Source organism: Leuconostoc sp. XM4 (assembly GCF_055698815.1).
Genome location: NZ_CP134507.1, coordinates 1,675,001 through 1,732,671 on the forward strand (window position 1 = coordinate 1,675,001; position 57,671 = coordinate 1,732,671).

General features: G+C 37.7%; 57 protein-coding genes, 1 tRNA gene, 2 rRNA genes and 1 pseudogene (2 of these 61 running past the window's edge). 9 read left to right on the plus strand and 52 right to left on the minus strand.

Features of this window, described 5'->3' with window-relative positions; all coding sequences use genetic code 11:
* The 8 genes from RHP64_RS08470 to gmk form a co-directional block, all read right to left on the minus strand.
* A 23S ribosomal RNA gene (locus tag RHP64_RS08470) occupies window positions 1-152 on the minus strand (it extends 2,764 nt beyond the left edge of the window).
* Between the two features lie 188 nt (window positions 153-340).
* Window positions 341-413: transfer RNA gene (locus tag RHP64_RS08475), tRNA-Ala, on the minus strand.
* 114 nt (window positions 414-527) lie between these two features.
* Window positions 528-2,078 (minus strand): 16S ribosomal RNA (locus RHP64_RS08480).
* Together the 16S and 23S rRNA genes with 1 tRNA gene alongside form the textbook arrangement of a ribosomal RNA operon.
* Window positions 2,079-2,409: 331 nt before the next feature.
* Window positions 2,410-2,781, minus strand: a complete 372-nt coding sequence (locus tag RHP64_RS08485; protein ID WP_011680320.1) for a hypothetical protein — start codon at window positions 2,779-2,781, stop codon at window positions 2,410-2,412.
* 6 nt (window positions 2,782-2,787) lie between these two features.
* The gene (locus tag RHP64_RS08490; protein WP_011680321.1) at window positions 2,788-3,171 is read right to left on the minus strand and encodes a CvfD/Ygs/GSP13 family RNA-binding post-transcriptional regulator; all 384 of its coding nucleotides are present in this window, start codon (window positions 3,169-3,171) and stop codon (window positions 2,788-2,790) included.
* Between the two features lie 72 nt (window positions 3,172-3,243).
* Window positions 3,244-3,831 carry a peptidylprolyl isomerase gene (locus tag RHP64_RS08495; RefSeq protein ID WP_011680322.1) on the minus strand — a complete coding sequence of 196 codons (588 nt, stop codon included), beginning with the start codon at window positions 3,829-3,831 and terminating at the stop codon, window positions 3,244-3,246.
* Between the two features lie 39 nt (window positions 3,832-3,870).
* A complete protein-coding gene (rpoZ, locus tag RHP64_RS08500) occupies window positions 3,871-4,083 on the minus strand; it encodes a DNA-directed RNA polymerase subunit omega (RefSeq protein ID WP_011680323.1) in 213 nt (70 codons plus the stop codon).
* Between the two features lie 10 nt (window positions 4,084-4,093).
* Entirely contained in the window at window positions 4,094-4,690 is a 597-nt protein-coding gene (gene gmk, locus RHP64_RS08505; RefSeq protein ID WP_011680324.1) for a guanylate kinase, read from the minus strand.
* Window positions 4,691-4,946: 256 nt separating this feature from the next.
* Between gmk and RHP64_RS08510 the strand changes: the two genes are divergently transcribed.
* On the plus strand, window positions 4,947-5,273 hold the full coding sequence (locus RHP64_RS08510; RefSeq protein ID WP_010291209.1) for a hypothetical protein: 327 nt from the start codon (window positions 4,947-4,949) through the stop codon (window positions 5,271-5,273).
* 50 nt (window positions 5,274-5,323) lie between these two features.
* Here the strand turns inward: RHP64_RS08510 and RHP64_RS08515 are convergent, their stop codons facing one another.
* The 6 genes from RHP64_RS08515 to RHP64_RS08540 form a co-directional block, all read right to left on the minus strand.
* A complete protein-coding gene (locus tag RHP64_RS08515) occupies window positions 5,324-6,400 on the minus strand; it encodes a hypothetical protein (RefSeq protein WP_011680325.1) in 1,077 nt (358 codons plus the stop codon).
* Between the two features lie 63 nt (window positions 6,401-6,463).
* Window positions 6,464-6,814, minus strand: coding sequence for a hypothetical protein (locus tag RHP64_RS08520; RefSeq protein WP_010279689.1), 351 nt, complete (start codon window positions 6,812-6,814; stop codon window positions 6,464-6,466).
* 155 nt (window positions 6,815-6,969) lie between these two features.
* Window positions 6,970-9,372, minus strand: coding sequence for an endonuclease MutS2 (locus RHP64_RS08525; RefSeq protein ID WP_025268444.1), 2,403 nt, complete (start codon window positions 9,370-9,372; stop codon window positions 6,970-6,972).
* A gap of 58 nt (window positions 9,373-9,430) precedes the next feature.
* On the minus strand, window positions 9,431-9,952 hold the full coding sequence (locus RHP64_RS08530; RefSeq protein WP_025268445.1) for a CvpA family protein: 522 nt from the start codon (window positions 9,950-9,952) through the stop codon (window positions 9,431-9,433).
* Window positions 9,949-10,341, minus strand: a complete 393-nt coding sequence (locus RHP64_RS08535) for a cell division protein ZapA (RefSeq protein ID WP_011680328.1) — start codon at window positions 10,339-10,341, stop codon at window positions 9,949-9,951. Before RHP64_RS08535 ends, RHP64_RS08530 begins: the two co-directional genes overlap by 4 nt.
* Window positions 10,342-10,448: 107 nt before the next feature.
* On the minus strand, window positions 10,449-10,826 hold the full coding sequence (locus tag RHP64_RS08540) for a hypothetical protein (protein WP_010291083.1): 378 nt from the start codon (window positions 10,824-10,826) through the stop codon (window positions 10,449-10,451).
* A 178-nt stretch (window positions 10,827-11,004) separates the two neighbouring features.
* Here RHP64_RS08540 and rnhC point away from each other — a divergent pair, with 178 nt between their 5' ends.
* The gene (rnhC, locus tag RHP64_RS08545; protein ID WP_014325079.1) at window positions 11,005-11,916 is read left to right on the plus strand and encodes a ribonuclease HIII; all 912 of its coding nucleotides are present in this window, start codon (window positions 11,005-11,007) and stop codon (window positions 11,914-11,916) included.
* Window positions 11,917-11,933: 17 nt separating this feature from the next.
* Here rnhC and RHP64_RS08550 read toward each other — a convergent pair whose 3' ends face one another.
* The 24 genes from RHP64_RS08550 to RHP64_RS08665 form a co-directional block, all read right to left on the minus strand.
* Window positions 11,934-12,464, minus strand: a complete 531-nt coding sequence (locus RHP64_RS08550; RefSeq protein ID WP_011680330.1) for a hypothetical protein — start codon at window positions 12,462-12,464, stop codon at window positions 11,934-11,936.
* 2 nt (window positions 12,465-12,466) lie between these two features.
* A complete protein-coding gene (locus RHP64_RS08555; protein ID WP_002815745.1) occupies window positions 12,467-12,859 on the minus strand; it encodes a DUF948 domain-containing protein in 393 nt (130 codons plus the stop codon).
* A 144-nt stretch (window positions 12,860-13,003) separates the two neighbouring features.
* Window positions 13,004-14,560 (minus strand): ribonuclease Y, encoded by a 1,557-nt coding sequence (rny, locus tag RHP64_RS08560; RefSeq protein WP_014325080.1) that lies wholly within the window; start codon window positions 14,558-14,560, stop codon window positions 13,004-13,006.
* Between the two features lie 135 nt (window positions 14,561-14,695).
* Window positions 14,696-15,160 carry an SsrA-binding protein SmpB gene (gene smpB, locus RHP64_RS08565; protein WP_025268446.1) on the minus strand — a complete coding sequence of 155 codons (465 nt, stop codon included), beginning with the start codon at window positions 15,158-15,160 and terminating at the stop codon, window positions 14,696-14,698.
* A gap of 11 nt (window positions 15,161-15,171) precedes the next feature.
* On the minus strand, window positions 15,172-17,496 hold the full coding sequence (rnr, locus tag RHP64_RS08570) for a ribonuclease R (protein WP_025268447.1): 2,325 nt from the start codon (window positions 17,494-17,496) through the stop codon (window positions 15,172-15,174).
* 105 nt (window positions 17,497-17,601) lie between these two features.
* Complete coding sequence (secG, locus tag RHP64_RS08575) at window positions 17,602-17,838, minus strand: preprotein translocase subunit SecG (protein WP_002815749.1); 237 nt, start codon at window positions 17,836-17,838, stop codon at window positions 17,602-17,604.
* Window positions 17,839-17,915: 77 nt separating this feature from the next.
* Window positions 17,916-18,689, minus strand: a complete 774-nt coding sequence (locus RHP64_RS08580; RefSeq protein ID WP_002815751.1) for a TrmH family RNA methyltransferase — start codon at window positions 18,687-18,689, stop codon at window positions 17,916-17,918.
* A gap of 59 nt (window positions 18,690-18,748) precedes the next feature.
* Window positions 18,749-19,672 carry a membrane protein insertase YidC gene (gene yidC / locus RHP64_RS08585; protein ID WP_025268448.1) on the minus strand — a complete coding sequence of 308 codons (924 nt, stop codon included), beginning with the start codon at window positions 19,670-19,672 and terminating at the stop codon, window positions 18,749-18,751.
* Window positions 19,673-19,743: 71 nt separating this feature from the next.
* A complete protein-coding gene (locus RHP64_RS08590; RefSeq protein WP_025268449.1) occupies window positions 19,744-20,016 on the minus strand; it encodes an acylphosphatase in 273 nt (90 codons plus the stop codon).
* The gene (locus RHP64_RS08595) at window positions 20,003-21,103 is read right to left on the minus strand and encodes a sensor histidine kinase (RefSeq protein WP_011680335.1); all 1,101 of its coding nucleotides are present in this window, start codon (window positions 21,101-21,103) and stop codon (window positions 20,003-20,005) included. The genes RHP64_RS08590 and RHP64_RS08595 overlap by 14 nt, the downstream gene beginning before the upstream one ends.
* 12 nt (window positions 21,104-21,115) lie before the next feature.
* On the minus strand, window positions 21,116-21,805 hold the full coding sequence (locus RHP64_RS08600; protein ID WP_011680336.1) for a response regulator transcription factor: 690 nt from the start codon (window positions 21,803-21,805) through the stop codon (window positions 21,116-21,118).
* A gap of 96 nt (window positions 21,806-21,901) precedes the next feature.
* The gene (locus tag RHP64_RS08605; RefSeq protein WP_025268450.1) at window positions 21,902-22,447 is read right to left on the minus strand and encodes a YceD family protein; all 546 of its coding nucleotides are present in this window, start codon (window positions 22,445-22,447) and stop codon (window positions 21,902-21,904) included.
* Between the two features lies 1 nt (window position 22,448).
* Window positions 22,449-23,621, minus strand: coding sequence for a nucleotidyltransferase (locus RHP64_RS08610; protein ID WP_025268451.1), 1,173 nt, complete (start codon window positions 23,619-23,621; stop codon window positions 22,449-22,451).
* Window positions 23,621-24,373 (minus strand): class I SAM-dependent DNA methyltransferase, encoded by a 753-nt coding sequence (locus RHP64_RS08615; protein WP_002815760.1) that lies wholly within the window; start codon window positions 24,371-24,373, stop codon window positions 23,621-23,623. The genes RHP64_RS08610 and RHP64_RS08615 overlap by 1 nt, the downstream gene beginning before the upstream one ends.
* An 87-nt stretch (window positions 24,374-24,460) precedes the next feature.
* On the minus strand, window positions 24,461-24,835 hold the full coding sequence (rsfS, locus tag RHP64_RS08620) for a ribosome silencing factor (RefSeq protein WP_011680340.1): 375 nt from the start codon (window positions 24,833-24,835) through the stop codon (window positions 24,461-24,463).
* Between the two features lie 3 nt (window positions 24,836-24,838).
* Window positions 24,839-25,423, minus strand: a complete 585-nt coding sequence (gene yqeK, locus RHP64_RS08625; protein ID WP_011680341.1) for a bis(5'-nucleosyl)-tetraphosphatase (symmetrical) YqeK — start codon at window positions 25,421-25,423, stop codon at window positions 24,839-24,841.
* Window positions 25,416-26,054: a nicotinate-nucleotide adenylyltransferase gene (locus tag RHP64_RS08630; RefSeq protein WP_014325085.1), complete on the minus strand. Its 639-nt coding sequence runs from the start codon at window positions 26,052-26,054 to the stop codon at window positions 25,416-25,418. The genes yqeK and RHP64_RS08630 overlap by 8 nt, the downstream gene beginning before the upstream one ends.
* A gap of 10 nt (window positions 26,055-26,064) precedes the next feature.
* On the minus strand, window positions 26,065-26,376 hold the full coding sequence (yhbY, locus tag RHP64_RS08635) for a ribosome assembly RNA-binding protein YhbY (RefSeq protein WP_002815764.1): 312 nt from the start codon (window positions 26,374-26,376) through the stop codon (window positions 26,065-26,067).
* Window positions 26,376-27,515, minus strand: a complete 1,140-nt coding sequence (gene yqeH / locus RHP64_RS08640; protein WP_011680343.1) for a ribosome biogenesis GTPase YqeH — start codon at window positions 27,513-27,515, stop codon at window positions 26,376-26,378. Before yqeH ends, yhbY begins: the two co-directional genes overlap by 1 nt.
* Window positions 27,505-28,041: a YqeG family HAD IIIA-type phosphatase gene (locus RHP64_RS08645; protein WP_011680344.1), complete on the minus strand. Its 537-nt coding sequence runs from the start codon at window positions 28,039-28,041 to the stop codon at window positions 27,505-27,507. The genes yqeH and RHP64_RS08645 overlap by 11 nt, the downstream gene beginning before the upstream one ends.
* 75 nt (window positions 28,042-28,116) lie before the next feature.
* On the minus strand, window positions 28,117-28,785 hold the full coding sequence (locus RHP64_RS08650) for an aggregation-promoting factor C-terminal-like domain-containing protein (RefSeq protein ID WP_025268455.1): 669 nt from the start codon (window positions 28,783-28,785) through the stop codon (window positions 28,117-28,119).
* A gap of 106 nt (window positions 28,786-28,891) precedes the next feature.
* Window positions 28,892-29,395: a DUF1440 domain-containing protein gene (locus RHP64_RS08655; RefSeq protein WP_025268456.1), complete on the minus strand. Its 504-nt coding sequence runs from the start codon at window positions 29,393-29,395 to the stop codon at window positions 28,892-28,894.
* Window positions 29,396-29,501: 106 nt separating this feature from the next.
* A complete protein-coding gene (locus RHP64_RS08660; protein ID WP_025268457.1) occupies window positions 29,502-30,152 on the minus strand; it encodes an NAD(P)-dependent oxidoreductase in 651 nt (216 codons plus the stop codon).
* Window positions 30,153-30,176: 24 nt separating this feature from the next.
* Complete coding sequence (locus tag RHP64_RS08665; protein WP_011680346.1) at window positions 30,177-30,782, minus strand: nitroreductase family protein; 606 nt, start codon at window positions 30,780-30,782, stop codon at window positions 30,177-30,179.
* A 138-nt stretch (window positions 30,783-30,920) separates the two neighbouring features.
* Here RHP64_RS08665 and RHP64_RS08670 point away from each other — a divergent pair, with 138 nt between their 5' ends.
* The gene (locus RHP64_RS08670; RefSeq protein ID WP_011680347.1) at window positions 30,921-31,340 is read left to right on the plus strand and encodes an Rrf2 family transcriptional regulator; all 420 of its coding nucleotides are present in this window, start codon (window positions 30,921-30,923) and stop codon (window positions 31,338-31,340) included.
* 56 nt (window positions 31,341-31,396) lie between these two features.
* On the opposite strand, the gene RHP64_RS08675 is transcribed toward RHP64_RS08670, so the two are convergent.
* The 3 genes from RHP64_RS08675 to RHP64_RS08685 form a co-directional block, all read right to left on the minus strand.
* A complete protein-coding gene (locus tag RHP64_RS08675) occupies window positions 31,397-35,980 on the minus strand; it encodes a glycoside hydrolase family 70 protein (RefSeq protein ID WP_025268459.1) in 4,584 nt (1,527 codons plus the stop codon).
* Between the two features lie 422 nt (window positions 35,981-36,402).
* Complete coding sequence (locus tag RHP64_RS08680) at window positions 36,403-39,939, minus strand: KxYKxGKxW signal peptide domain-containing protein (protein ID WP_038534170.1); 3,537 nt, start codon at window positions 39,937-39,939, stop codon at window positions 36,403-36,405.
* An 84-nt stretch (window positions 39,940-40,023) separates the two neighbouring features.
* Window positions 40,024-40,236, minus strand: coding sequence for a helix-turn-helix domain-containing protein (locus RHP64_RS08685; RefSeq protein WP_011680350.1), 213 nt, complete (start codon window positions 40,234-40,236; stop codon window positions 40,024-40,026).
* A 152-nt stretch (window positions 40,237-40,388) separates the two neighbouring features.
* On the opposite strand from RHP64_RS08685, the gene RHP64_RS08690 reads away from it, so the two are divergent.
* Together RHP64_RS08690 and RHP64_RS08695 are read left to right on the plus strand one after the other, a co-directional pair.
* On the plus strand, window positions 40,389-40,778 hold the full coding sequence (locus RHP64_RS08690; protein ID WP_011680351.1) for a helix-turn-helix domain-containing protein: 390 nt from the start codon (window positions 40,389-40,391) through the stop codon (window positions 40,776-40,778).
* 6 nt (window positions 40,779-40,784) lie between these two features.
* Window positions 40,785-41,192 (plus strand): ImmA/IrrE family metallo-endopeptidase, encoded by a 408-nt coding sequence (locus RHP64_RS08695; RefSeq protein WP_150288643.1) that lies wholly within the window; start codon window positions 40,785-40,787, stop codon window positions 41,190-41,192.
* Window positions 41,193-41,247: 55 nt separating this feature from the next.
* On the opposite strand, the pseudogene RHP64_RS08700 reads toward RHP64_RS08695, so the two are convergent.
* Window positions 41,248-45,687, minus strand: a pseudogene (locus RHP64_RS08700) (glycoside hydrolase family 70 protein).
* Window positions 45,688-45,987: 300 nt separating this feature from the next.
* On the opposite strand from RHP64_RS08700, the gene RHP64_RS08705 reads away from it, so the two are divergent.
* The gene (locus tag RHP64_RS08705) at window positions 45,988-46,209 is read left to right on the plus strand and encodes a helix-turn-helix domain-containing protein (protein WP_025268462.1); all 222 of its coding nucleotides are present in this window, start codon (window positions 45,988-45,990) and stop codon (window positions 46,207-46,209) included.
* A gap of 53 nt (window positions 46,210-46,262) precedes the next feature.
* Window positions 46,263-46,871, plus strand: a complete 609-nt coding sequence (locus RHP64_RS08710; RefSeq protein WP_462785044.1) for an Rgg family transcriptional regulator — start codon at window positions 46,263-46,265, stop codon at window positions 46,869-46,871.
* 31 nt (window positions 46,872-46,902) lie between these two features.
* Here the strand turns inward: RHP64_RS08710 and RHP64_RS08715 are convergent, their stop codons facing one another.
* From RHP64_RS08715 to RHP64_RS08735, 5 genes are all read right to left on the minus strand, one after another.
* Window positions 46,903-48,141 carry a PTS sugar transporter subunit IIC gene (locus RHP64_RS08715; protein ID WP_011680356.1) on the minus strand — a complete coding sequence of 413 codons (1,239 nt, stop codon included), beginning with the start codon at window positions 48,139-48,141 and terminating at the stop codon, window positions 46,903-46,905.
* 160 nt (window positions 48,142-48,301) lie between these two features.
* The gene (locus tag RHP64_RS08720; RefSeq protein WP_011680357.1) at window positions 48,302-49,297 is read right to left on the minus strand and encodes a D-2-hydroxyacid dehydrogenase; all 996 of its coding nucleotides are present in this window, start codon (window positions 49,295-49,297) and stop codon (window positions 48,302-48,304) included.
* A gap of 186 nt (window positions 49,298-49,483) precedes the next feature.
* The gene (locus tag RHP64_RS08725) at window positions 49,484-50,371 is read right to left on the minus strand and encodes a prenyltransferase (RefSeq protein WP_025268464.1); all 888 of its coding nucleotides are present in this window, start codon (window positions 50,369-50,371) and stop codon (window positions 49,484-49,486) included.
* 100 nt (window positions 50,372-50,471) lie between these two features.
* Window positions 50,472-51,110, minus strand: coding sequence for a DUF421 domain-containing protein (locus tag RHP64_RS08730; RefSeq protein ID WP_011680358.1), 639 nt, complete (start codon window positions 51,108-51,110; stop codon window positions 50,472-50,474).
* Window positions 51,107-51,550 (minus strand): DUF3290 domain-containing protein, encoded by a 444-nt coding sequence (locus RHP64_RS08735; RefSeq protein WP_011680359.1) that lies wholly within the window; start codon window positions 51,548-51,550, stop codon window positions 51,107-51,109. Before RHP64_RS08735 ends, RHP64_RS08730 begins: the two co-directional genes overlap by 4 nt.
* A 133-nt stretch (window positions 51,551-51,683) precedes the next feature.
* Here RHP64_RS08735 and RHP64_RS08740 point away from each other — a divergent pair, with 133 nt between their 5' ends.
* Both RHP64_RS08740 and RHP64_RS08745 read left to right on the plus strand, forming a co-directional pair.
* Window positions 51,684-53,021, plus strand: a complete 1,338-nt coding sequence (locus RHP64_RS08740) for a C1 family peptidase (RefSeq protein WP_025268465.1) — start codon at window positions 51,684-51,686, stop codon at window positions 53,019-53,021.
* Window positions 53,022-53,046: 25 nt separating this feature from the next.
* Window positions 53,047-53,850, plus strand: a complete 804-nt coding sequence (locus RHP64_RS08745) for a DUF2785 domain-containing protein (protein ID WP_011680361.1) — start codon at window positions 53,047-53,049, stop codon at window positions 53,848-53,850.
* A 76-nt stretch (window positions 53,851-53,926) separates the two neighbouring features.
* Here RHP64_RS08745 and groL read toward each other — a convergent pair whose 3' ends face one another.
* From groL to RHP64_RS08770, 5 genes are all read right to left on the minus strand, one after another.
* The gene (gene groL / locus RHP64_RS08750; protein WP_011680362.1) at window positions 53,927-55,546 is read right to left on the minus strand and encodes a chaperonin GroEL; all 1,620 of its coding nucleotides are present in this window, start codon (window positions 55,544-55,546) and stop codon (window positions 53,927-53,929) included.
* Window positions 55,547-55,574: 28 nt separating this feature from the next.
* Entirely contained in the window at window positions 55,575-55,859 is a 285-nt protein-coding gene (groES, locus tag RHP64_RS08755; protein ID WP_002815782.1) for a co-chaperone GroES, read from the minus strand.
* Window positions 55,860-55,982: 123 nt separating this feature from the next.
* A complete protein-coding gene (locus tag RHP64_RS08760) occupies window positions 55,983-56,816 on the minus strand; it encodes a YitT family protein (RefSeq protein ID WP_011680363.1) in 834 nt (277 codons plus the stop codon).
* Between the two features lie 29 nt (window positions 56,817-56,845).
* Window positions 56,846-57,205: a DUF956 family protein gene (locus RHP64_RS08765; RefSeq protein WP_010294620.1), complete on the minus strand. Its 360-nt coding sequence runs from the start codon at window positions 57,203-57,205 to the stop codon at window positions 56,846-56,848.
* Between the two features lie 78 nt (window positions 57,206-57,283).
* Window positions 57,284-57,671, minus strand: partial view of a PTS system mannose/fructose/sorbose family transporter subunit IID gene (locus RHP64_RS08770; protein ID WP_011680364.1) — the end only. Its footprint extends 527 nt past the window's final position; the window shows 388 of its 915 coding nt (coding positions 528-915); the start codon falls outside the window, past its right edge — the gene reads right to left on this strand; its stop codon occupies window positions 57,284-57,286.

The window sequence follows — 57,671 nt, forward strand, 5'->3', positions numbered from 1 at the left end:
GATACAGACAACTCTTACGAGTTGGGTTTCCCCATTCGGAAATCTTTGGGTCATAGCGTACTTACCGCTCACCAAAGCTTATCGTAGTTAGTCACGTCCTTCATCGGCTCCTAGTGCCAAGGCATTCACCACGCGCCCTTATTAACTTAACCTATACAACCGAAGTTGTGGTTTAAGTTTATGAGTTGGTCATTTTTCAGACCTGCGATTAAACCGTTCTTTTTAAAGAACTTTTTGTGTTGTTTCTCGGTTCATTTTAGTGCAATCTTACGATTGCTTTTAAAAGAATTTGTTACTATTCAGTTTTCAATGTACAACATGCTAGCCTTTCGACTAGCTATGGAGAATAGCGGGATCGAACCGCTGACCCCCTGCTTGCAAAGCAGGTGCTCTCCCAGCTGAGCTAATTCCCCATAGGATCACTTTGAGACCATGATACCTATTAAAGTATCACACTCAAAACTAAACAAAACTTTGAAACAAACAAATTGACACTTAAGTCCCTGTCGCTTTCCGATTATCCTTAGAAAGGAGGTGATCCAGCCGCAGGTTCTCCTACGGCTACCTTGTTACGACTTCACCCCAGTCATCTGTCCTGCCTTAGACGGCTCCTTCCTAAAAGGTTAGGCCACCGGCTTTGGGCATTACAAACTCCCATGGTGTGACGGGCGGTGTGTACAAGACCCGGGAACGTATTCACCGCGGCGTGCTGATCCGCGATTACTAGCGATTCCGACTTCATGTAGTCGAGTTGCAGACTACAATCCGAACTGAGACGTACTTTAAGAGATTAGCTCACCCTCGCGGGTTGGCAACTCGTTGTATACGCCATTGTAGCACGTGTGTAGCCCAGGTCATAAGGGGCATGATGATCTGACGTCGTCCCCGCCTTCCTCCGGTTTGTCACCGGCAGTCTCGCTAGAGTGCCCATCTGAATGCTGGCAACTAACAATAAGGGTTGCGCTCGTTGCGGGACTTAACCCAACATCTCACGACACGAGCTGACGACGACCATGCACCACCTGTCACTTTGTCTCCGAAGAGAACACTTCTATCTCTAAAAGCTTCAAAGGATGTCAAGACCTGGTAAGGTTCTTCGCGTTGCTTCGAATTAAACCACATGCTCCACCGCTTGTGCGGGTCCCCGTCAATTCCTTTGAGTTTCAACCTTGCGGTCGTACTCCCCAGGCGGAACACTTAATGCGTTAGCTTCGGCACTAAGAGGCGGAAACCTCCTAACACCTAGTGTTCATCGTTTACGGTGTGGACTACCAGGGTATCTAATCCTGTTTGCTACCCACACTTTCGAGCCTCAACGTCAGTTGCAGTCCAGTAAGCCGCCTTCGCCACTGGTGTTCTTCCATATATCTACGCATTCCACCGCTACACATGGAGTTCCACTTACCTCTACTGCACTCAAGTTAACCAGTTTCCAATGCCATTCCGGAGTTGAGCTCCGGGCTTTCACATCAGACTTAATAAACCGTCTGCGCTCGCTTTACGCCCAATAAATCCGGATAACGCTCGGGACATACGTATTACCGCGGCTGCTGGCACGTATTTAGCCGTCCCTTTCTGGTATGGTACCGTCAAACTAAAATCATTTCCTATTCTAGCTGTTCTTCCCATACAACAGTGCTTTACGACCCGAAAGCCTTCATCACACACGCGGCGTTGCTCCATCAGGCTTTCGCCCATTGTGGAAGATTCCCTACTGCAGCCTCCCGTAGGAGTTTGGGCCGTGTCTCAGTCCCAATGTGGCCGATCAGTCTCTCAACTCGGCTATGCATCATTGTCTTGGTAGGCCTTTACCCCACCAACTAACTAATGCACCGCGGATCCATCTCTAGGTGACGCCGAAGCGCCTTTTAACTTTTTGTCATGCGACACTAAGTTTTATTCGGTATTAGCATCTGTTTCCAAATGTTATCCCCAGCCTTGAGGCAGGTTGTCCACGTGTTACTCACCCGTTCGCCACTCACTTGAAAGGTGCAAGCACCTTTCGCTGTGCGTTCGACTTGCATGTATTAGGCACGCCGCCAGCGTTCATCCTGAGCCAGGATCAAACTCTCAATTTGAAAATTTGAAGATTGCTCTTCGATTAAACTGACTATATTTCGCTATATCTCTATAACGTAATCCGTTTATTGTTTGTTACGAATTGACTTCGCAAATTTGTTTTTGTTACTTTACGTAACAGCTACAGATTCGTTTGTTCAAAGTTTTGTTCAGTTTTCAATGTGCTACTCGTTGTCGCTGAGACAACTATATTATCTTACCACGCTCGTTTCGCTTTGTCAACTACTTCTTTTAAGAAGTTTTCGTTGACCTCACTGTCCTTACGCTGCCGCTTCGTAAGAAACAACTCCTATAACTATACTCGCTTTATTAAAAAAGTCAACCTTTTTTTCAATTTTCTTCAAAACTGACAAATAATGTGGTTTTTAAGGTTTTTAAGAGCTCATGAATCTTATTGGCCGGCATGAATTTAAGTTTAAAATTTAATTCTTGTTCAATCTTCTCAGTATCTTTTACCTCAAAAGAATAGATTGATAACAACTCACCCTCAACTTCCACGCTAGTCAATTCACCAAGACGCCAATCATCAAAATTTACTGCCCCCAACTCTTTTAAACCGCGTAGTGCTGCTCCCAAGGATGTATCATTATTGTGTTTATGCATCTTTGTAGTGAAGAACTGGTAGCCATTTTCTTTTTTTTGTACCAAAAAATAAGGTAGATTATCTTTCACTGCAATTGCTGTAACTGCTATCAACGACATATTTACTCACTTTCCGAGACGCTCAAGTGCCTCTTCAATCCATTCATTCTGTTTATTAGCAATAGATGTAAAGCCGTATTCTAAATGATAGTTTGTCCAAAAACGTTTTTTAAAATTGTGGTTTTTGCCCATCATTTTTTTGTTAGTGTTTATCATTTCATCTTGACGCAATGATAAACTTATTTTGCCATTATACTGTTCAATATCCATAATTACGATATTGACTTCTTTGCCCACTTTTAATTCACCATTCAAATCACGGACAATACCAGATTTACATTCCGAAATATGAATTAATCCTTGTGTGTGATCGTCTAATGATACGAATGCCCCATATGGTTGAATCCCTGTTATGCGTCCTTTTAGTTTTTGACCTACAGAATACTTCATTATTTTGCCTCTATGTTTCATTATATCATGGTCTCTTAGTTGTTCGTTCTTTTGAACAATAAAAAAAGCAGGTTATGCACCTGCTATCTCAATCGTATTGATAACTACGTCTACACGTGGCTTATCCGCCATATCAACTTTTACTTTCGCTATTTCATCGACAATATTTAATCCTTCAATCACTTGACCAAACACGGTATGTTTGCCATCAAGCCATGGTGTACCACCTTTTTGTCGATAAAAATCAGCTACCTCTGCCGGTAAATCACGCAATGCCGAAACCATTTGTGATGGAAAATTAGATGCCTGTACAATAAAGAACTGCGATCCATTCGTATTAGGACCAGCGTTAGCCATCGAAAGAGCCCCATACGTATTAAACAAACGATCGCTAAACTCATCTTCAAAACTGCCGCCCCAAATACTTTCACCGCCCATACCGGTTCCTTCAGGATCGCCACCTTGAATCATAAAGTCACTGATCACACGATGAAAAATGCCATTGTTGTAATATCCATTTTTTGCATGTGTGATGAAATTTTCGACAGTTTTTGGCGCAATATCAGAAAACAATTTAATTCTAATATCACCCTTATTTGTTTTAAAAATTGCAACAGGGCCACTATAATTAGCAGCGTCTAATTGTGGATAATCTACCATGAATTTTCTCCTAAAATTATAAAAAACGCCTAGTGGCGTTTATACTTCGTCTTCAAATTTGGGATCAATAATGACAGCGCCATTTTCAATTTCTTCTAACGCTTGCCCAACAGACTTATTCGATTCAAATGTTTCTTGAGTTGCTGGTAAACCAGCATCCAATTCACGAGCACGCTTTGCGCCTAAAGCAATTAGCTTATAGCGTGAGTCAACTTTTTCTAATAGCTTATCAACTGATGGATATAGTAACATGTCTCTCTCCTTATTGTATCTTATCAAATACACGCGTTACGCGTAGGCGTTCTGCTGTAATGATTGATTTGATTCGTTCAACTGCGTTTGAAACCACATCGTTTTCAACAGCATAATCGTAATTAATCATCATTTTAAGTTCGTCACGCGCCGCTGCAACTCGTTTTTCAATCACATCAGCAGAATCTGTACCACGGCCGACCAAACGGTCGCGTAGATTTGCCAAATCCGGAAGTGTCAAAAATATGTAAATACCTTCTGGCATTTTTGATTTAACTTGCAAGGCACCTTGTACGTCTATTTCCAAAAAAACATCACGCCCGCTCGCCAACGTCTCGTCTATAAAGCTTTTAGGTGTTCCGTAATAGTTGCTGACATATTTTGCATACTCTAACATGTCACCATTATTAATTTTTTCTTCAAACTGTTCACGGGTTACAAAGAAATAATCTTCACCGTCTACTTCTCCAGCACGGGGCTGACGTGTTGTAGCGGAAATCGAATATTGAAAATCAATGCTTTCTTCTTCAAAAATTGCTTTACGTACAGTGCCTTTTCCGACACCTGAGGGTCCTGAAAGTACGATTAATAAACCACGCTGAGTCATAATATTCCTCTTTATAAACTAATAAGAATATTATAGCAATGTACAGCCACAATATCAATGTTAACATAAATACAGCCACTGTAGTGAATATTTGTTCGTATAGACAAATATAGACTTTATAAACAGAATATGCCTATTTATCAACATAATGATCATAATAATATTCAAGAAACGTTTAAGAAACTTTCCATGATTTGCTTATTTGAACATTTGTTCGTATAATAAATTTATACAATAACGAGTGGAGAAGACTGGTATGCAAAATTATATTGTCCAACATCAATTTCAAGCACCATTACATCATTTACTTCAAAAACTTATTAAATACGTTGCTTCAAAAAAAGCAGTGCCTTTAAAGCGCCAATTAAATGCACAGGAAATCATTGTACGATTAGAACTAGCGCTAAATACAACTGATCCTGTAACCGTTCAGCTCAATGATTCTTTGTTCAATGAGCGCATTACGCAGTTGTCTGGATACATTTACCAAAATAATCATGGCCAGCTTTTTGTGCAATCCTATAAGACTCATAAGTTCTCTAATATAACACCAGGAATGATTCGACACATTTCATTTAATTGACTGTCAACCAACCATATGTGTACGTAAAAAAGCACAATCATAGTTGTGCTTTAACTAAGTTTCTCTATATCTTTCATATCTAACTTTTCAAGTAAAGAATTAATCGCAATTACATCAATATAACGATCAATATCAAGAGTCCCTGCTACAAGGTCACCTAATCCTGTGAGGGCTTTTTTACTACTCAAAAAAGTTAAATAAGATTTGACCTCACCACCAATGCCATCTAAATCACGCCATTGTGGTGTCCAATAATCTAACAGATGTTTTTCAGCAAATGCATTTAACAAATTTGCTCGCCATAATTTGTGAGTTGCATTAAACTCGCGTGCCATTCCCTCGTGAAAGGCATGAAGCATATTAATGACATTATCACTGACAACATCTTTAACAGAAGCTTCTTGGAACTTTTGTAGACTTTTATCAGCAAATTCAATTTCTGTTTGCATTTCGTCTGGTGACAACGATGGTTGCAATTTTTGCACATCATCAGTATTCTTCAAAGGCTTCATTTTAGGTGATAGTCCGCGGAATGTTTCATTAATAATTTCAAGATTAAAGTCATCATCATCTTCACTTTCTGACAAAAACTTAAATTGCAGTTCATCAATGGCGTTTGACGTTTTCATCATTTCCGCAACATCTTTACCTTGCCACTTGAAAAAATTAATCGCGATTACCGTGCGCATAATCATACGCCAAAAATTAATATCAAATTTTGGTGCGTGAGCGATAAATCTCTTGTTAACACTACTTTCTTTTACCAAGAATTGTTGCATATCATACAAGACGGGTACCAACAGTACAAAGTAACGCCAATCACGATCATCGCTATTCACTAATGCTGCTTGCATAACCTCGTTCAAATTAACTGTGGCCCGTTCGTTGCTAGTAAATTTTGTAAAATTTTGTTGCACAATCGTAGCAATCACGTCATCCAAGAAAAAAGAAGCTACTTCAAATGTTTCTGTAGAATATTTAGTATTGTATGTCAAATAATATCGTGCACGCAAAAAGCCCGCAAAATCATTGTAGTTAAATTCTGGCAATACACTTTTTGAAGTGAATTTCTGCTTTGATTTTATATGACGCATTTTTTTTATTTGCGCTGATTTCCCTTGTTTCATATCATAAAAGTATCAAATTAAATCACTTATAATTCGTGATCCGCATTCAACACATCCTCCTTTTTAAATACTCAAATCTAGATTGTACTTCCCACTACCAAACTCGCGTAACTTGAACTGAAATACTTGCTCGTTACGCTCTAAATTAGGTGTGACAACGGTTGCCTGTTGTTTGCCCTCTAATTCGGCAATTTCAATTGCACTATTAATAGCTGACATCACTGGGGCAAATTCCTTTGGATCCGCAGACACATAAAACATTTCTGCATTCCCGTATGTTGCTGACCTGCGCATCAAACTAACTGAGACCCTATATCTGTTTGCATCAAAAATAATATGATTAAAGTTAAATCCGTGCGCATAATGAAATAATGATGATAAAAATTCTTGAGAGTTAAATTTTTCTTTTGCCATGTGTTTTCCTTAAAATAGTTTCAATACAAGTATACTATAAAAAATCAATCAAATTGAACAATCAATGTTCGTCGTATTAATCCCAATTTATTACCCGTTCTTACGAAAGAAGAAGGCTTTCGACGAGAAAGCCTTCTTCTTAATCAATAGTTAAATTACTTCAATTCCACAATCGTTGCACCGTCACCACCTGCATTTGCACTAGCAAAATGATACGACTTCACGCGACGATCAGATCTCAAAAACTCGGTAACACCTTGACGCAACGCACCTGTGCCTTTTCCATGTATAATTTCAACAGGACTAATGTTTGCTAATACTGCCGTATCTAAATATCGATCTAGCTCGGTTAAAGCAGCTTCATAACGTACACCACGCAAGTCCAATGACGATTTTACAGAAGCCCGCGTTGATCCACTGCTTGTTGTTTTTCGAATAATTTTTTGTTGTTTCTTCTTAGCTTTACCTTTTTGAGCCTTCACAGTTGCTTCAGTTTTAACAATATCGTCTTCATCAACAAGCATTTTTAAAATGCCCATCTCCACTTCCCATTGACCATTCTTGTGCTTTTTGACTAAAGTACCCTGCTGGCTGTAAGAACGGACGGTAATTTCATCCCCAGGGGCTAATTCTTTTACCTTTTTTGCTTTTTGCAAAATTTTATTTTTTTCCAAAGAGTCATTCTGCCGTAACTGATCTAGCTTTCCTTTTCTGGCTTGCAGTTCTTGCTCAGTTAACTCACCACGCTGTCCTGCTCTTAAACGCGCTTTACGAATTTCACTAATCAATTGCTCTGCCTGTTTTTTGGTTGCTGCGACAATATGATTAGCTTCATTTTTAGCGTCTAAAATAACATGCGCGCGCTCTTTTTCCAACTTACTTTGTTCTTCGCTTAAGGCTTCTGACTTTTCTTCCGTCGCCTTTAGTTGTGATCTAAGTTCTTCATTATTTTTTTTGACTTCATCTCGCTGTGCAACCAAATCAGCAATCATATTATTCAAGTCTTGATCCGATTCGTCAGTCAAAGCCATCGCTGCATCAATGACATCTTCACCAAATCCTAAACGCTTCGCAATTGCTAAAGCATTAGATTGTCCTGGCACACCCATCAAGAATTGATAAGTTGGTTGTAATGTTTCCACATCAAACACCATGGAAGCGTTTTTAGTTTCTGGTCGATTATAACCGTATAACTTCAACTCAGGATAGTGTGTCGTAGCTATCGTATACGCCCCTAGGCTAGCAACTTTGTCTAATATAGCAATTGCTAGTGCCGCCCCTTCTGCTGGGTCAGTTCCAGCGCCCAGTTCATCGAAAATAACTAATGTTTTATTATCAATGTGGTCAAGCATTGACACAATGTTGGCCATGTGAGAGCTGAAGGTAGACAAGTTTTGTTCAATTGATTGTTCATCACCAATATCTGCAAAAACTTCATCAAAAATACCTACCGTAGAGGGTTGCCTTGTCGTTATAAATAATCCAGATTGAGCCATTAATTGTAATAGCCCAAGCGTTTTAATCGTGATCGTTTTACCACCAGTGTTAGGACCAGTAATAATGATAGTTTTGTAGCTATCCCCAAGGCTTATATCGTTAGCTACTGCAATTTTTTTATCCAGCAGTGGATGCCAAGCTTGTCGCAAGCTAATGTGGTTCTCTACGCTGACAGTTGGTTGCATAGCATCTAAGCGGGCTGCTAACCGCGCTTTGGCATTAACAAAGTCAAAGTGCCCTAAAATTTGAACATTTTGTTGAATCTCATTTGTATGTGGCTCTAATTCTGCTGATAGTTCTTGCAACACTCTCTGCTCTTCTGCATTTTCTTTCACGCGAAGCTCGCTTAGTTTGTTACTCAATTCAACAACAGCTTGTGGTTCAATATAAAGTGTCAATCCTGTTTGACTTTGATCATGAACAACACCACCAAATTGACTTCTATACTCTGCTTTTACTGGTAAAACATACCGATCACTTCGAATAGTAACAATCGGATCACTCAAATATTGTGCAGTTTTGCCTTTAGTAAATTCCTGCATCTTATTTTTAATGGCATTTTCGTGACCGACTATTTTGCCTCGAACTGATTTTAACTCATATGATGCTTCATCATTAATACGACCAGTTGAGTCAATAGCAGTTTGAATTGATTTGGTAACCTCAGGCAACGTTTCTAATTGCTCAGCTTGTTCAATAAGCACTTCTAAAGATTCACCAATTGACTCATCTTTCATCTGTATGAAAAAATTAGAAATAGCACTTGTATTACGTAAAACATTTCCTATTTCAGCTAATTCAGTAGCACTTAAACTTGCTTGGATATTTAGTCTTTTCAAATGCGGTGTGATATCGGCTAATTTAGCTAGCGGGATGCCGCCTTTCAAACGATCAATCATCATCGCATCTGCTGTTTCTTGGAGCCAATAATTAATTATATGTACATCAGTAATTGGCTGCAGCGCGTCTGCTTCTTGTCGTCCAATGGGCGTTGATAAAAAATCACTCAGTTGTGACTTGATTTTGTCATATTCTAATGTTTGTAGTACTTTTTGATTCATTTTATCTTCCCAAATATCTAGAACAAAAATGTTACTAGATTCTGTTCTATGTCAGATTCTATAGCCACCAATTATATATTTGATTAGCAAAAAATGGCATATTGTCTAATATATCGTTTAATAGCGGCGTTTTTAAGAATTGGTCTTGGATCCAGACGTTAGGCATTACAGACAGTAGTTCTAGGGCAAAAAATGCTATAACAGCGCCCATGATACCATACAGCAGACCACCGAGGATCGCGTCAAACCATCCCAATAATGGAATGTGTCGGACAACGCTAAAAGATTTTAATATCCAGTGACTAACAATGCCACCCAGGATGAATATTATTGTAAATACTAATCCTGATGCTAAAAATTGTGAACCGTCACCAACAACACTCTGTGGTATTGTCGTTCGCACAAATTGCCCCGAGACAAAATCAGTTAATAGCTGTCCAAACGGCTTAGAAAATTTAATGGCAATATACCAAACAATTACCCACAATATAAAACGAAGCACCGCATTGACTAATCCCATGCGATAACCCATTCTAATAGTAATTAAAATAAAAAGTATTGCCAATCCTAATAAAATCATTTGTCAGTTTCCTTAAATATTTTGTTTGATGCGCGCGTACGGCTTTCTTGCTTAGCTGTAGCGATAATACTTGAAACGGCACTTTTTTTAGGCTTCAGCCTTTCTTTTTGCGATTGTAGCAAATTAATTTCTGCTTGCATTTCAGCTATTTTTTCACGTAATTCATCAATTTCTGCTTGTTTATACAACTGATCAGATATTGAATTGAATGTCAAAAGAATCGCCTGATCCAATTGTGACAACTTTGGAGCAACAACTTTAATTTGCTTAATCTGTTTATTAAGTAATTCCTCTGTTGATTTAAAATGAGGCAGACTCGCTTCCCCAGAAATAACATATGTTTTACCGGCAATAGTTGCCTTGTATTGTCTTCTTTGTTGTTTTGTCATACTTTAATTATACAATAAATCCCATAATTGCGCGGAAAAACTACCAACACCGTTAGTTTAGTTAATGAGCACTGGAGAAACTGGAGACTATCCTTTCATTTCATGAATTATTTAATATCGGCGCTCACAACATAGAAATTATCTCTAATTTTTACACTACGATTAAGTTTTACCGTAATTATATCTCCAACTTTAAATATCCTATCAATATGATTATTATCAACTAAAATGCTAACCTTTTTATTATTATTTTCTGGCAAATTCAAAAGTATTGAATCCCCTTTAATCACTTTATCATTAATTTTAAATTGGAGGATTTTATCAGACACATCAGTTTTATGAAGAACCTGATAAAATTTCCTTTCATCATCTTTATTCACCACTGTGTAATCTGCCCCCGTCGTGAACTCCCACAACAGAATAGCTACCCCACCAAAAACTACTACTATTATTATGGCTATTAATAGTGACTTAGTTTTTAACATACTTTATTTTCTCCCCATGTGACTATAATTCAACAGCAATAACCCATACTGCGATTATATAATATTAACATATCTCAAACTGATTTTGAGAATGTTATCACTAACAAGTAGAAAACCAATAATAATAAGATGAATTTTTTTCTAAACACACAGTGCAAAAAACTGCTATACTGCTAATATGCAAAAAGTTATTCAAGTCAATAATCAAAAATTAAAACAAATGGCTCATTATTATAGTCAATTTTCCAGTAAGAAAGTGCCTACTGGAGCCTTGTTCTCAATTAGTAGTGGATCTGCCACTGTAACTGGCTACTACTCTGGTAAAGTCATGTTTCAAGGCAAAACTGCTAGTGCTGAGGCTGCTAAGTGGCAATCAAATTCAATTCACAGTCTTGACACGCCTAAAAAAATGGGCACAACTCTTCCAGCTGATTTCGCTAACTGGTCGGTTCTAGGTTCTGATGAGGTAGGTGCTGGTGCCTATTTTGGTCCACTAACAACAGCCGCCGTTTATGTATCCCAAGAAAACTTAGAGTGGGTGCGAGCACTAGGTATTGCTGACTCCAAAACCTTAACAGATGATAGAATGAAAAAAATTGCTCCTCAAATTATTGCTAAGCTACCTCATCATGTTGTTAATTTAATGCCTGAAAAATATAATCAACTGCAGCCATTGCATAATGTGAACCAGATGAAAGCAATTTCTCATAATTTTGCCTTAGGTAAAGTATTGGATAAAATTTTCCCAATCACACCCCAAGCCATTTTAATTGATCAATTTGCACAACAAAGCACATACTTTAATTATCTCAAGAATGCCAAGCAACAACGGATAATCCATGAAAATGTATACTTCACTACTAAAGGAGAGCAATATCATTTGAGTGTCGCCGCTGCTTCTATCTTAGCTCGTGTAGTAGAATTAGACGCCATGTCTAAATTAAGTGTCGAAGCTGGTATCAAGCTGCCTATTGGTGCAGGACGTGAAGTTGATACTGTTGCTGCGGAATTATTACGACGAGGTATTGATTTGAAACACTACGCTAAACTACATTTTGCCAACACTAAAAAAGCAGAACGCCTATTATAGACATTCTGCTTTTTTATTTATGCTTCTGGTTTTGCTGTTGTTTCTGAAGTATCGTCATCTTTAATCGATGATGCTTCAGCATCTTTTACATTTTCATCGTCGGCCAAATCAGCCAAAGCTTCTTCCAAATCAACATCATCTTGTGTTAATTCGATATCCTCACTGGCGAATTTATCTCGTAAATCAGTAAGTGCATCTTGTGTTTTTTCAATATAAGGAGTAACAAAATCTTTAGCTTTATCAACATATGGCGCTGCTTGATCTGTTAAATCCTTAATTTTTTCAGTTGCAGCGTCAATTTGGTCAGCATATTTTTCTTGACTATCCGTCTTCAAGGCAGCGGTTTTTTCTTTGGCTTTTTCTGTCACATCAGCCGCTACATCCGCTGCATTGTAAGCAGCATCATAAGCCTTATCACGTAGCAATGCACCCGTATTATGTGCTTTGGCTGACAATTCATCCTGCTTATCTTTGGGCAATGCTTTATAAGCAACATACGCCGCCGTAGTTGCTAAAACACCTGCAATAAATACTTTTGTCTTTGACATAATTAGACCTCCGTCTTCTTTTTATTTCTAAACTTACCCATAGCCGCTTTTGTTGCGTTTTTAGTCATAGCAGCCGCCACACCAGTTGCACCGGCCTTAACACCTGAAAACTTGTGAGTCACATTTTGCGCTGAATTATTTAGTTTTGACACAGTTACTGATAAATCAGCCATTGCCTGTACCGTTGGATCAAGGGTTTTAACTTTGCCATTGATATCATTTAGCAATACATTAGCATTTCCCAAAATCTCATTACTTGAACGTGCGATCGTATCGACATCCATTGTTATAACACCCAATGAACGTGTTAGGCGTAACAAGAATATGCCAATAAAAATCACCAAAAGTAGAAAGGCTACGGCAAATATAATTAATGCTAATTGTCCTGGTTCCATAAAATCCTCCGCTAAATATCATAGTTATGATTATACTTTGTTTAACTTTTTATGAAAAATTTAAAACATTCTCACTTGTATTAATTATAACAAAAAAAGACGTTCTACGAACGACTTTTTTAATAGTGTATTATTTATCATGGTTTAATGTGCATAGTCAATTGCACGTGTTTCTCGAATAACCGTAACTTTAATATGTCCGGGATATTCCAGTTTTTCTTCGACATCCGACTTAATGTCGTGTGCCAATACTTTAGCTTGCAAGTCTGTAACCTTTGTAGGTTCAACAATCACGCGTACTTCTCGACCTGCTTGAATAGCATATGCTGTGTGAACCTCCTGATAATTATTTGCAATCGCTTCAAGATCCTTTAAACGTTGCACATAATTTTCTAGTGACTCGCTACGAGCCCCCGGACGAGCAGCGCTAATAGCATCAGCCGCAGCTACTAACTCAGCAATCGGCGAGATTGCTGCAACATCACCATGATGAGAAGCAATTGCATTGATTACAATTGGCTTCTCATTAAACTTCTCAGCTAATCTAACGCCTAATTCCACATGGGAACCTTCGACCTCAGCATCAACTGCTTTTCCAATATCGTGTATTAATCCAGCGCGTTTCGCAAGCGCGACATCCATTTTAAGCTCTGCTGCCATCATTCCCGCAAGTTTTGCGACCTCGATTGAATGCTGGAGCACATTTTGACCGTATGAAGTTCGATAGTTCATACGCCCTATCATCTTAATTAAGTCTGGGTGCATGCCTCGTAATCCTAGTTCAAAGACAGCTTGTTCACCCTTTTCACGAATCGTTTCATCCATTTGACGTCGTGATTTTTCAACCATTTCTTCAATACGAGACGGATTAATTCGACCATCCGCAACTAAGGCATCTAATGCCATTTTTGCGATTTCACGTCGAACAGGATCAAATCCACTCAAAACGACTGATTCTGGTGTATCATCAATAATTAAATCAATGCCAGTTAGGGATTCTAAAGTACGAATATTACGGCCTTCACGACCAATAATTCTTCCCTTCATATCTTCACTTGGCAAATTGACAACAGAGACAGTCACGTCAGCAACAGAATCAGCTGAGGAACGTTGAATAGCTTGCACAATAATATTACGAGCACGCTTCTCAGCTTCGCTAGTCGCTTCTTCTTCCGCTTCTTTAATCAAGGCTGCTCGTTGACGAGTCAAACTTGCTTTAGTTTCACTTAAAATTTGTTTCTTAGCTTCATCAGGAGACAGTTGAGCAATTTCTTCCAACTTGTCTTGTTGTGTAGTCAACAACTTCTGTGCTAATACTTCTTTTTTATCTGCGTCATCAAGGCGTGTCTGTACTTGATTTTCTTTTTGAATCAATGATGCATCACGTTGATTCAAGGCCGCATCTTTTTTATCGAGGTTATTGATGCGATCTTCTAGCCTTTGTTCTTGTTGCTGCAGATGCTTTTGACGATCATTATACGAATCATTAATTTGATTTCGATAAGTTTGTGCCAAATCTTTAGCATCAACTTCTGCTGCACGTTTCAAACTTTTAGCTTCATTATTTGCTTGTTCAAGAATGTTAGTTGCCATTTGCTCGGCAGAAATAACTTTATGCGCGTCTTGTGACTTGCGCACATAGTATCCAATACCAAGACCAATCACAATTGCGAAAAACACTGAAATGATTGTAACTACCATGTTAGTATATCCTTTCAGCTTGTGAATATTAGATTTCACATATATTAAGTATATATGTTAATTCATGACGGGTCAATAGAGTATTCCAGAGACCGATGAGTTGTTTTACAAAAATAAAAAAGAGCGTTTTAGCTCCTAATTTTTAAATCGACGGCTTAATTCTCGCTCTTGATCACGTTTTTTAATATCTTCTCGTTTATCATATTTTTTCTTTCCACGACCTATACCGATTAAAACTTTAGCAAAGCCATGTTTTAAATAAACCTTCAAAGGGACAATGGTTACACCTTGTTCCTGCGTTGCTTTCTCAAGAACTCGAATTTCTCGTTTGTGCAACAATAATTGTCTAGTCCGTAATGGATCAACATTAAATTGATTCCCTTGCACATAAGAGGAAATATGCACATTGGTTAGTAAAGCATTACCATTGTGTACCGTTACAAATCCATCCCCTATGGTAATTTGACCCGCCCGAACTGACTTAATTTCCGTTCCCGTTAATGAGATACCGGCTTCAAAAGTTTCCGCAATGGCATAGTTAAATCGCGCTTTACGATTTTGAGCAAGATAATTTTCAGTATTTTGTTTCTTTTTTGCCATGACAAACCACCTTAAAAGTTACGTTTGCTATCCCGTTTATGCCCCTGTTTACTATCTAAGGGTGCTCTCTTTGGACGTGGTCCTTCTGATTTACCACGGCGCTCGTTTTTACGCCTCTCATCACGATTGCGACCTTTACCGAACTTACCATGTGCCTTTGAAGCTACACGAATATCTGTCGTTGGCGCATCTTCTGGATTAACCAATACAAAATCAACTACGCGCTCATCTTTATTAACACGCAAAACCTTGACTCGTACTTTTTGCCCAATTTGGAAAATACGATGCTTCGAACGGCCAATTAATGCAGCATGAGACTCATCATACTCATAATGATCATCAGTTAAGTTCGAAATATGAACCAGTCCTTCAACTGTATTCTCAAGACTAATGAACAAGCCAAACTTCAACGCTGAATTGACTACTCCATCAAACTCAAGGTTAACTTTATCCATCATGTATTCAGCCTTCTTCAAAGCATCAACGTCACGTTCAGTATCAATGGCTCGACGCTCACGTGAGCTTGTATCTTCACCAATTTTACCAAGATGACTAGCATACTTTTCTTGTGCTTGAACACTATGACCATGTCTCTCATACCATTTAATCAACCGATGAACTGTCAAATCGGGGTAACGTCGAATTGGTGAAGTAAAGTGAGTATAATACTCCGCACCCAAACCAAAGTGTCCAACTGGATCCGGTGAATATTTCGCTTGCTTCATCGCGCGCAACATCATCGTAGAAATCATTTGTTCAGCAGGATCACCAGCAACATCTTCCATTAACTTTTGTAACATGATCGGTGTTACTTTACTTGGATCACCAACAACTGGGTGCCCTAAAGCCTTTGAAAATTCAAAAAACGACTTAGCACGATCAGCATCAGGCGTCTCGTGAATACGGTACAAGAATGGTACTTTAAGTTTATCAAAATGCTCGGCAACGGTTTCATTGGCCGCTAGCATGAAGGATTCAATCATTCGTTCAGCGGTACCGCGTTCTCGCAACTTAATATCAGTGGCTTTACCATCTTCATCAACAATAATTTGTGCCTCAGGTGCATCAAATTCTATTGCGCCACGCTTTTTACGCATATTATACAGAATTTCATGTAGCTCACCCATCACTTTAAACATGGGTACTAATTTTGCGTACTCATCTTGGACGAAAACATCACCCTCTAAAATTTTATTGACTGCATCGTAAGTCATACGAGCATGAGATTTCATAACTGAGGTATGAAGTCTATGATTCACTACATTTCCTTGTGGATCAATTTCCATCTCTGCAGACATTGCCAAACGCACAACGTTTGGATTTAATGAAGCAATACCGTTAGATATATTTCTAGGCAGCATTGGAATAACACGATCAGTCAGATAGACAGATGTACCGCGATTATAAGCCTCAGCATCAATACTAGAACCTTCCGTCACATAGTGTGAAACATCTGCAATGTGCACACCCAGATGGTAGTTGCCATTGTCTAACTTCCAAGCAACTACAGCATCGTCAATATCTTTCGTGTCAGCACCATCAATTGTAACTAATGTTTGCTCTGTGATGTCCTCTCGGCCAGCCCATTCAGATTCGGAAACTTCACTTGGAATTTCGAGTGCATCATCTAACACCTCTTGCGGGAATTCATTTGGAACTTTCTTACTGTAGACGATTTGTAAGATGTCCATTCCTGGTTCATCTTTATATCCAAGTGTTTCGGTTACCGTAGCAATTATTTCTCGTGGATGGATTTTATCAGGAAAACGAGTAACTTCCGCTACGACTACCTGACCATCATTAGGTGTTAATCCATCACCGCTAACTAACACTTTAAAATTCATTGTTTTCTTGTCGCTGAGGTGTAATTCACCAATCATGTTGCGAGCTTCTGAACCTAATGAAAAAGTACCTACTATACGCTCGTAAGCATGTTCAATAATCTCTTCTACTTTACCTTCTGGTCCACGATCTGGTGTTGGTGATGGTTTTAATGTTGAAACACGTACCGTATCGCCCTGCATTGCTTGTAGTGTATTTTCTGGGTTAATAAAAAAGTCAGGTAATTCGTCATCGTATTTAACAAACCCAAAGCCCTTATCATTAGCACGATACTCGCCAATTGTATAGCCAGCATTTTTGTTATATTGATAACCATTTTTGATGTCGATAACATCCCCGTCACGTACACTAGCGTTTAAAGCATTGACAACCTGCTTGTATCCTTGGCTATCCGTCATTCTTAAGCCGTCAGCTAAGTTTTGTGCGGTAAATATTTGCTCACGGTTAGCTTTCAAGAAGCCAGTAAGCTGTGATTTTAATTGTTCTAGTTCCATATGTTTTCCTTGTTAGTTTAATTTACTACCATGTAGTATGTATGTTATTTACTATAAATTGAGATAAAAAAAATCAGTTTACGAAAAAAGCGTAAACTGATTTTTTTAATGTGCTGAAATGTACATTAAGGCAAATCCAATGACAAACCATAATGCCCCAAGCACTGCTGTTGTACGACGCATAACAGCTTCAAATCCACGCGACTTACGTTCTGCGAACAAATCTCCTGCGCCACCTGATAATGCTGATAATGCATCTTGTTGTTTACTTGGTTGCATCATAACTGTCATAATAAGCAAAAAGCCTACAACAATTAGAGCAATAGTAAGTAGTTTTTCCACAGTTATATCCTCTATTAAATCGTTAACATTTATTATAGCAAATTTTACGCTAAATCGCCAATTTTGGCAAAATGTTATTAGTTTCCCAATGCCAAACTAAACATTAGAATACCACCAGCAATAGCTACATTCAAACTTTCAGCCTGTCCTTGAATAGGAATGTATAAGTTGGCTGTTGTTTTTTCTGCCAATTCAGCTGACATGCCTTGTCCCTCATTACCAACAATTAAACCAAATTGTGTGCTTGGTTCAACATCGCGATATGATTTTGCTTTTTCATTTAATTGTGAACCATAAACTGGAAGATTATTAGCTGCCAAGGCAGCAACCCACTCGCTTAAGTCTCCATTCAAGACTTCTAAATGGAATTGAGATCCTTGCATAGCACGTACAACTTTGGGAGCAAATGCATCAGCTGTGCCAGCACCTAAAACAACACCTTTAAAACCTGCTGCGTCTGCTGTTCGCACTAATGTGCCAACATTTCCAGGGTCTTGAATCTTATCTAACAACAACCATGCACCATCGTGAACATAGCTGGGATCAAATGTCTTTTCAGGTAAACTAATCTCTGCAAAAATACCTTGTGGAGTATTCGTACCAGCAATATGTTTGGCAACTTCTTCACTGATTTCAAAAGCCGGAACACCATGAGGCACATTTGGGAGATAGTCAGCCATTTGTTTTTCTGTAGCCATTATTGCATGGAATTTTGCACCAGCCTTAACCGCCTCTTCAACTAAATGCAAGCCATCGAGCAAATAAGTATGATTCTCTTGACGACCTTTCTTTGTTGCAAGTTTTGCCCATGCTTTCACACGTGCATTTTGATTTGAAATAATTCTTTCCATGTGTATTTCTTTCTGTTCTTTCTAAGAACTGACAAAAGTACGTCAAAAAATTGACGTACTTACTTCGACCGCTGTTGCTTCCCAGCATTGCGATTCTTTTTGTTTTGATTTTTTACAACGTTTGGCGCATCAGTAACTTTTGTGTTTCCTGCATTGGCATTTGGTACTTTAATATCCTCTGCCATTAAATCATCAGCAGTCTTTTGAATTTTAAATTCAGCTGTAACGCGTTTTTCTAAACCAGGACGTTGATAGTGTTGAATTAATGTCTGGATTAAAGCAAATATACCGCCGATAACGAAGTATAGGCCAATAGCACCACTTGCAATCATAGCAAAAACAAAAATCATTACAGGACTAACAAACATCATTGCAGCTGATGTCTTACGTTGTTCCTCAGGCATATGTTGCATCATTAACCAAGCCTGAATTAGATAAATAATACCGGCAACGATGGCAAAAACTAATTGTGGTTTCCCCAGGTCAAATCCTAAGAAGGATGCACCCTGCAAAGCTGGTGCATGCAAAATAGCAGAATATAATCCTGAGAAAATAGGCAATTGCATTGCCATTGTCAAAAATGAAATGCCACCAATAACACTGACATCATTTTCTCGATATAATGACATCATCGCCATACTAGCTTTTTGTTGTTCTTCTGTCGTAGCTGCCTTACGAGATAAAGTTTGTAATTTATCAATTTCCGGCTTCAACTTCTGCATTTTAATTTGATTGACAGTTGTATTAACTTGTTGATTCAAGAAAAATGGTAATAAAATCAAGCGGAAAATTGCAGTTATAACGATAATTGCCCACCCAATACCGTTTACACCACCGATAAAATGAGCGATATTAGTCATTAATTCAGCCAATGGCTGACCAATCCAACGATACATTCTACTGTGTTGATTATAACCACCAGTAAGCAAAATAATATCAAAAATAACAAACGCAAACGTCAGAACGCGTTTTAATTGTTTCATAATCAGGGTTTCTCCTTGAAAATCATGTTAAAAAAGTTGCGCACAATTACAAGATACTATTATAGCAAGAATTACCCACGAATAGCAAAGTCATTTGTTTCAAACAATGGAATATTTGTTGTGATAACTTTGTCAACGCGACTATAAAAGCCTGGCCCCTTCTCGAGCACTGACAAAAAATCTATTAAATCACTTTGTGAACCCTGAGCTTGTATTTTAACAGAACCGTCTGTTTGGTTACTTACCCAACCAACAATATTGTGTTGCTGTGCAGTTCGTTGTGCAAACCACCGAAAACCAACACCTTGTACTAAACCAAAAACATCAACTTCAATTGCTTTCATTTTTTTCCTCAACGTACAAAGGTAAATATACTGTGAAAATTGACCCTGAGCCTTCTGCACTTTCTAATGCAATTGTACCACCATAAGCCTCTACCAAACGTTGAGCAATACTTAGTCCCAGCCCAGTTCCCCCTTTGGCTCGTGATCTCGCCTTATCAACGCGATAAAAGCGATCAAAGACACGTTTTGCATCTTCCGGTTTCAACCCTTCACCGAAGTCTTGTACGCCAATTTCAACACGATTTGCTGTCTGTGACAAGGCAAAATGAATTTCATGACGATCTAGAGAATACTTTACAGCATTGTCAGCTAGAATAATTAGAATTTGTTCCATATGATCTTGACGAATCTTAACCCTTGCCTTCGTTGATAAATCATCATCTAGGGTAAAAGAAAAGTCAGGATGTATCATTTTAAAGTTGTCATAAACACGATGCATTGTACCGCCAACATCAGTAATTTCTTTCACGTTGTCAACTGGAATTTGCTCAGCACGTGTTAAATTGAGCATTTCGTTAATCAGTGTCTCCATTCGTTGTACTTCTGCCAGAGAGGATTTGATTGAATCTTCCAAGACCTCTGGATCATCTTTACCCCAGCGATTCAGAAGTTCCATGTGGCCTTTCACGATTGTTACCGGCGTACGGAGTTCATGGGAAACATCTGAAACAAATTGCTGTTGCGCACTGATTAATGCTTGTAGACGGTCAATTGTGCGATTTAAAATACGTGTTAAATCAGAAAACTCATCATTTGCACCAACTTCACTGGCACGTACTTCTGTCATCGGATCATCTTCAAAAGCTTCAATGGTGGTTTCAATTAATCGGACTGGTCGTAAAATTACTTTAGTTAAGATAAGTGCAAATATGAATATTGCCAAACCACCGAAAGCAATAATAACCCACAACCAAAAAATAACTTCATTCGGCAGTGCACCATAGTGATGCTTTATCAACCCAGAAAGCAATAAAGCAAATACTATAAATATAACAAAAAAGCCGGACGCCATTCCAAGTGCTAACTGCCAGCGCAGTGAGAATCGGCGTACAGCTTTTTTAGTTGTTTCTTTTTCATTATTGTCCATAATTAATTAGAATTAGCTGCGCATCACGTAGCCAGTACCACGTACTGTTTGGATATATGATGCCTTACTTTCAGGATCATCAATCTTATTACGCAAGTAACGAATATACACATCAACAACATTCGTTTCTACTTCAGAATCAAAACCCCAAACTTCTTTCAATAATTGCTCACGAGATTGAACCACATTAATATTTTCTACTAATGTTAATAGCAAGTCGTATTCACGCTTTGTCAAATTAATAATTTGATCATCGCGACGTGCAATACGATTTTCCTTTTCAATACGGAGGTCTTTGAAGTTAATAATTGAACGATGCTTATCGTTTGTTTCAGTCTCAATTGCAATACGGCGCAAAAGCGAACGAATACGAGCCAATAATTCTTCAATTGCAAATGGCTTTACCAAATAATCATCAGCACCATAATCCAATCCAGAAACACGATCAATCACTGAATCACGAGCAGTCATCATAATGATTGGTGTTTTTTTAACTTCACGCAATCGACGTGCAACTTCTAAACCGTTTAGTTCAGGCAACATCAAATCGAGCAAAATAACATCGTAATCATTTTCTAATGCTAAATCTAGCCCAGAACGACCATCATTCACCGTTTCAGCTTCATATCCTTCATGTTTAAGCTCAAGACCAACAAACTTTGCCAAGTTTTCTTCATCTTCAACAATCAATACTTTACTCATTTTTTGTCCTCAATGTTTTAAATCGGCAGAAGCCGAGTCTATTTGTATTACTTCCCTTTATTTTAGAGCATTTGTTTAACTCTTGCAAGTGTTTTCTCATTCTTTGAAAAAATCGTCTAATTTTGACAACCGAGGGTCAATTTTGGGTTCTTCCTCTATCATTTTCTCATTTTCATAAGCTTCTTGACTGATAACATGCCAATCTTTTCCGGAGGGCAAATTATCGCCGGTCTCTTCCTCAGGCGTTAAAATCTGTAAAGGCAAAGTTGCTATAATATTATCCAAAATAGCATCGTCCACATTTAAGGAATCATTCTCAAGTACAAAAACAGCCTCGGTTTCTTCAAAATCCTTGAGACGACTCTCATTTTCAATGTATAATTCAGAAAATGCTAAATTAATTGGCACAACCACGGGGTCTAATGACCGTGAAGATGGCACTGTGATATTCCCTAGAACATTCACGTCTAAAGTGATATCATCATTATCTAAATAGTTAATGCTCCCCGTAACTTCAAGGGGTGATAACGCTAAGACAGTTTCTGAAAAACGACTTTTAGCTTGTTCCTCCAAATTCAAAGTTTCTTCGATAATTAACGGACTTTGACGGTATTTTAATAATTGATTTTTTGCATATTTCATACTATTTCTCCCAATATAATGGCATTCGTGTCACATCTTGTGTCGGCGCACCTTCATTTGCCAGTAATTGCCACACTTTACCAGCTTTATAATCTAAGCGCAGATTACTTTTAGCCAAACTTGAATCAACTTTACTGATAAGGGGCAATGTTACTTGTTTTTTAATTTCATTTAAGTATTGCTGCCCCGTTGAAGTAAATCCTAGAATACGCAAATATGGGTCCTGCATAGCTGCTTGCATCTGGTCTACCTTAATATTAAGCAAAGTATATAATAATGTACGCTGTATTCGAGTAAACGTATAACGTTTAGATTTGGTCGATTTAATAAAGCTTTGATAGCTTTGTGGACCAGAATCATTTAGAGCTGTTTTAGCAAAACGATGCTCCAACCCCTCAGCCATTTGATAAATTTGACCTAGTTGACCAACTGTATCTGTTGTTAACCGGTACTTCAGCATTGACCAGAAATTACTTTCGAAATCAATAGTATTGGCAGCGGTAGCCAATGCTACTTTGGTCGCTTCAGGCACCACATTTTTGATTTTTTCAGTTTTTCCCTTGTGTAAAGCTAAACGAATAGATGACGCTGAGGCAATCGATTGTTCGTCTGTAAAGTTGGCATCATGATAATTTGCTTCAGCGCGTTGAATAGGTATAATGCCAATGTTAGCCTGTTGGTTTAGAATAGCACTAGCATAACCAAGCGCTAGAATATCATTAGGCTCTTCCAGTTTAAAGCTAGTTTCAGCCTCTAATTGTTTAGCATACGCACTAGCAAAGGTTTGCGTATGATTCTTAAATTCTTGTCCTTCTGCAATAGTTGGTGCTTGTTTAGCTATGGATAGAAAATCAACCTCTGGATGCTCACTGCCAAATACAATATTATCGACACCAAGAGCGGATAATAATTGAATCGCTCCATCAGCAAAAATATGACTTGGTTGCACTGCAAAAAAAGTGGGTAACTCAATGACTAAATCCACACCATTTTCCAAAGCCATTTGTGTTCTTTGCCATTTGTCAAATAAGGCTGGTTCACCACGTTGCACAAAGTTACCAGACATAACGGCCACCACTACATCCGCACCAGTTAATTTCTTGGCCTGTTGAATATGATAAATATGCCCATTATGAAATGGATTATATTCCGTTATTATTCCGACTGCTTGCATTATTTCACCGCCCTAAAAAACCAACGTTCTGTGTTTTCATCAATATTATTTTGTCCAAAGTTCGCAAAAACTTCAATATTATGAAAACCAGCACTTCTTAAGGTTTCTTGATATGTCTTTAAATCATAGGTTTGCTCATGATGAATTTCGCGCATAATCTTAAAAGCGTCAATTGCCTCATCATACACAAAAAACTTTAAGTCATGGTCAACACTATTCTCTTGCTCACCAGGATAACTAGTCCACATAAAAATGTTTTCATCGTCGTCATCATTATTGTAGTAATAATTATCGTACAGCACGTTAACCTGGTAAGGTGTTATCACATCAAATAAAAATTGTCCGCCAACCGCTAAATGGTCATACACTTGTTGAATAGCTAATTTAAAATCAGATAAATTTGGTAAATAATTTAAAGCATCTGCAAAACTAACAATGATAGGGTATTCCTTTTTCCAATCAGAAAAGTCACGCATGTCAGCTTGCAACAAAGATAAGTCAACGTTTGCATCATTAGCATGCTTTTGTGCCAATGACAGCATTTCAGGTGACAAGTCTAGCACATCAACAGTGTAGCCAAGCTGTGCTAATAAAACTGCTAATCGTCCAGCACCCCCACCTAAATCCATAATAGATGTAGCTTTACTATTTTTTGTCACGAAATCAACCCACTCTTGATATAATTCTGAATCAAACAGTTGGTCATATTTTTCCGCAAATGTAGAGTAATTGTTATTTATTTCATTATTCATAATTTTAATTTTAACATGGTGTCGGTCTGAACGGTTATATTATTGTTCTTACAAACTAAAAAATCGAGACATTGGCCTCGATTTTGCTTAATTTTCTGTTAATAGATTATCAAGATTAACATAGGGGGCATCATTCCACAAACGTTCTAGGTTGTAAAAATCGCGACCTTCTGTCGAGAATATGTGGACGATAACATCCCCTAAGTCCATAAGAACCCATTCCCCTGCTTGGAATCCTTCCATAAAGCGAACCGATCCGCCCGCTTCTTGTATTTTATCTTTAACTTCCGTAGCAATAGCTTGCACCTGTCGTGTAGACGCAGCGTCTGCAATGACGAAGTAATCTGCCATTAAGCTCACTTTGCGCATATCAAGTGCAACAATATTATTTGCTTTCTTATTATCAACTGCCTCCACGGCAGTATTTAAAGTATCTTGTACATTTAATGCTGTTGTTGTCATATTTTATTTTTCTTTCTTAACCCAATAATTATACGTTTCAAGTGATTTAGGATAAATTGGTGTTTCTTTGTGAATCAAACGTGCTAAGGTATGAACGATTTGATATTTAATGCCTTGCGCTAAACTTTGGTCAGTAATCGTACGGGCTTCCTCTACCCCTTTGAAATCACGACCTAATTCTAAATAATCTGCCATAAATATAACTTGTGACAACTTATTCATACTAGCGCCCGCACCTGTTGTGTGCTGACGGACAGCAGTTAATATATCTTCATCAACAATTCCTAGCTCGTTACGGATCATTTCCGCCCCAACAATACCATGCCAGACATAATTTCCCCAGTTAATCAAATCTGGATCCATATGCTGGGTTTCAATAACCTTTAAAAAATCATTATCTGATCGCTCTTTGGCATAATCATGGACTAAAGCAGCAACTTCTGCCTTGTCAACATCAACATCATTGGCCTTGGCCAATTTCACTGCATAGTCTCGTACACGCAAAACATGCTGGTAACGATAATCAGATAATTTTTCGGAAATTTTTGCTTCTAAATCAGTAATCGTACCATTAAAATACTTAGTCATATAAGCCTCTATACAAATCGTACTCTCGAATAAATAGCGCTTCACGTTCTGGCACCAAATAATTAATACTCTGATTCATACGAATTCGTGTCCGTACTTCTGAAGCGCTGACGCTAATATTTGGAACATCAAACCATAGCACGGGATAATCGGACGTTGTCTCTTGTCCAGAATGGACACCTGCAGCAAACGTAACAATTTGACTTAACTCATCAATATGATCCCAAGTGGGTAACTTTCTAACTGTATTTGCACCCATGATAAAATAATATTCATTTTCTGGATGCGTATCCACAAGTTCTTTCATTGATTGGTAAGTATGAGATTCACCGCCATTACGGATTTCCAATAATTCAAGTTCAAAAAAAGGATTATCCAAAATTGCCATGTGAACCAATTGCATTCGATAAGACGGTTCAATTGCGCTAGCATGAGTAGCATCAACCGGCTGTGCATTAGGCATCCAATAAACTTTTTCGAGTCCAAGCTGTTTCCCAACACATTCTGCTAAAACCAACTGCCCAACGTGCGGTGGATTAAAGGTACCACCAAAAATTCCAATACGATGTTTGGCCTCACTTGGTTCTAGTTCTAATTGATGTTTTAGTGCAGTTGTTGATGTTCCAATCATAGCCATCTCCTCAGATTTTTGCTAGATCTAATGAAATCTTCTTATATTTGTCTTCTTTTGCTGGTAAATACAAAACAACCGTACGACCAATTGTCTGTGCAACCGTAATATCTGAATGTGCTTCAATAAAATCAGCAACTTCTTTTGCTGTTTCGTCAGCACTTTGCTGCAAACTAATTTTGACTAGCTCTCTTTTAGCCAGTGCCAGAACAATTTCATCAACCCAATTCTGAGTCAATCCATTCTTTCCAACTGAAAAAATTGGCGATAACGTGTTTGCTTGTGAACGTAAATAACGTTTTTGTTTTCCTGTTAATTGCATTAAATCATTGCCTTTCGAATGAGGACGCTGACGCCCTTTGGTGCCCAACCAGCTACTTTTATACCAGCCGGTACGCTAATCCAACCTAAACCTGAAAAGACAATGTCACTGTCTTCAGTAATGCTGAATTCGTGTTTGATTAGATTTTGTAGCTGACTTGGTGCTGGTACTAGCAGCCCACCTGCATGCTGTTCATAAAAATCATCCGCACCGATAAGCTTCGTACGGTGCAAATTCAAGTTATTTTCAAAATAAGCCGTTATGGCACTACGCGCACCACTGATAAAATCAAAACGTGCCAGGCCGCCAATAAAAATTGTTTGTTCTGGATTTAATTGATACGTCCGTGGCTTAATTTCATTTTTTGGTAGTGCAAACTTTAAGTCCTTATCGGTTAGCACATGAGCCATCTGATCGCGCTTAATAATTCCTGGTGTGTCAATTAGTTGCTGACCATCTTCCAATGGAATTTCAATGCGATCAAGTGTGGTCCCTGGAAATCTCGATGTAGTAATCAAATTTTGAATGCCTGTGCGAGACTTGATAATTTGATTGATTAATGTTGATTTACCAACGTTGGTAACCCCAACGACGAAGACATCACGTCCGTCACGGAAATTATCGATGGTATCCAATAAGTCGTCTAAATTTTTGGGACGGGTTGCAGACGTCAAGAAGACGTCGACGGGTTGAATACCTTGTGCCTTCAATTCAGTGCGCAGCCAATTTTTCAAACGATTCTTATTTAATAGCTTAGGTAATAAATCAACCTTGTTAGCTACTACTAAAATTGGATTATCTTTTCCAACAAAGCGAGGTAATCCAGAAATTGCAGAACCAGTTACATCAAACACATCAATAACATAAACAATCAATGCCTTGGTATCTGAAATTTGATGAAGCAAGTTGGCAAAATCATCATCAGTAAGTTCTACTGGCTGAATTTCGTTATAGTGACGTAAACGAAAACAACGTTGACAAAATAATTCTTCACTGCTAATGGATTTTTTGAGGGCGCTCATTGGCAAGTAACCTATTTTGTCTTTATCTTCGACTTGCATCAAAGCGCCACAGCCAATGCAGCGCAATCCTTCATTTAATTGTTCTTGAACATATTCATCAGTAATTTCAGTTGTCACGTAACGTTTTCTCCCATTTTAAGTGTGGATGTGCTTGAAACACAATTTTTTTGACATATTTCTCAATCCGACGATTTAACCATGTTTGCCACATGTCTGACTCAATTAAGCGTTGTACAAGTACACTACGTACGCCAGCACTATGCGCTGCCCAGACATCAGTCAACAGTTGGTCTCCCACCATAATGACTTCTTGTCGCTTTAAATGGTGCGTGCGCAATACATGCAAGATACCTCGCGGCAATGGTTTTAACGACCATGAAACAAATTTGACATCAAGTGGTTTAACTGCTTTTTCGACGCGTTTCGTAGTATTATTAGAAACCACAATTAATTCAATACCACCATCCCGTAAATCTTGTAACCACTGCTTTAATTCAGGTGTTCCATCTGGGTTGTTCCACGCTAACAATGTATTATCTAAATCCGCGAGTACAGTTTTAATACCACGCGCTTTCAAATCTTCAACAGTTAAATCGTAAATTCGTTCAACCATATATGTTGGTGTAAAGTGTTCTAAGCGCATTATGTCCCATCGTCCGTTTATTTTATTCTTTTCCCATTATAACAAAAAAACACGTATGTCGTGTTACGTGTTTGACTAATACCAATTATTAACTTGCCAATGAGCAATAGCATTAGCAACAGTTCCATAGCGAGCAGAGATATACTTCTGCATTGCTTCTAACTGGACTGCATAATTACCATGATAATCTTTTCCCGGAACATATTGCGCGTAGTAATTTTCAGACAGCTGACCAATACCATAGTATGCACCGTTTTGAGCATTGACGTTTCCGCCACTTTCATGTTGGATTAACCATTGTATGTCTGATGATGCAACCGGTGTTTCTGTTATGGTTGTATTCTGTGTTGACTGATTACTTTCTGCAACGACCTGTGTTGGTTGCGTCTCATTCACTGTAGCAGCTGTTTTTGACACTTCGGCAGTCGTTGTTGCAGAAGATACACTGGTTACTTGCGCTATATCTGCAGCTTTTTCTTGTGCTTCACTTGGTTTTAAATTCGCTTTAACTTCATTTTTCTCACTAGAAGTTACTACTTTTTTAGGTATTGCTTCAACTTTAGTAAGCTTAACATCCGTAAATGATGAAATGGCAGAACTAACTGCTTTGACATTCACGGTTTGATTCATACTGGCGGCTTCAGCAGGCTGGTTTTCTGTTTCAAGTTGCGTTCCCAAAACAACTAAAGATAAACCAGTTAATAGGGCACTTATTATTATTATTCTCTTCATCATGTAATCCATTGTGCCGCCAAAATATTACGTAAATATTACAAATGGTGATAAAAACGTGGTCTAAAAATACTTAATATACAAAACTTTGATAAGCGTTTAACTAAATGTGTAATATTTAGTAATGTGGTAACCAATTAGTTACCACAATCAGTGCAATCATTATTAAATACATTGACCAACCCCATACAATGTGACCCAAAAATTCAGAGAAATGTTCTGAAAACGGTTGTTTTAAAGCGGATGGAATGGTTTTCGTAGCTGGTAAAATAATAATATGGAAAATGATCCAAATCACAATACCATACACGCTACCTTGTCCAAACGTAACAATAGGGAAATATTGATCAAGCAAAACTAACAATACACCGAAGGCAATCGAAAAAGAAAAGTGCATGATTAGCGCTACATAGTGCACTTTTTGATCAGTAGCATAATAAAAATAGGCGTGCGTCCATTTTCGTGGTATACCCATTTGTTGCAGCAACCGCTGTGGCGGATTAGTTTCATCACGTTCTTGTGTTCTTGGTGGTAAAATCGCTTCCCAGCCGATTTTAACCATTCCAGAAATAACCCCTGCAATCGTTCCAATTACAACGACAGCCAACAAAAATTTCAACATAAATTTCTCCCTTACCAACTAAAATATTTCACTTTTTATACTACACGTTATTTTTATATTACAAAAGAGCAACACTCATAAGAAGGTCGCTCTTTTGTTCAAACTATTAAGCATTAACCACTGTGAAACGCTTTTTTTCCGAACTTGGTTTAATAATTTCTGACACAATTGCTTTGGCCATCGTACCACTATTTGTAACGGATTCGTTATCTTCACCAAAAAGCAGATAGTCTGTTCCTAACTTATATGGGGTTGCTTCGCCTGCTTGGAAAGTAATACCAGGTGATACACCAGTCCAATTGACATTATCAATATTTCGTAAAAAGTCTAGTTCCTTTTTCTGATTATCTGGTATTGATACCCAAGAAGCAGCATCTGGCAATTTTTTTAAATCCTCTAATAGTAAATGGTTGTCTTCCCCAGTCATCAAGCTGCCTGCACCTAAAATAAAGATTAACCGTGGAACAGTTGTTTCTCGGAACAGTCCAATAAGATAGGCTGCTAAATCAATATGTCGATATGCCAGCGCAGGAGCTGTAGCAAATGCATTAATAATTACATCAAACTGCAACAATTCTTCTTTAGTCAATGCAAACGCATCTTTTTCCAAGACTTTTGCGTCCTGACCAAGTGTTTTATGCGCTTTGACAGTAGATCTTACAATCGCGGTAACATCAAATCCCTGATCGAAAGCTTCTTGATATACTGCAGAGCCAGCCATACCTGTTGCGCCAATAACACCAATTTTAATTGCCATGTTTGCCTTCTTTCTTAATACTAATTACTTAAAGATCTTAAAGCGTGCATCATCCGTCATGTATTCTTTAGTACCTGCTGGTGCTTCAATTGATCCAAATGGCATCTGACCACGTAAGTTCCATGATTCAGGTATATCAAATGCTGTATGTACGTCGTCATCTATCAAAGGATTATAGTGTTGCAGGCTGGCACCAATGTCATTTGCTGCCAAGGCTTGCCAAACATTAATCTGGGCCATACCATTTGCTTGATCAGCCCAAATTGGAAAGTTTTCCGCATATAAAGAAAGCTGTTCTTGATATTGCTGAACAATATCATCATCCGTGAAGAACAGGATTGTTCCAACGCCCGCCTTGAAACTATCAACTTTTTGACGAGTTGCTTTGTAACTTTCTTCATCAGGAACTTCTGACTTTAATCTTTCGGCAACTATTTCCCATAATTTATCAGATGATTCACCAAATAAAATCGCAGCTCTGACCGTTTGGTTGTTAAAAGAGCTTGGTGATTCTTTAATTGCTGACTGAATTAATTGGGCAATGTCCTCATTGTTATCAGCTACATTCTTGCCTAATGCATAAATCGATCGCCTTTTCTTAATTGTTTCAATATAATCTTGATTAACCATGTGTGACACCTCTTTCATTTTGTAGTATACTTTTAATTATAGACTGTAACAATACTTGTTACAGGTAAATCATACTACGGATAATGAAAATTTGTCAAGAAAAAAGTATCGAAATGATACTAGAAAGTGAACATAACCATGAAATACTCTACTAAGTTAAGTGATGCTATACATATTCTAACTTATATCGTCATTAATCAAGGCACTGACCTGTCAAGCACACAAATTGCTAAGAGTGTCAACTCTAACCCCGTGGTTATTCGACGGATTATGTCACAGCTCAAAAATGATGGTTGTTTATTATCTAGTAATGGACGTGCAGATCCAAAATTAGCTCGTCCAGCCGACACAATTAGTTTATTAGATATTTATCGCGCTGTGGAGGAAGACACCTCATTTCTCAAAATTGACACCAAAACAAATCAAAATTGTAATGTTGGTAGTCACATTCAGACAACTTTGGATAAATACTATAATCAAGTACAAGAAGCTGCCGAAAAAGAAATGAATAAAATTAAATTAGCCGATATCATCAAGGAAATTCAAATAGACAATTAAATCAAAAAGCCAAAGGTCAAAAGGACCTTTGGCTTTTCACTATATATACAGAAAACTTATGCTGACACAGCATTTCCATTATTATCAAATTGGTAAACCTTACCCTGAGCACTTATTAAAGCACTATCTTTTGTTTGTACACCAGTGACTTCATCAAAATGTTGTAAGCTGTCGTCAACTGCTTTAAAACCTTTGATAAGTTGATAATTAGCATCTGTTAAATACCAATTACCTTGATACTCGAAATAATCATTTTTTACAGCGACACCTTGTGTTGCATTGAAATAATAACTCAAGTTAGTATCTGGATCCACAATGATAGCATCTTTCACTTGCTCACCGTTTTGATCGAAGTATCTTAGTACACCATCTTGCAATACAAACCCTGTTTTCGCACGACCACTATCATCTAACAACATATATTTACCATCTGCTAATTGATAATACTGATTTGTGATCAAATTTCCTGTGTTATCAAACGCATAGGTAATACCATTAATCTTCTGAACACCAGTTACTAGGCGACCATCAGTGGCACTCGTATAGAAAGTATCACCGTCTGCATTAATGAATTCACCTTTACTTTGATGACCATCATTATAGAAATATTGTTTTTTACCATTAATTGTTTGGAAACCAGTGACAGCATGGCCATTACCATCAAAATAGAACCATTGATTCTTACTGTTTTGCACATAACGTAGGATAGCTAAGTTACCACTACCTGGTTCAAAGTAATACTTATAACCATCAGTGCCAATCACAAACTTATCCTTAACCTGCACACCATTTTGATCAAAATACTGTTGATGTCCATCAATCGTTGCAAGCCCTGATTTAAGCATTACACCAGCATCATCAAAGTAATACGCATTTCCATTTTGATCAGTTATATATTGGTCAAAAACTTGATGACCTTTCTTATCGAAATAAACAATTGTACCATCTTCGTTTTGTAAGAAGCTCTTGACCAGTTCGATACCATTAGGTAAGAAGAAGTAAGTATGGTTATTAATCTTTTGCAAACCTGTTACTAAATGACCTGTTTTATCAAAATAATAATAGTTATTATCATCATCTTGAATAAATGCATTTTGGGCACGATAACCACTTAATGTATAATAGATGATTCCTTTATCATCGTGTGTAAAGCCAGTTTCTGACAGATCATTAGTTAACTGTTTTGGTAAGTAGTCACCATCCTCAGTGTTCGAAACGACCTTAAAGTACTTATTAGAACCCATATCTTTCAATACGTATCCAGCACCTTTACCTTGGATGTTAGAGCCATTGAAGTACTTAGCCGCCCACTCAGTAATCTTTACACTGCCATCAATTGGAACGCCAGTTGAGATTTGATTCACTTTAAATAGGGATGGATAGAGTGCCTGTAACTCTTCTAAGAAGGCACCACCATACATCTCTTGATATTGACCACCCCCACGACTTTGTACAACATATAAGGCATTGTCAATATCAGAATCTGTATCGTCATCTCCAAATGAATTTGTTCTTGTGACAGTAGCTAATTCTTGCTCTGGCAAATTATAAATTTGGTCCGGCACCCAATCGGCAATGGCTTGAATACCGCTAGCATGTAAGGCTTTAATAGCATCGCGCAACTGATCAGCAGTTCCATATTTTGTCGGTGTGCCATAACCTAAGTCATAACGATCCGTGAATGCATACCCGTTTTGAATAATTGAATCCAAGAAACTTGTATCTGTACTTGAACGATATTGTGGTGCCAATTGGAAGCTTGTCACACCCCATTGCTTAAATTGGTCCGCATTCTGAGCGATGACTACGTTTGTATATTCACTGCTGTCTGTAGCAAATGCTTGGAAGTTTGAGAAACCTTCGTAGATGACTTGAGAATCAAGAGCAGCGTTTGAATGGAACACTTTATCACTCGTGTTTGTTGTTGTATCAGAGGCCGTTCGTGCATCTTGATCTTGTTGCGCACCTACCGGAACCCAAACTGCCAAGTAACCAGAAACTTGTGGATTTTGTACACCATAAATTGATTCATTCGTAAAAATCAAATCGCCGTTAGCATCTGTGTACGCCACAGGTGCATTTTCATCAGTATCATAATAAGCTAATCCATCTGCAGTTGTTGATAACAAAGCACGATAAGCTTGGTTCTTATGAGCTGCCCCCATGTGCAATGTGACTGTATGCCCATCCTCTAATTGTAGCTCCGCGTTGTTGCTGACGATGACCCCAACACCTTCAGTACGCGTCTCAGATGTTCCAGTGTCAGAAGCCGTCATGGCATTTTTACCATAGCGAACACTGGTTAACACGTCATTACTATCAACGGACATCGATTGGCCACCAGCAACATATTGAACTCTAGCCTTTAGCAAAGTGTTAATCGCATCATAGTATGGTGACTTTGTTGCCATATATTGACCATCATCTGTATATAAATCGCCATAATAGACACGAGGAACAGTATCCTTATTGGTTAGCAACATCGCATAAGCACTAGCCATATTATATTGTGTGTACTTTTTGTCTGCTAATTTTTCATCTTCATTGTATACTTTGAAAGCAGCTGCCAATTGTTCTGTTGTTGGTGCTAAACTATTTTCAACATCAGGATACAAATCGGAAACAATTTGGGCAATAACCGTTTGCACTTCGCTGTCGTGTGCACGTACAAAGCTGTAATTAGGAATGGCTTCGTTTTCTGTACTATCATTAGATCGATCAACCATATAATAATCCACGAAGCGCTGCATTGTACCTCGTATGTCAGATGATTTTGTTAGAGACCAGATTAATTGTGTGTGCACATAATCATCCATGGTTAATTGATTGCTTCCTTGATCTGTTACATACAAAGGATCATTGTGACTCCAATCTTCCAAAATTGAAAGATGCTGATTAGCAGTAGCATCATTTTGATCAACACCGTAAGCTAGTTTGAAATAATCGGCAGCAATTTGTAACAAATCAGCATCCACATTGTCGACTGCATCTACACGAATACCATCAAAATTAGCATCCGCGTCGTTGGCCGTAATCGTACCAAAATTCATTAAATAATATAACCAATTCAATTGTTCTGCTTGTACTACAGGGTTTGAATTATCAACGTCATTGGCTAACAACAATTCAAAACCACCTTTTGAATTATCTAAATTATACGCTTGTTCACCAGTCTGGTTTGTTGGTGTCCGATTAAGTAGTCTAAAGTTTGAATTAGCATCAGGTGTCAGTGGACTGTTGACATAAGTTAATGCGCCATTTTGTAAATGGTCATTGCTCATATCTTCACTAGTTTCATTCCACTGTGGTTGCGTGACAATGAAGGCCGCCATTGCATCCTTTAACCACTCTGTACTTTGTTGCGCACTAATTTTCATTTCAATTGATTTTTGAACATAGTTACTTGCTTCATTTAATAAGCTTTGGCTATCCCCAGTTTCAAAACTGTCCGCATTACTGATAAACCCTAAATCAGCCATGTAATTTAAATAATTGACCTGGGTGTTCTTATCTGGCCACCACACTGACAATATTGGTCTGAAATCTGTATCTGTAGAAGGTTCCCAGTCTGTTCCGTTACGTAAAATATCTGTTGGACGATACCATGAACTAGCTGTTAAATAGCCGTCAATATTTTCAAAGTCCTCAGCATCCGTTCCGTGGGCTGCATTATGTTCGCTATAATCCGTGTTTTGTGTCGTCAAACCTTCTTTTATTTCAGAAGTTGTGTTAGAAACTTCTTGCCCTGTTTCCTGATCAAATGTCATTATTTGACCATCAATCACACCAGAGAAGCCTTTTTTTAGTTGCCCAAGATTATCAAAATAATAATTTTTGCCCTCGATGTTCTTAATACCGGTAGCAGCGTGTCCTTTATCATCAAAGTAGTATGTTGTACCATTTTCAGATTGGTAATATTGATTAAAAATTTGTTGCCCTTCATCGTTAAAAGCAACTATGTTCCCATCAATGCTTTGCAGACCAGTTAACTCATCACCTGAGTCCTTATCAAAATAATATGTTTGATTATCAATTGTGACATACTGTCCTTTGACTTGTTTACCACTCTCGTCAAAATATTGAATATTGTTGTCTATCGTTGATAAACCTTTAGCATTTTTGCCATCATCAAAATAATAATACCAACTACCGTCTTTTTCAACGTACTTGCCGCTAACTTGTTGTGTTTCGTCAGTTGTCGTTTCAGCAGGATCAGTGTCAGTTGAAGCAACTGCTGATTCCTCATCTTTGCTAGTAACATTGGTTTGAGCGACTTCATCTTGTTTGTTATCGACTTTTTCATTATCAAGTGCATGATCATCTGACTGTTTTTCTGTCACATTATTATCAGCAGATTGCGTTGTGTCGCTTGCAGCTGTTGTTACATTATCATTAGTAGCTGCAGACTGTACTTTATCATTTTCTTCGGTAACCGTAGTGTTCTGCTGCGTATCCGTTGTATTATCTGAAACAGATTGAACGTTATTCGCACTCACATCAGGTACACTACTGTCTCCCAAAACACTTGGTGTTGCTAAAGCAAATGAGGCGGTTAATGCAAAAGCACAAACCCCACCAACTACCCAACTTTTCCCAACTTTATAAAGCTTTTTCCGCATTACTTTTTCTGTAAATGGCATAAATTTTCTCCTTATAATATTCTCTTCTATTACATTGAAAAATTATAACTTAATTTATTTGTAAAAACAGTAAAAATTTCAATACACAATCGACATATTTTTAAAAAACATTGTAAAAACAGTCAATCAGAGAATTATATTAATATTATAAACATTAATTTTTTTATAAAAAAAACATTGTTAACTTATCTAGTGATAAGTTAACAATGTTAATTATTATTAATTAGTCATTAATTTTATTGATTATAAAATAATAAAAAAATAAAATAAAATCACATAATATATAAAAGAGGTATTTAACAAGACTAGTATGTCTCGTAATAAATATACGAAATAATGAAATTAGTATTTTTATAAATAAATCGTGTTGGTAATAATAAATATAAAGTAATTAAAAATAAATATCATTGTTATTTATTACATCATATTCTAATCTTTTTGTATACTTTAGAAATTATAAGCAACATCGCTAGTATAACGGCTTCCAATGCCGATGCAAAATATCGGTGTCCATTTGTTTTAGGGAGCTGTAACCCATTATTTTTGGATTGATTTATTTTCTGTTTTTCAATATCTTTTTGAGAAACTACATCATTGGCGTTATCTTTTGATTCTAAATTATCCGTATGCAATGTCTTTCCTTCATTCTGGTTTTGCTCACTTTTGTGGTAACTACTTGTCTCCCCAATGATAGCAGCTAAATCATTTTTCTTTAATTGATCGGCTGAAAAAGTGCTTTGATCAGAATTGTGATCGGCTTGATAATAACTCTCTAACCCTTGATTAGGTACGTTATCTGCATCGTTAGCTGAAACTTGCTTTTCTTGAACTTGATTGTTGTTTTCAGTAGGTGAGCACTCTTCTTTGACTATCATTTCCTCTATGGCATCACCGCTTGTTTTGGATGTACTTAAGGTATTACTTTTAAAGTTCTCCGTATTGTCTCGCCCTTTTTTAGTATCAATGCTGTCTGCAACATCTTTGTCCTCAATACTATTTGAGGCCTCTTGATTATTTAAACTGTTCTTGCCATCGATACCATTTTGACCATCTTTGCCGTTTACGCCATCTTTGCCGTCGACACCATTTTGACCATCTTTGCCGTTTACGCCATCTTTGCCGTCAACACCGTTCTGACCGTCTATACCGTTTACGCCATCTTTGCCGTCGACACCATTTTGACCATCTTTGCCGTTTACGCCATCTTTGCCGTCAACACCGTTCTGACCGTCTATACCGTTTACGCCATCTTTACCATCGACACCATTTTGACCATCAATACCGTTTACGCCATCTTTGCCGTCGACACCATTCTGACCATCTTTGCCGTTTACGCCATCTTTGCCGTCGACACCATTTTGACCATCTTTGCCGTTTACGCCATCTTTGCCGTCGACACCGTTCTGACCATCAATGCCGTTTACACCATTTTTGCCGTTTACACCATTTTTGCCATCGACACCATTTTGACCATCTTTGCCGTTTACGCCATCTTTGCCGTCGACACCGTTCTGACCATCTTTGCCGTTTACGCCATTTTTGCCATCGACACCGTTCTGACCATCAATACCGTTTACGCCATTTTTGCCATCGACACCATTCTGACCATCGATGCCGTTTACGCCATTTTTACCATCGACACCATTCTGACCATCGATGCCGTTTACGCCATTTTTACCATCGATACCGTTCTGACCGTCTATACCGTTTACGCCGTCTTTGCCATCAACACCGTTCTGACCGTCTATACCGTTTACGCCGTTCTTGCCATCAACACCGTTCTGACCATCTTTGCCGTTTACGCCATTTTTGCCATCGATACCATTTTGACCATCAATACCGTTTACGCCGTCTTTTCCATCAACACCGTTCTGACCGTCTATACCGTTTACGCCGTTCTTGCCATCAACACCGTTCTGACCATCGATGCCGTTTACGCCATCTTTGCCATCGACACCATTTTGACCATCTTTGCCGTTTACGCCATCTTTACCATCGACACCATTTTGACCATCAATACCGTTTACGCCATCTTTTCCGTCTTGGCCGTTCTTGCCATCAACAGAATAAGTATAAATCACCCAAACATTCTGTTTTGGATTAGAAATATTTTTTTGCTCAGTAAATACACCGCCATTACCATCTGCTGTATAAGTATAATGTAGTAATCCATCATTAGAATTGGTAATGCCTGCCACTTCTTGATTAAATGTTTCTGGAATCTCATATGTGGTTACATCTTCGTCTGAATTATTGCTAATGAAATTACCTACTTCATCGTAATAAGATTGACCACTAGTTCCTTTAATAGTTTGCGTCGACTGTAATTCTTTGCCATGTATCCTCTTAAGAACATAGTGAACTGTGACTTCAGATTGATTTTTCACGCTTGATTCTGTCAAAGCTGGGCTAGTTGCTGCACCATAACCCTTCTGATTATTTTCAGGTGTTCTTGTATCATTTGATACTTCATTTTCCTGATGAACTTCGGGATCTGAATCAGTAATTTCTGCTACTAATGGTTGAATATTATTGTTTTTTTCGTACGTTATAGTATTTAAATGATAAGTAACCGTAACTGGATCAATCTTTTCCGGCTTTTTCAAAAATGCTAGTTCATCAGAATTCATATTATGATTTTCATGCCACCAACGCGCATTTTTATTCATCGGAACTGCACCAATATACAATGTTGGTTTATCCGTTGTAAAATCTGTAAAAGATACACCTTCTTCAATAGCATAATGTTGTGGGTTGGTATCCTCATCCCAATTTGGGGATTGGAAATCAGCACTTGTGTTTACATAGGCAAGTCCATCAGGGGCATTGTCTACAATGCCATCAGCGCTGATATAATCTAAGCCAATTGTTGATTGCTCATTAATAATAGCTGTTTTGGCGTCATTCGTTTGAACATACTCTTTGCGATTACCATTCCAGTTATCCCACTCTGGACCAGCAAAATTTGTCGAACTTAAGGACCCAGACAAGAAATATACTTTAGGTTCCTCATTTGAACCAGGAACCTTAGAAATCGGTACAACTTCATGACTATCACTATAGGTAAACCAGAAAGTTGTTTGCCAATTTAGATTCGTTGCCCATATGTTATCAACGGCATTACTACTGATAGCTAAATGCGGAATGCCAGACTCCTTATAGTTGTTAGTGTCATTCCAATTGCCATTTTGTAATTGAAAATCATGGAAAATTTCGTGAAAATCGACACTTCGCTTATTACCATCAGCATCCTCGATACTTCCTGAACGTGACCACGTTTTTTCGATTGTAGCATTCAATACCTGTGGCCCTACATATTCCCATACTTTCGTACTATCGCTGAGATTTGAATGTGAACCAATACCCGTGCAGATTTTACTGGGTTCTATATTCGACGTTGGACTACTCTCATCCGCCGGTTTTGAAGTATCAAAATCCAATGCTTGTTTAGCAGCTGATGTTGCAATCTGTGTTTTGCCATCCTTATTTTGCTGTTTCCCCTTATGTAAAGCTGATTCGTATTCTTCAGTATGTTGATTAAATCGTTGATTATTTTGCTGTTGCGTCTTTTCGGCATTCTGTAGTTCAGAAATTTGTTGTGCATAGTCACTTGCAATATCGTTTTTAACCTTAGCAATATCCTCCGTATGCTCAGAATCACTCACTATATTACTTCGGGTGGGTTCCTGTTTAACAACAACCCCCACACTTTCAGCCGATTCAACAGCACTAACAATTTCCGTATCATCTACCGCCATAGATGTCTGATGGTCCGATGGATTCTCTGATACGAGAACGACATCTTTATCATTTTGAACTAAACTGCTTTGCTCTGTAGTCTTTCCATCATCAGCACTGACAACTGTTACAGATGCGTTAAACAACACCACAGCAACCGTTGCAGTTATCCATAATTTCCCTGACTTATATAATTTATATTGATCTTTTCTATTTTCCATATGCTCCCCCGAGTAATTATTGTAAGTGTTCATTATATCATTTTGATAAACGTTAAACAATAATTGTATAACTTTAGCAAACATTTAAATGAAAAAAATATCCTTGATTTCTTTATCAAGTCCTTTAGCAATTTTTTTAGCCGTTGGTGGTGATGGATGCTTCTTATTATTTAAATATTCTGTCATCAATGAATAATTGACCCCTATTCTTTTGGAAAAAATCGCAATACTTTCCCCACGTATTGCGATTTCCTTTCTGACTGAAGTAGCATCTCGAAATTGTAGTGTTAGTGACATTTATCTTCCCCATTCTTTATCATAGTGTCATTATATAGGCGTTGTATCACATTGTCAAACGTTTTATATTCTGTTTTGCAACTTATTGTGTTTATGTTTGTTTTTCATTTGTATATAATAAAAGTAAACAACTAACAGGAGGGTTTGCATATATGGTAACAAAAGAACAGTTCGGCCAAAAAATTAAACATATTAGAGAAAAAAAGCATTATACTGTTCGTCAAGCTGCCCTACAAGGTAATTTTTCATCCGCCTATTTATCTCAGATTGAAAATGGCAATAAAAATATTCCTAAAGTCGAAACACTTTATCGCATTGCTAAAGGACTGAGAATATCAAAAGATGAAATATTACATATTGCCGGAATTACTTCCCATACTTCACCTAAACACCCCAATAGTGTAGATCTTGGCAAACAATTTGCCGATGATGATTTGCTCTTGTCTTTTGAAGGAAAACCTTTATCCCCAGAATATCGCGAAGCAATTTTGTCCATACTCCGCACCTTGCCAGATGTCGATGAAAAAACAAAAGAGGATTAATTTTCAGTGTACATAGATGACAGAATTTCAAACTATCTTGAACAAATCGTGCAAAAAAATGGTTTGACATTAATACATATTGATGGCACAGAACTTGACCCAGATCTGGCCAATGGTCGTAAAAGAGCTATCATCATCAACAATAATTACAAAACAAATTTCAGTCGCTATTTTCGAATTGCGCATGAAATATCTCATTTAATTTATACAAGAAGCAACGATACTTACGCGTTTTCTCCTCTTTCAAAATTATCAGATGAAACGGAGGCTAATTTACATGCTATCCAAATTTTAGTAGATTTTTATTTCTCAGAAATCCCCTTAAAACAAGAACGTTGGGAACGGCGGTTTCACTTTATTGAAGCGTTTGGTCTTGGTCAAATAACGCATCTTGTTGAAAAAATATTAGCATAAAAAAAGTGCCACCAATTAATTGATGACACTTTTTTGTGTTATTAGCTAAATTCGGTTAGCTTTTAATCAGCTCTCCAGAATTTGCGTCATAATATTTTTGGCTACCGTCAGCTTGTGTTACTGCGGCTCCCTTAACTTGATGACCATTGGCATCAAAATACAGTTGTTGTCCATTTATATTTTGTTCCCCAGTTACAGCAACACCATTAGCACCAAAATATGCCCATGATCCGTCTGATATTCGTTCAAAGCGGTTCGTAATCATTTCGCCAGAATCCGCATCGTAGTAGCGCATCTTACCATCAGTAGTCGTATATTCACGACCCTTAACTTGGTTACCATTGCTTTCAAAGAACAAATGTTGACCATTAATGACTTGTGCGCCGGTTACTATGTTACCTTTTTTATTAAAGTACGCCCATGATCCATCTGATAACTTTTCAAAACGATTAGTGATCATTTCACCAGAATTAGCATCATAATAATGCACTTTGCCCTTTTTATCAGTCGCTTCCTTACCTTTAATCTGTTGTCCGTCAGCGTCAAAGAACAATTTTTGCCCACTAATTGTCTGTGCACCAGTTACAGCGATACCGTCAGCACCAAAGTATGACCATGTACCATCTGTGTTTTCACCAAAGCGGTTCGTCACCATATCACCAGAATCAGTGTCAAAGTAGCGTAGCTTTCCGTCTGCATCTTTCACGGAAGTCCCTTTGACCTGAATACCATTCTTATCAAAGTATTGGATATGCTCCTGCCCATCAACAGTCACGGTTGTTAAGCCAGCATTAGCCATAACACCATTTTTGTCAAAGTAACGCCAAGTTTTATTAGCCAACATGTAGTATCCATCAACAGCTTGTTTGCCATATTGATTGAAATAATAAACATTGCCTTTACTATCTTCTAAGATAGCATCTTGTAATTCAATACCATTAGGCAAGAAGTAATAATTATTATCATTGACTGTCTGGAAACCATATGTCATATAACCATTCTTGTCAAAGTAATACCAATTAGATTTATCATCTTGGATGAATGTATCTTTTGCCTGGTATCCACTTGTAGAATAATATGTCATCCCACCATCAGTTGAAATAAATCCAGTGTTTGATTCTTCATTCGTCAACTGCTTTGGCAAAAATACACTGTTGTTGCTTGAAGTGCTTACCTTGAAGTACTCATTTGTAGCCCAGTCCTTAAGGACATAGTAAGCACCACGACCTTGAATGTTAGTACCGTTAAAGTACTTAGCGGACCATTCTTTTATCTTTTCACTAGCATCCATTGGTACGCCGGTTGAAATTTGATTTTTTTCGAATAGAGCAGGGTACAATTTCTTGATTTCATCAAGGAACTCTCCACCATATAGTGCCTGATATTCTCCGCCACCAATGGTTTGTGAAGCATACAATGTTTTATTAATTACAGAATCTTGATTATAGATTCCTGAGTTGTTGACACGCTGTACCGCAACCACTTCTTTACCTGTCAAATTATAAATCTGGTCTGGTACCCAATCTGCCATTGCCTTGATACCTGTCTCATGCAAAGCTTTAATAGCTGTACGGAGTTGATCTACAGTACCATACTTCGTTGGTGTATTGAATCCAAGATCATAACGATCAGTAAATGCATAACCATTTTGAATAATTGAATCTAAGAAACTATTATCTGTACTTGAGCGATATTGTGGTGGGAACTCGAAGTTCGTAATTCCCCAACTCTTGTATAAATCAGTATTGTTTGCAATTTGTACATTAGCATATTCAGCTTCTGTGGTTGGTGTAGATTGGAAGTTAGAGAAACTTTCATAAATAACTTGAGAATCAAGTGCGGCATTTGAATGCAATGTTTGTCCATCAGTAGTTGTTGCTGTACTACTTTCAGTTCGCGCATCTTGAGTATCTGAAGCACCAACGGGTACCCAGACCGCCAAGTATCCAGAAACTTGTGGATTTGCTGTGCCAACAATATCTGAACTATTGAAAATAAGTTGCCCATTACTATTTGTATATCTTATTAAGCTTTGTGAGACATCACTATCAGATACATAAGTATCTATGCCATCTTTAGTTGTTAACAAAGCAGGACGATAAGCCTGGTTTTTGTGCGCTATGCCCATATCTACAACTACTTGATCTGTACTGCTCAACTTCAAATCTGGGTTATTACTTTCAATTACCGCAATACCTTGCGTACGCGTTTCATTTGTCCCTGCATCGGTAGCAGTCATGGCACCATTACCATAACGAACTGATGTCAAAATGCCTCTATAACTGTCAGCAGCCATACTACTATCACCTTGCATATATTTCATAGACATTGTTTGCCCGCCAGAAACATACTTGATACGAGACTTCAGCAAAGTATCAATTGCATCGTAATAAAGTGACTTTGTTGCCATGTATTGACCATCATCTGTATACATATCACCATAGTACACACGTGGCACTGTATCTTTGTTCGTTAGTATTGTGGCGTAAGTACTTGGAATGTTATATTGTGTGAATTCTTTATCTGTTTTCAATTGATCAGCATTATAAATTTTAAATGCTTCTGTTAATTGGTCCATCGTTGGTGATAAGCCATCAGAATCCGGATCAATTCTTTGTTTAATAATTTCAGCAATAACTGTTTGTACTTCACTATCATGTGCACGAACAAAAGAATAATTTGGTTGTGCGGTATTATCTGTCGAATCATTTGTACGATCAACTAAACTATTTGTCAAAAATGGTTCTAATCCACTTCTTTTATTACCATATTGATCGACTGCTGGCATAGTGAGTGAGTATTTTAATGACAAACGCAATTTATTATCCATTGACAATTGATTGTCGCCATTGTCTTTCACATATTAAGCATCATTGTCACTCCAGTCTTCAAGAATGGAAACATGTTGATTCGAAATTGCATCACTCTTATCGACGCCATATGCTGCCTTGAAATAATCAGCTGCAATTTGCAATAAGTCGGCATCAACATTATCAACAGCATCTACTCGAATACTATCAAAGTTAGCATCTGCATCGTTATTAGTAATTGATCCAAAGTTTAACAAGTAATACATCCAATTTAGTTGTTCTGCTTGAACAACTGGGTTTGAATTATCCACATCATTGGCCAAGAGGAAGTCATAACCACCTTGAGTTGGATCTGTCGTATACAAAGGCGTGCCTGTTTGATTTGTTGCTGTGCGATTAAGTAATCGATAATCAGAATTGGCATCTGGTGTTTTATCACTATTGACATACAACAATGCACCACCTTGCAAATGATCAGTTCCTTTTGATTCACTAGCAATATTCCAATTTGATTGGCTATCAACAAATTTTGAAATGTCATCCTTTAGCCATTGTGTTTGGCCTTCTTGACTAATTTTTTCTTCAATTTTCACTTGAATGTTCTGTGCTGCTTTGTTCAAAGCATCTTGACTGTCATCTGAAGTATAAACAGTTTCCGTTTCAGTGGCATCTAAATACTTCATCGCATTCAAATAGTTTACTTGTGTTGCCTTATCTGGCCACCAAGTCATTAACAATGGTCGTAAATCGTCATCCTTTGATGATTCCCAGTTTTGACCGTTGACTAATATGTCCTTAGGCCTGTACCAACTGTCGGCTGTTAGGTACCCGTCAACGTTTGTATAACTATCAGAAGATGTACCAACTGAGGCATTATGCTCCGTATAAGTATTATTTTCACTAGTCAATCCTTCTAAAAATTGATAGTCATTTGTATCAGCTAATGCGCCAGTCTCTTTATCAAAATAAAGTACCTTACCATCAATTACGGTAGCAAAATTCTTTTTTACTTGATCATCATCGTCGTAATAATATGTTTTGCCATCAATCGTTTTCAGATTCTTTGAACTAGCTTCTAATGCTGCAGTAGTATCGGCCGTCTTCGAATTGTTATCAATCGTTTGACTTTTTTGTGCCGATGAACTTACATCTTTATCGCTCGCTGTAGTTGCTGTTTTATCATCCGTTGATGTAGCCGCTGTTGTTGTAGCCTTATCATCCGTTGATGTAGCCGCTGTTGTTGTAGCCTTATCATCTGTTGATGTAGCTGCTGTTGTTGCAGCTTTATCATCTGTTGATGTGTCTGCTGTTGTTGCAGCTTTATCATCTGTTGATGTATCTGCTGTTGTTGCAGCTTTATCATCTGTTGATGTATCTGCTGTTGTTGCAGCTTTATCATCTGTCGATGTAGCTGCTGTTGTTGCAGCTTTATCATCTGTTGATGTATCTGCTGTTGTTGCAGCCTTATCATCTGTTGTGATTGATTTGTCAGACGTAGTCGCATCCAAATTCGATTGATCGACTGCCGTGGCCACTACTACCCCATTGTTTTGTGAAACATCAGCTTGTGCTTGTTGAATAAAACTGGTAACACCAATTATTGAAACACTCCCTGCAATGACTAACATTTTCCCAGATTTATACATCTTTTTCCGGAAAACGCTTGTTGCATTTCTATTTCTCATTTACTTCTTCCCTTCATTCTTTCCCTTTTTGGCACAAATAACTACTATATTCTCTAATCAAAACGGTTATTTGTGCTTGTGAGATCCTAAACATTTATGACTAAGAATGTTTTGTCAACAAATGTTTTTTACAAACGTTAATCATTAAAACTAACTATTTTAATATATAATGAAACAAATATTTAAAATAAATTATGCAGAATTGAATAATTAGAAAATATTAAGGTTATTTTAATATATAATAAGTCACTGCTTTTAAATAAAATATAAAAAATTAAATAATTATAGGTTACTGAGGATATGAATAATAAAAAAGGATCTGTTATCAAAGAAATTAGGAAAATACGAGGAATATCTCAACAACGGTTGGGTGTTTTAATTGGATCACAATCAATGGTGTCTAGAATAGAGAACAATAAGACAGAACCAACTGATCACACCATACTTTTACTGTGTGACGCCCTAAACATTTCATTCGAAGAATATTTTTCGGCCGTTTTTGGAAAAAAAAAAACAACTTAAAAACCCTGACAACTGTTTTAAGTCAATATTATCAAGACAATGATCGTCAAAAATTGGATCAATTAACGCAATTATTACAAAGTGATACAATCAAGAATCCTAGCGACCCATTCATGCGTCATTATTATTTAATGTCGCTGTCTACTTTGTATCACTTAGATTTCCTAGTCGCATCAATCGACGATCAGAATGAATTGATTGATTACTTTTTTAATATTAGTTATTGGCAGTTCTATGACTTATGTTTACTGGCGAATGTAGTTAACATGATACATGTTGAAAGAATTACACCTTACATATCTGACATACTTAAACAGTACGCTACGAATAATATTCCAACGGCATCCGTTGAAACTGTGAGCAAAATATTGATTAACGCTTTGGAAACAAGTATTATACAAAAAAAAGATGACTTTACTAGATACCTATTAGATAAAATTAAAAAATATAAATTTCACACCGATGACTTTAAGTTTCAAACGTGGCTACTATTTTGGACTGGGGTGTTTGAGAATAATAATAACAAAATTAGGCACGCCTATAGTATTGCTACGTACCTACATCAAAATATTACTTTAAAAAATTTTGATAAGTTTTTAACAATTACTCAAACACCAAGTCCTTTTTTTGAAGACACTAAAAAAGACACACCTAAAAGCTAAACTCTTAGATGTATCCTTTATTAACTAATTATTATAACTCTTGTTGGAAATCCATTGGTGTATAAAGTTTCAATAGTTTACTAAACACAAATTGTGCAATGAATCCTGCAATGATGGGAATAACCAACCATGCCAGAACTGCAATCGCTGGATTAATGAAGTGATTCATAACTGTTGAAGGTACAGTAGGATCTTTGACCATTGATTGAATTGGTGATACCAATCCAATATAACCAAATCCAGCTGTTGTTGGTGTTCCTTGGATATTAAACAACGCAACTGGAATACCAGAAATCGCGGCTGCTAACAAGAATGATAGCATTGTCACCGGCTTTGCAAAGACTGATGGCATCATACCTTTCATGGCACCTAATGCAATAGCAACTGTTACACCTGGCTTATTGACTTTCCATGAATTAATCAAAAGCACAATGGTTGTAGCAACAACACCCATGGCAGCCGCACCAGATCCAATTCCTGATAGACTAATTGCCAAAGCAATTCCAACAGTTGAAACTGGTGTAATAATGATAATGGCAAAAGCCATTGCAATTAACATTGCCATAGGTATAGGTGCTAATTTAGTAAATGTTTCAACTAATTGACCAATCCAAGTAGTAACATCCCCGACATAAGGCGCAATCATTTTACCGACCAAACCAACGCCACCACCAACAAGGATAGGACTTAAAATAATAGCAACTGATCCAAATCCTTTTAGGTAGCGGGCAACAAGCCAAGTAACGAAAACCGCAATAGCGGAAACGATCATTGCATTGATCACATCACCAGCACCAGATGCTATATAAACGTTAGCAGGTGCTACAGAGTTGAGGCCAGTCACTGGATTAAGCCACCCCTTGGGTGCGACGGCCCACTTGATTGATCCAGAAGCTACGGCTGTCGCTATCGCAACAACACCAACATCTAAGCTCTTCATTTTGAACTGTAAAGCAACCGCCATACCAATCAAAAATGGAATCAATGATGTGAATAACGTTAAAATAGCACTCAAATTAGCGCCAAATGCCGTAGTACCCAGACCTGAATACTGAATGATGTACTTCATAACAGCTGATGGCAAAACACCAATTAAAATACCTTGCGCTGAACCTGACAAAACCTTAAAAAAGAAATCTTTCAAACGTAAATCAGTTTGACCACTAAACTCAACGGGGGCATTTTCTTTCGCTTTACGTGCATATTCTTCATTACGCAAATCCTGCGATTCTTTGGCAGACCACTTCTCGCCTTCTGCTTTGATAGACATACTATCATTTCCTCTTTTCAATTCATATTTGTGACACATCCCTCACTGCGCCACACTCTCTCCCAAAACTACGATACTATAATCAAAATTGTTTGATTATTCTTTCACAAACCCCTCGGATAAAAAATTCCCAAACACTGAATCTGGGAATTCCATCATATTAATATTCAACAGCAATAGCTGGCTTCTCACCCTTGGCGAAAGCAACTGCTGCATCAAATGATTGGTGAACCATTTCTAGAACAGCTTTAGTTGTATAGAAAGCCGTGTGTGGCGTAACCAATACATTTTCACGTGCAATCAAGTCAGCAATCTTAGCATCTGGGAATTCTTTACCAGACCAATCTTCATTGAACAAGCCAACTTCATTTTCATAAACGTCCATACCGAAGTCTGAAATCTTACCAGAATTCAAACCATCAATAATAGCGTCAATGTCCATCAAATTACCACGCGCAGCGTTCATGATAACCACACCATCCTTCATCTTAGCAATAGCATCTGCATTGATTAGATGATGGTTTTCAGGTACACCAGGAACATACAATGAAATTGCATCAGCTTGTGCATATAATTCGTCTAATGTGTCAACGTACAAACCTTCTGCTTGTAATTCAGCATTTGGGTACTTGTCATAAGCAATAACCTTGGCCCCAAAGCCTTTCAAAATGTTAATAGCAACACGGCCAATATGACCTGTACCAATAACACCAACTGTTTGCATACGCATTTCACGTCCAATTGTTGGTGCCCAACGCAAGTCGTGCTTAGCAATTTTGGCATCCAATGCTTTCGTGCGACGTAGCAAACGAGATAATTGAATCATTGAGTGTTCTGCAATAGCATTTGGTGAATAAACAGGAACATTTGAAATGTTAAAGTTAAATTCACGTGCTGCATCAAAATCAATGTTATCTGTACCAACGTTACGCAATGACAAGTTAGTAACACCAACGTTAGCTAAAGCTGTCAATGTTTCACGTGTATAGTCCAATTGTTGATAAACAACAGCTGAATCTGATCCCTCAGCCAACTTAGCTGTTTCAGGTGTCAATAATTCTTGTGTGTAGTCCACTTCAATCTCTGGGTTAGCCGCTTTCCATTCTTCAAGTGATGGCTTTTCATCATCACGAATGCCGTAAGCAAAAATCTTCATAAGATCCTCCAAAATTTTATTTCATCTATAATTGTACCCTATTTCACGAGCTAACGCACGCGATTAAGCCCATATAATGCATAGATTTCAGAAAAAATTTCACCCCTTACAAATGACAGTCGTTAAGCAAATGTAACCCATTCCATTTTCTTTACTTTAATCACTAATTAAAGCACTTTCTACTAACTATAACAATATGCCTACTAATAAAGTAACCAGCATCCCCATAAAAACGACAACTAAATTTTTAATAGCTAAAATGAATGTCTCTTTTTTGACAGGATGATTCACGAATGCACGTGCATTTTTGATAATAATCGGTAGTAAAATTAATAAAGTATAAGAAGTTGTTGGCAACCAGCCAACTAGTGTCACGAGTATAATTTCAACAAAAGCTAAAATTGCCCAAAAGACATATATTTTTTTCGCATTTTTAATGCCTATGTAGTGAACTAACGTATGTCGATCATTTGCTTGATCCTCATCATAATCAGCAATGTTATTAGCAAACATAATCTCTGCAATAAAAATAGTCAATGGTAAACTGACAATAAACCATTGAAACAGTACATTCCCTGTCGGCACCATGCGTGTGTTTACATATACTTGAGCCACGAAAATAAAATAGCCCATTGTTATTCCAGATACAATTTCACCAAATGGTGTATTTGTGATCGGTTTTGGTCCGGCAGAATAAAAATAACCAATTAAAAAACTAACAATTCCAATAATCCAAGTTATATAATCCGTTCGTAAAGCGACAATAACTCCTGCAAGCACTGCTATCAATGCCAGGCCTTCTGCAACATGCAATACTTGTTTATCAGTAATTGCTTCAACATCATCAGACTCCCTCAAAAAAGAGTTCTCTTTTTGGCGTTTATTATCCTCATAACGATTGAAAGTATTAACGGCTAAATGTACTGCAACCGTCGCAATAATTAACAATAGTGTATTCACCCAATTAACACGAGCATACTGCCACTGGCTATATGCTAAACCAACCAATAGTGGTGCAATACTCGGTACAACAACCCGAATCTCCACCAAGTCTAAAAACTGCTTATATGTCATCATTTTATAAATCCTCTGACATTTATTGTATCAGAAAACAAAAAACGACACCGCATCGTGTCGTTACAATAAATGTTAACTTTTGAATTAGTGTGTACTATCACTTACTTTCATACGGTGTTAAGCGAACTTTTCCGTCGATGTACTCGCCAACGAATATGTCATTAATACTGTCATAACCTTGATTTTGTACAATATCAGTTAACCATGACTCATCACGATCAATGATGTCCAATACATCCATGTTGATTTGCCCATCAAATATAATAGGATATTTCATATTCTCCTCACCGGCTAAGATTACTGTCAGCTGTCCATTTATTTCAAGCACAGCTCTTTTAACTTGAGACAAATCATAGACACTTTGTGATCGCAATTTAAACATTAAATCATTCGCTGATAAGCCAGAAGACAGGACGTTTTTGATGTTCACTTTTCCTCGTTCAATGACAACCTTAGGCTGACCATCAATTAATAGTTTAACGTAACGATTATGTTCTTTTAAAAACTTGAATGTCATTACTAACATTGTCCAAATAATCAATACAATCGTAAATTGAAAAACTGTGATGGTGTCTGAGTAAATAACTGCGCCAATAATACCACCCAAAACATAATTTTGAACCTGATCTAACGCGTTTGTCGGTGCTAAGTTGCCCTTTCCCATAACATTAATCTGAATTATTAAAGCTACCAACCCAATTGCTAGCTTAGTTAATATGGGTAGATAAATACTCATTTGACCACCTTCACTTTCGAGTTAATTAGGTATGCACGTGTCAGGCTATAAGACTGTTGATCAGCACTAATTGTGAGCCGATAGAACTTTTTGTCCATTTTTACTAACATACCATCACTCACTGTTGTCGAATTAAAATATAATTTATCTTTAGAAACACCTTGCGTTTTGGCAAACTTAGTTACAAAAGCAGCCATTTGTGTCTTCTGATCGTCCTGCGATTTAGCTTGCTGATAATCTGTATATCGTGCACCAGCTAGGAATAAAAAAAGCAACAACGCTATAATGCTTAATTCGCGATAGCGAGTTTGCAAACGATTTCTAACTGAAGCCACCGCACCGACTGCCATCAAAACAAAAACAACAACCATTAAATATTTACCAATAGTGTCGTTTATATTTGTTTGTTTTATTAAATAGTCAACGGAATAAAAATTCATCTCAAAATACCTCGTTAATTATCATACCATATCTCTAAAAAGCCATTGAATCGAATTCACAATGCTTGAAGCAACTATCAAAAAGCGATATATTATTTATATTATACTCATATAAATAAAAGGAGCTGCTATCTTGTCAACAGAAATTACAAATCAACAAATTAAAGATTTTCGTACAGCAACAGACGATAAACACAACAACATTATTCGTCGAGCTGTTACCAAAAATGGTATTCACAGCGCGAGTTTTGACCAAGAGATTGCAAATATTAACACACCAATATTCTCAATTGATCTAGACACTGGAAAAGTTGCTAACCAAAAGCAATCGGGGCGTTGCTGGATGTTTGCCGCCTTAAACACGATGCGCCATGATATTAAAGATAGGTTTCACATTAGTGATGAATTTCAACTTTCCCAAAGCTACACGTTGTTCTGGGACAAGTTTGAAAAAGCCAATTATTTTTATGAAAATGTTCTCAAAACGGCAACTGAGCCTCTTGACTCACGTCGCGTTGCCTTCTTATTGACTACGCCTCAACAAGACGGTGGACAGTGGGACATGATTGTCTCTATCATTGAAAAATACGGTCTGGTGCCACAAAGCATTTATCCTGAATCAAAAGCTTCTTCTGCCACTACAGAACTCAACAACACGCTCAATACGCTTCTAAGACACGATGCAACTGTCCTGCGTGGGCTAGTGGCCCAGCAAGCCTCAAAAGACAAGATCTCTAATGCACGCAATGAAATGTTAGCTAACGTCTACCGCTTGTTGTCACTAACTTTGGGTGAGCCACCTGTTCAATTCGACTTTGAATACCGAGATGAGCTGCACAACTTCCACGTTGAACGTCAATTAACACCACAGGATTATTACCAAAAATTTGTTAGTTGGGACTTAGATGAGTATATTTCTGTCATTAACGCACCAACTGCTGACAAACCATTTGATGCCACTTATAATGTTAACATGTTGGGTAATGTTGTTGGTGGGCGTGACGTCAAACACCTTAATGTGGATATCAACAAAATGAAAGCATTCGCCATTTCACAACTCAAAGATGGTCAAAGTGTCTGGTTTGGTGTAGATATGGGTCCTCAAGTTGATCGAGAGAGTGGTCTCATGGCCAGCGGTATTTTTGCTTCCGATGATTTATTTAACGTTGACTCAACGATGACCAAAGCACAGCGTCTTGACTACGGCGAAAGTCTAATGACACACGCAATGGTCTTGACAGGTGTAGATTTAGATGAAAATGACCAACCAACAAAGTGGAAAGTCGAGAATTCTTGGGGCGAGAAAGTTGGTAAGAAAGGCTACTTCACAATGTCAGACGATTGGATGAGCGAATATGCTTATCAAATTGTTGTCAAGAAGGAATATCTAAGCTCAGAACTAGTCAATATTTATGATAATTCAAAGCCAACATTGTTGTCTCCATGGGATCCAATGGGTGCATTAGCTTAGAAAAAGATGAGGCGTCAATTTAAATATGACTCTAAAAGAACAGCTTCTTCAGATTAAACAAAATAGCCCTTCGATTATTTCTAACAAACTACTTTTTGAAATGGTTGAAAACATTGGCTCGTTAGATTCTGAATTACGAGACACACTCATCTACAGTCTCTTTTCTGACTGGACTACAACTGGGAAGTTATCAGTAAATCAAGAACAAAAGGTGTCGAGTTTCTTGCTTGATAACAGTTATCTATTACAAAATATCGATAATAAAAACGATAAACTAAGTATCTTTACTCGTAGCTTTGCAGCACTTTTTCTAGCCTCACTATCATACCGTCATAATAATCATTCATTTTTATCTCAAAGTCAACAACGTCAGATTATTGAACAAAGTATTGATTATATTCAGAACGAACATGATTTTCGTGGTCTAACAAATGATGGTTGGGCTCATGGCATTGCCCATATTGCAGATTTGCTCGATGAAGTTGTTGATTTCACTACTTTTACACACAATGACAGCATCCTTGTCATTAACGCCATCAAAAATATTTTACACAATTCATTTCTATTCACAGCTGATGAACCTGGTCGAATGGTCGTTCCAGTTCTGCATTTGATTAATAAAAATATAATATCCGATGATGAGCTTAATAATTGGATTACTTTGCTTAATGACCTCAAAGTTGATAACTTCAATGCTTATAGTAATGTTTCACTTTTCATGATCAAGTTACAAGCACATTTATTAATAGCGTACCCAGATTCGAATAAATTAGTTTCGTTAGTCAATTGCACAATTAAACAAAATTACCAGCGTTTCAAATATATATAACCAAATTCTTTAAAAAATAAGGAATACAAAAAGACCAATCTATTACAAGATCGGTCTTTTAATTTTACTAATAATATTACATCATACCTGGCATACCACCTTGTGGCATAGCGGCTGGTGCATCATCTTTTGGCTCTTCAGCAACGACAGCTTCTGTTGTCAACAACAATGCTGAAACAGAGGCGGCATTTTGCAATGCTGAACGTGTTACCTTAGTAGGGTCCACAATACCAGCGGCAATCATGTCTACCCACTCATCAGTAGCAGCGTTGTAACCAAATCCTTCTTTTTGTTCCTTCAACTTGTTAACAATCACTGATCCTTCTAAGCCAGCATTTTCAGCGATTTGACGAACAGGTGATTCCAATGCTTTAATAACAGTATTGATACCAGTTTGAACGTCGCCTTCTTCTGACAAAGCTGAAACAGCAGCAATAACATTCACCAAGGCTGTACCACCACCGGCAACGAAACCTTCTTCGACAGCAGCACGCGTTGCATTCAAAGCATCTTCAATGCGGTACTTACGTTCTTTCAATTCAGTTTCTGTGGCTGCACCAACGTTAATAACAGCGACACCACCAGCCAACTTTGCAAGACGTTCTTGCAACTTTTCACGATCAAAATCAGAAGTTGTTTCAGCAATTTGTTGCTTGATTGTGTCAACACGAGATGCGACAGCACCCTTATCACCTGAACCTTCAACAATTGTTGTGTTATCCTTTGTGATGTTAATCTTTGAAGCTTGACCAAGTTGATCAATTGTAACATCCTTCAAATTCAAACCAAGATCTTCAGTAATTACTGTACCGCCAGTTAAGATAGCGATATCTTCCAATTGTGCCTTACGACGATCACCAAATCCTGGTGCCTTAACCGCAACAACATTGAATGTACCACGCATCTTGTTCAAAACTAATGTTGGCAAGGCTTCACCGGTAATATCATCAGCAATGATCAACAAAGCACGTCCTTGTTCAACAACACTTTGCAATACTGGCAAAATATCTTGAATGTTACCAATCTTCTTATCAGTAATCAAGATGTATGGATTATCTAGGTTAGCTTCCATTTTGTCATTGTCAGTCACCATGTATTGTGACATGTAACCACGATCGAATTGCATACCCTCAACAACATCAAGTGTTGTTTCGATACCCTTTGATTCTTCAATGGTGATCACACCGTCATTACCAACTTTATCCATTGCTTCAGCAATCAATTCACCAACTTCTTCATTGGCGGCTGAAATTGATGCAATTTGAGCAATTTCATCTTTAGTATTAACTGTGTGTGACATTTCATGCAGCTTTGCAACGGCTGCTGCAGTTGCTTTTTCAATGCCTGTTCGAATCCCAACTGGGTTGGCACCAGCAGTCACGTTCTTCAAACCTTCACCGACAATTGCTTGAGTCAAAACAGTAGCGGTTGTTGTACCATCACCTGCGATATCATTTGTCTTTGAAGCAACTTCAGCGACAAGCTTAGCGCCCATATTTTCAAAATGGTCTTCTAGTTCAATTGCTTTAGCAATTGTTACACCATCATTGGTAATGGTTGGTGCACCATATGATTGTTCCAAAACAACATTACGACCCTTTGGTCCAATAGTCGTTTTAACTGTATCAGCTAACTTGTCAACACCGGCCTTCATCTTTGCACGTGCATCTTCTGAAAACTTTAATTCTTTAGCCATGATTTAAATATCTCCTTTGATTTGATAATTATTCGACAACTGCAACTATGTCTTTTTCGTGCAATGCTAAGTAATCTTGCCCTTCAAATGACACTTCTTGTCCTGCATACTTATCAAACAAGACTTCATCACCGACTTTAACTGTCAAATCACGGACTGTGCCATCATTTAAGACATAACCCGTACCCGCAGCTACAACTTTACCAGTAACAGGCTTGTCCTTGGCATTACTTGCCAAAACAATCCCACCGACAGTTTCTTCTGCAGCTTCCGTTACTTCAATAATCACACGATCACCCAATGGCTTCAACATGGATTCATACCTCCGAGATTTTCTTTTTTAGCACTCTTTAAACATGAGTGCTAATTACAATTTTAAGTATAACACTATCATCAAAAATGTCAACAAAAAAGACGTGATCTAGTTGTCACGTCATCAAAGAAAAGTCCCTCCATGCGCCTCAGAAATATCATAAGCGATCGTAAAAGCCTCCGGATCAACTTGATGAATGCCACGCAAAAAATGATTATACTCATGATTATCAAGGACCACCATCAACATTTCACGTCCATCACCCATATAACCGCCACGAACATCCATAATTGTGAAGCCCTTGTCACCATCGAGCAAATATTTTTTCAAATCATCAATGCGATCATTTGTTGTAATGTAGACCATTTTACGACGATCCAAACCAGTTTCGATATAGTTCATCACAACCGCAGTAATAACTAATGAAAAAAGCGCCAAAATCAGTGCTTCTAACCCTTGCGTTACCAAGTTCCCTAACGAAACAACTGTATCAATTGCCAGCAGAGATAAAGCTGGTGAAATGCGAAAATACTTCTTAAAAATCATCGGAGGCACTGCAGTTCCACCACTAGAAGCATCAATTCGATAAAGCAATGCTACACCAACAGCAAAAATACTACCACCAACAAGCACCGCAAAGGTTCGATCTTGTAAAACTTGAAAACTTGGTGTAACTTTCAATAACACCGGCAAAACAATACTGCCAAAAGCAATTCGCGCTGTGGTACCACGATCCAAAAAAACAGCTGCCAAAACAATCATAATCAAATTGACGATCAACACAGTAGCTGCTCGATCAAAACCCACCAATTCGTTAATTAAAATAGCCAATCCAGTTGCGCCACCAGCAGCAACTTTTGCCGGTGCATAAAAAAAGTTAATGCTGATTGCTACGATTTCGAGTGCCATTACAATAACAATATAACGTAGTGCTTGATAGTTTTTAAGTATTTTCATTTAATATCCTCATTGTTTGTGGCATTCATTTATTTGCGTTTGAATCGTGACCGAATAGTATCCCATAAGGATGCAGTTCGTAATATTTTGTCGTTTCCTAGATGCTCACGCATCACTTTAAGTAAACTGCCCGACGACTTAGCAGAAAAATCTAAATCAATTTTATCTGTTTTAATTTTAAATCGGCGACTAACTCGATTCCCTGTGACGTGTACGTAGACAGCGCTTATGTTTTTCCAAGGAATTTGAATATAATCTTCAACATTATTATCATTAAAGAACTCGAACGCCTGATCTCCTACTAAAATCTTACCATACTTCGCCCCAATACCTAGATAAGAAATGCCTTGCGTTGTATATTCTGCTTTTGCGTTTAAAGACTGTACCATGAATATGTTCCCCTATTATTTTCTATGTACCATTAAAAGTGCTTGCCAGATTGACAAGCACTTTTAACATGAATGCTATTACATTATGTTTAAGGCATGCATTACGATACCAAAGATAAAGATACCAATAATCATAACGATTGGTGATACTTTTTTCTTCAACAACCACATTGCCAAGAATGTCAGTAAGAGTCCCATCAACCCAGGAATCAAACTGTCTAAGTTACTCTGTAACGTATTAGGGGCTAACTTTGTCAATGATAATCCGGAAGCTTGCTCACCTAAGATCTTCTGCAACTGTGCGCCGGTAACATTCCCATTCGGGAAATTAATGTAGGCACCCTTTGCCAACTTCTTTGCTGGCAGTTCAAGAATAAATTTGATCGATACCCAGCGCTCAACCAAGACAGCCAAGATGAACATACCAAGTATTGAAGCACCCTTTGTAATGTCCTTCAATAACCCA

What these genes read in the sequence shown, in the direction of transcription:
- RHP64_RS08725 (WP_025268464.1), bottom strand. Translation starts at nt 50,371, where the DNA reads ATGACATATAAGCAGTTTTTAGACTTGGTGGAGATTCGGGTTGTTGTA.
- RHP64_RS08650 (WP_025268455.1), bottom strand. Translation starts at nt 28,785, where the DNA reads ATGGATTACATGATGAAGAGAATAATAATAATAAGTGCCCTATTAACT.
- rsfS (WP_011680340.1), bottom strand. Translation starts at nt 24,835, where the DNA reads ATGACAACAACAGCATTAAATGTACAAGATACTTTAAATACTGCCGTG.
- RHP64_RS08525 (WP_025268444.1), bottom strand. Translation starts at nt 9,372, where the DNA reads ATGAATCAAAAAGTACTACAAACATTAGAATATGACAAAATCAAGTCA.
- RHP64_RS08615 (WP_002815760.1), bottom strand. Translation starts at nt 24,373, where the DNA reads ATGAATAATGAAATAAATAACAATTACTCTACATTTGCGGAAAAATAT.
- RHP64_RS08720 (WP_011680357.1), bottom strand. Translation starts at nt 49,297, where the DNA reads ATGAAGATTTTTGCTTACGGCATTCGTGATGATGAAAAGCCATCACTT.
- RHP64_RS08555 (WP_002815745.1), bottom strand. Translation starts at nt 12,859, where the DNA reads ATGGAACCAGGACAATTAGCATTAATTATATTTGCCGTAGCCTTTCTA.
- smpB (WP_025268446.1), bottom strand. Translation starts at nt 15,160, where the DNA reads ATGGCAAAAAAGAAACAAAATACTGAAAATTATCTTGCTCAAAATCGT.
- rnr (WP_025268447.1), bottom strand. Translation starts at nt 17,496, where the DNA reads ATGGAACTAGAACAATTAAAATCACAGCTTACTGGCTTCTTGAAAGCT.
- RHP64_RS08675 (WP_025268459.1), bottom strand. Translation starts at nt 35,980, where the DNA reads ATGCCATTTACAGAAAAAGTAATGCGGAAAAAGCTTTATAAAGTTGGG.
- RHP64_RS08705 (WP_025268462.1), top strand. Translation starts at nt 45,988, where the DNA reads ATGAATAATAAAAAAGGATCTGTTATCAAAGAAATTAGGAAAATACGA.
- RHP64_RS08485 (WP_011680320.1), bottom strand. Translation starts at nt 2,781, where the DNA reads ATGTCGTTGATAGCAGTTACAGCAATTGCAGTGAAAGATAATCTACCT.
- yhbY (WP_002815764.1), bottom strand. Translation starts at nt 26,376, where the DNA reads ATGCAATTAACAGGAAAACAAAAACGTTATTTACGTTCACAAGCAAAC.
- RHP64_RS08590 (WP_025268449.1), bottom strand. Translation starts at nt 20,016, where the DNA reads ATGAAAGCAATTGAAGTTGATGTTTTTGGTTTAGTACAAGGTGTTGGT.
- RHP64_RS08715 (WP_011680356.1), bottom strand. Translation starts at nt 48,141, where the DNA reads ATGTCTATCAAAGCAGAAGGCGAGAAGTGGTCTGCCAAAGAATCGCAG.
- RHP64_RS08490 (WP_011680321.1), bottom strand. Translation starts at nt 3,171, where the DNA reads ATGAAGTATTCTGTAGGTCAAAAACTAAAAGGACGCATAACAGGGATT.
- RHP64_RS08670 (WP_011680347.1), top strand. Translation starts at nt 30,921, where the DNA reads ATGAAATACTCTACTAAGTTAAGTGATGCTATACATATTCTAACTTAT.
- rny (WP_014325080.1), bottom strand. Translation starts at nt 14,560, where the DNA reads ATGGTAGTTACAATCATTTCAGTGTTTTTCGCAATTGTGATTGGTCTT.
- RHP64_RS08655 (WP_025268456.1), bottom strand. Translation starts at nt 29,395, where the DNA reads ATGTTGAAATTTTTGTTGGCTGTCGTTGTAATTGGAACGATTGCAGGG.
- RHP64_RS08510 (WP_010291209.1), top strand. Translation starts at nt 4,947, where the DNA reads ATGCAAAATTATATTGTCCAACATCAATTTCAAGCACCATTACATCAT.
- RHP64_RS08605 (WP_025268450.1), bottom strand. Translation starts at nt 22,447, where the DNA reads ATGAAATATGCAAAAAATCAATTATTAAAATACCGTCAAAGTCCGTTA.
- RHP64_RS08645 (WP_011680344.1), bottom strand. Translation starts at nt 28,041, where the DNA reads ATGCGCTTAGAACACTTTACACCAACATATATGGTTGAACGAATTTAC.
- RHP64_RS08760 (WP_011680363.1), bottom strand. Translation starts at nt 56,816, where the DNA reads ATGAAAATACTTAAAAACTATCAAGCACTACGTTATATTGTTATTGTA.
- RHP64_RS08595 (WP_011680335.1), bottom strand. Translation starts at nt 21,103, where the DNA reads ATGGACAATAATGAAAAAGAAACAACTAAAAAAGCTGTACGCCGATTC.
- RHP64_RS08730 (WP_011680358.1), bottom strand. Translation starts at nt 51,110, where the DNA reads ATGAGTATTTATCTACCCATATTAACTAAGCTAGCAATTGGGTTGGTA.
- yidC (WP_025268448.1), bottom strand. Translation starts at nt 19,672, where the DNA reads ATGAAACAATTAAAACGCGTTCTGACGTTTGCGTTTGTTATTTTTGAT.
- RHP64_RS08550 (WP_011680330.1), bottom strand. Translation starts at nt 12,464, where the DNA reads ATGTCAAAGACAAAAGTATTTATTGCAGGTGTTTTAGCAACTACGGCG.
- RHP64_RS08660 (WP_025268457.1), bottom strand. Translation starts at nt 30,152, where the DNA reads ATGGCAATTAAAATTGGTGTTATTGGCGCAACAGGTATGGCTGGCTCT.
- RHP64_RS08495 (WP_011680322.1), bottom strand. Translation starts at nt 3,831, where the DNA reads ATGGTAGATTATCCACAATTAGACGCTGCTAATTATAGTGGCCCTGTT.
- RHP64_RS08540 (WP_010291083.1), bottom strand. Translation starts at nt 10,826, where the DNA reads ATGTTAAAAACTAAGTCACTATTAATAGCCATAATAATAGTAGTAGTT.
- RHP64_RS08530 (WP_025268445.1), bottom strand. Translation starts at nt 9,952, where the DNA reads ATGATTTTATTAGGATTGGCAATACTTTTTATTTTAATTACTATTAGA.
- RHP64_RS08685 (WP_011680350.1), bottom strand. Translation starts at nt 40,236, where the DNA reads ATGTCACTAACACTACAATTTCGAGATGCTACTTCAGTCAGAAAGGAA.
- rpoZ (WP_011680323.1), bottom strand. Translation starts at nt 4,083, where the DNA reads ATGTTACTATATCCATCAGTTGATAAGCTATTAGAAAAAGTTGACTCA.
- RHP64_RS08515 (WP_011680325.1), bottom strand. Translation starts at nt 6,400, where the DNA reads ATGAAACAAGGGAAATCAGCGCAAATAAAAAAAATGCGTCATATAAAA.
- RHP64_RS08735 (WP_011680359.1), bottom strand. Translation starts at nt 51,550, where the DNA reads ATGAATTTTTATTCCGTTGACTATTTAATAAAACAAACAAATATAAAC.
- RHP64_RS08535 (WP_011680328.1), bottom strand. Translation starts at nt 10,341, where the DNA reads ATGACAAAACAACAAAGAAGACAATACAAGGCAACTATTGCCGGTAAA.
- RHP64_RS08580 (WP_002815751.1), bottom strand. Translation starts at nt 18,689, where the DNA reads ATGGAAAGAATTATTTCAAATCAAAATGCACGTGTGAAAGCATGGGCA.
- RHP64_RS08745 (WP_011680361.1), top strand. Translation starts at nt 53,047, where the DNA reads ATGACTCTAAAAGAACAGCTTCTTCAGATTAAACAAAATAGCCCTTCG.
- RHP64_RS08680 (WP_038534170.1), bottom strand. Translation starts at nt 39,939, where the DNA reads ATGGAAAATAGAAAAGATCAATATAAATTATATAAGTCAGGGAAATTA.
- RHP64_RS08765 (WP_010294620.1), bottom strand. Translation starts at nt 57,205, where the DNA reads ATGGTACAGTCTTTAAACGCAAAAGCAGAATATACAACGCAAGGCATT.
- RHP64_RS08520 (WP_010279689.1), bottom strand. Translation starts at nt 6,814, where the DNA reads ATGGCAAAAGAAAAATTTAACTCTCAAGAATTTTTATCATCATTATTT.
- rnhC (WP_014325079.1), top strand. Translation starts at nt 11,005, where the DNA reads ATGCAAAAAGTTATTCAAGTCAATAATCAAAAATTAAAACAAATGGCT.
- groES (WP_002815782.1), bottom strand. Translation starts at nt 55,859, where the DNA reads ATGTTGAAGCCATTGGGTGATCGTGTGATTATTGAAGTAACGGAAGCT.
- RHP64_RS08630 (WP_014325085.1), bottom strand. Translation starts at nt 26,054, where the DNA reads ATGATTGGAACATCAACAACTGCACTAAAACATCAATTAGAACTAGAA.
- gmk (WP_011680324.1), bottom strand. Translation starts at nt 4,690, where the DNA reads ATGACTCAGCGTGGTTTATTAATCGTACTTTCAGGACCCTCAGGTGTC.
- yqeK (WP_011680341.1), bottom strand. Translation starts at nt 25,423, where the DNA reads ATGACTAAGTATTTTAATGGTACGATTACTGATTTAGAAGCAAAAATT.
- RHP64_RS08600 (WP_011680336.1), bottom strand. Translation starts at nt 21,805, where the DNA reads ATGAGTAAAGTATTGATTGTTGAAGATGAAGAAAACTTGGCAAAGTTT.
- RHP64_RS08665 (WP_011680346.1), bottom strand. Translation starts at nt 30,782, where the DNA reads ATGGTTAATCAAGATTATATTGAAACAATTAAGAAAAGGCGATCGATT.
- RHP64_RS08610 (WP_025268451.1), bottom strand. Translation starts at nt 23,621, where the DNA reads ATGCAAGCAGTCGGAATAATAACGGAATATAATCCATTTCATAATGGG.
- groL (WP_011680362.1), bottom strand. Translation starts at nt 55,546, where the DNA reads ATGGCTAAAGAATTAAAGTTTTCAGAAGATGCACGTGCAAAGATGAAG.
- RHP64_RS08690 (WP_011680351.1), top strand. Translation starts at nt 40,389, where the DNA reads ATGGTAACAAAAGAACAGTTCGGCCAAAAAATTAAACATATTAGAGAA.